This is a genomic window from Pseudomonas schmalbachii (assembly GCF_017589465.1).
In the GTDB taxonomy this organism is placed as follows: domain Bacteria; phylum Pseudomonadota; class Gammaproteobacteria; order Pseudomonadales; family Pseudomonadaceae; genus Pseudomonas; species Pseudomonas schmalbachii.
In genome coordinates, this window is record NZ_JAELYA010000009.1 from 1 (window position 1) to 56,211 (window position 56,211).

At 64.2% G+C, this 56,211-nt stretch carries 53 protein-coding genes, 1 rRNA gene and 1 other RNA gene (1 of these 55 only partly in view); 41 read left to right on the forward strand and 14 right to left on the reverse strand.

Features of this window, described 5'->3' with window-relative positions; translation table 11 throughout:
- Positions 1-2: 2 nt before the first annotated feature.
- From rrf to JFY56_RS20455, 4 genes are all read left to right on the forward strand, one after another.
- Positions 3-118: ribosomal RNA gene (gene rrf, locus JFY56_RS20440) — 5S ribosomal RNA — on the forward strand.
- Between the two features lie 170 nt (positions 119-288).
- On the forward strand, positions 289-945 hold the full coding sequence (locus JFY56_RS20445; RefSeq protein ID WP_208315948.1) for a paraquat-inducible protein A: 657 nt from the start codon (positions 289-291) through the stop codon (positions 943-945).
- Positions 932-1,552 carry a paraquat-inducible protein A gene (locus tag JFY56_RS20450; protein WP_208315950.1) on the forward strand — a complete coding sequence of 207 codons (621 nt, stop codon included), beginning with the start codon at positions 932-934 and terminating at the stop codon, positions 1,550-1,552. The genes JFY56_RS20445 and JFY56_RS20450 overlap by 14 nt, the downstream gene beginning before the upstream one ends.
- Positions 1,545-3,839, forward strand: a complete 2,295-nt coding sequence (locus JFY56_RS20455; protein ID WP_208315952.1) for a PqiB family protein — start codon at positions 1,545-1,547, stop codon at positions 3,837-3,839. The genes JFY56_RS20450 and JFY56_RS20455 overlap by 8 nt, the downstream gene beginning before the upstream one ends.
- Before the next feature lie 95 nt (positions 3,840-3,934).
- Here the strand turns inward: JFY56_RS20455 and mksF are convergent, their stop codons facing one another.
- From mksF to mksB, 3 genes are all read right to left on the reverse strand, one after another.
- Complete coding sequence (mksF, locus tag JFY56_RS20460) at positions 3,935-6,772, reverse strand: Mks condensin complex protein MksF (protein ID WP_208315954.1); 2,838 nt, start codon at positions 6,770-6,772, stop codon at positions 3,935-3,937.
- A complete protein-coding gene (mksE, locus tag JFY56_RS20465) occupies positions 6,769-7,461 on the reverse strand; it encodes an Mks condensin complex protein MksE (protein WP_208315955.1) in 693 nt (230 codons plus the stop codon). Before mksE ends, mksF begins: the two co-directional genes overlap by 4 nt.
- A gap of 125 nt (positions 7,462-7,586) precedes the next feature.
- A complete protein-coding gene (gene mksB, locus JFY56_RS20470; protein ID WP_208315957.1) occupies positions 7,587-8,831 on the reverse strand; it encodes an Mks condensin complex protein MksB in 1,245 nt (414 codons plus the stop codon).
- A gap of 208 nt (positions 8,832-9,039) precedes the next feature.
- On the opposite strand from mksB, the gene JFY56_RS20475 reads away from it, so the two are divergent.
- The 4 genes from JFY56_RS20475 to can all read left to right on the forward strand — a co-directional run bounded on the left by JFY56_RS20475 (position 9,040) and on the right by can (position 11,755).
- Positions 9,040-9,645 (forward strand): hypothetical protein, encoded by a 606-nt coding sequence (locus JFY56_RS20475; protein ID WP_208315959.1) that lies wholly within the window; start codon positions 9,040-9,042, stop codon positions 9,643-9,645.
- 131 nt (positions 9,646-9,776) lie between these two features.
- The gene (locus JFY56_RS20480; protein WP_208315961.1) at positions 9,777-10,586 is read left to right on the forward strand and encodes an energy transducer TonB; all 810 of its coding nucleotides are present in this window, start codon (positions 9,777-9,779) and stop codon (positions 10,584-10,586) included.
- The gene (rimI, locus tag JFY56_RS20485) at positions 10,583-11,035 is read left to right on the forward strand and encodes a ribosomal protein S18-alanine N-acetyltransferase (protein ID WP_208315969.1); all 453 of its coding nucleotides are present in this window, start codon (positions 10,583-10,585) and stop codon (positions 11,033-11,035) included. The genes JFY56_RS20480 and rimI overlap by 4 nt, the downstream gene beginning before the upstream one ends.
- A 75-nt stretch (positions 11,036-11,110) precedes the next feature.
- Entirely contained in the window at positions 11,111-11,755 is a 645-nt protein-coding gene (gene can / locus JFY56_RS20490; RefSeq protein ID WP_208315970.1) for a carbonate dehydratase, read from the forward strand.
- A 72-nt stretch (positions 11,756-11,827) separates the two neighbouring features.
- Here can and JFY56_RS20495 read toward each other — a convergent pair whose 3' ends face one another.
- Entirely contained in the window at positions 11,828-12,268 is a 441-nt protein-coding gene (locus JFY56_RS20495) for a YhcB family protein (protein ID WP_208315972.1), read from the reverse strand.
- Between the two features lie 140 nt (positions 12,269-12,408).
- Between JFY56_RS20495 and JFY56_RS20500 the strand changes: the two genes are divergently transcribed.
- The 3 genes from JFY56_RS20500 (at position 12,409) to zapE (ending at position 15,632) form a co-directional block, all read left to right on the forward strand.
- A complete protein-coding gene (locus JFY56_RS20500) occupies positions 12,409-13,038 on the forward strand; it encodes an alpha/beta hydrolase (RefSeq protein WP_208315974.1) in 630 nt (209 codons plus the stop codon).
- Positions 13,039-13,095: 57 nt separating this feature from the next.
- Positions 13,096-14,442, forward strand: a complete 1,347-nt coding sequence (locus tag JFY56_RS20505) for a tryptophan--tRNA ligase (protein WP_208315977.1) — start codon at positions 13,096-13,098, stop codon at positions 14,440-14,442.
- A 95-nt stretch (positions 14,443-14,537) separates the two neighbouring features.
- Positions 14,538-15,632 (forward strand): cell division protein ZapE, encoded by a 1,095-nt coding sequence (gene zapE / locus JFY56_RS20510; protein WP_208315979.1) that lies wholly within the window; start codon positions 14,538-14,540, stop codon positions 15,630-15,632.
- A gap of 69 nt (positions 15,633-15,701) precedes the next feature.
- Here the strand turns inward: zapE and JFY56_RS20515 are convergent, their stop codons facing one another.
- Both JFY56_RS20515 and JFY56_RS20520 read right to left on the reverse strand, forming a co-directional pair.
- Complete coding sequence (locus tag JFY56_RS20515) at positions 15,702-16,601, reverse strand: GlxA family transcriptional regulator (protein WP_208316181.1); 900 nt, start codon at positions 16,599-16,601, stop codon at positions 15,702-15,704.
- A 257-nt stretch (positions 16,602-16,858) separates the two neighbouring features.
- Entirely contained in the window at positions 16,859-17,896 is a 1,038-nt protein-coding gene (locus JFY56_RS20520) for an NADP(H)-dependent aldo-keto reductase (protein ID WP_208315981.1), read from the reverse strand.
- A gap of 241 nt (positions 17,897-18,137) precedes the next feature.
- On the opposite strand from JFY56_RS20520, the gene rplM reads away from it, so the two are divergent.
- From rplM to JFY56_RS20555, 7 genes are all read left to right on the forward strand, one after another.
- Positions 18,138-18,566 (forward strand): 50S ribosomal protein L13, encoded by a 429-nt coding sequence (gene rplM, locus JFY56_RS20525; protein ID WP_208315983.1) that lies wholly within the window; start codon positions 18,138-18,140, stop codon positions 18,564-18,566.
- A gap of 14 nt (positions 18,567-18,580) precedes the next feature.
- The gene (gene rpsI / locus JFY56_RS20530) at positions 18,581-18,973 is read left to right on the forward strand and encodes a 30S ribosomal protein S9 (protein WP_208315985.1); all 393 of its coding nucleotides are present in this window, start codon (positions 18,581-18,583) and stop codon (positions 18,971-18,973) included.
- Between the two features lie 250 nt (positions 18,974-19,223).
- Entirely contained in the window at positions 19,224-19,814 is a 591-nt protein-coding gene (petA, locus tag JFY56_RS20535) for a ubiquinol-cytochrome c reductase iron-sulfur subunit (protein WP_208315986.1), read from the forward strand.
- On the forward strand, positions 19,814-21,025 hold the full coding sequence (locus JFY56_RS20540; protein ID WP_208315988.1) for a cytochrome b: 1,212 nt from the start codon (positions 19,814-19,816) through the stop codon (positions 21,023-21,025). Before petA ends, JFY56_RS20540 begins: the two co-directional genes overlap by 1 nt.
- Positions 21,025-21,807, forward strand: a complete 783-nt coding sequence (locus JFY56_RS20545; RefSeq protein ID WP_208315990.1) for a cytochrome c1 — start codon at positions 21,025-21,027, stop codon at positions 21,805-21,807. The genes JFY56_RS20540 and JFY56_RS20545 overlap by 1 nt, the downstream gene beginning before the upstream one ends.
- Positions 21,808-21,890: 83 nt before the next feature.
- Entirely contained in the window at positions 21,891-22,517 is a 627-nt protein-coding gene (locus tag JFY56_RS20550; protein ID WP_208315992.1) for a glutathione S-transferase N-terminal domain-containing protein, read from the forward strand.
- Positions 22,518-22,519: 2 nt separating this feature from the next.
- On the forward strand, positions 22,520-22,921 hold the full coding sequence (locus JFY56_RS20555; RefSeq protein WP_208316182.1) for a ClpXP protease specificity-enhancing factor: 402 nt from the start codon (positions 22,520-22,522) through the stop codon (positions 22,919-22,921).
- A gap of 47 nt (positions 22,922-22,968) precedes the next feature.
- On the opposite strand, the gene JFY56_RS20560 is transcribed toward JFY56_RS20555, so the two are convergent.
- Genes JFY56_RS20560 through JFY56_RS20575 form a run of 4 tightly spaced genes read right to left on the reverse strand, consistent with a single transcriptional unit; the run spans position 22,969 to position 26,354 of the window.
- Positions 22,969-23,547 carry a BON domain-containing protein gene (locus JFY56_RS20560; protein ID WP_208315994.1) on the reverse strand — a complete coding sequence of 193 codons (579 nt, stop codon included), beginning with the start codon at positions 23,545-23,547 and terminating at the stop codon, positions 22,969-22,971.
- Positions 23,544-24,137, reverse strand: a complete 594-nt coding sequence (locus JFY56_RS20565) for a phosphoheptose isomerase (RefSeq protein WP_043254599.1) — start codon at positions 24,135-24,137, stop codon at positions 23,544-23,546. The genes JFY56_RS20560 and JFY56_RS20565 overlap by 4 nt, the downstream gene beginning before the upstream one ends.
- A 28-nt stretch (positions 24,138-24,165) precedes the next feature.
- The gene (locus tag JFY56_RS20570) at positions 24,166-24,513 is read right to left on the reverse strand and encodes a YraN family protein (RefSeq protein ID WP_208316183.1); all 348 of its coding nucleotides are present in this window, start codon (positions 24,511-24,513) and stop codon (positions 24,166-24,168) included.
- A 26-nt stretch (positions 24,514-24,539) separates the two neighbouring features.
- Entirely contained in the window at positions 24,540-26,354 is a 1,815-nt protein-coding gene (locus tag JFY56_RS20575; protein WP_208315996.1) for a penicillin-binding protein activator, read from the reverse strand.
- 127 nt (positions 26,355-26,481) lie between these two features.
- Here JFY56_RS20575 and rsmI point away from each other — a divergent pair, with 127 nt between their 5' ends.
- The 18 genes from rsmI to lpxC all read left to right on the forward strand — a co-directional run bounded on the left by rsmI (position 26,482) and on the right by lpxC (position 45,788).
- A complete protein-coding gene (gene rsmI / locus JFY56_RS20580) occupies positions 26,482-27,330 on the forward strand; it encodes a 16S rRNA (cytidine(1402)-2'-O)-methyltransferase (protein WP_208315998.1) in 849 nt (282 codons plus the stop codon).
- 39 nt (positions 27,331-27,369) lie between these two features.
- Positions 27,370-27,726: RNase P RNA component class A (gene rnpB, locus JFY56_RS20585), an RNA gene on the forward strand.
- Positions 27,727-28,031: 305 nt separating this feature from the next.
- Positions 28,032-28,487 carry a division/cell wall cluster transcriptional repressor MraZ gene (gene mraZ, locus JFY56_RS20590; protein ID WP_208316000.1) on the forward strand — a complete coding sequence of 152 codons (456 nt, stop codon included), beginning with the start codon at positions 28,032-28,034 and terminating at the stop codon, positions 28,485-28,487.
- Between the two features lie 8 nt (positions 28,488-28,495).
- Entirely contained in the window at positions 28,496-29,437 is a 942-nt protein-coding gene (gene rsmH, locus JFY56_RS20595; protein WP_208316002.1) for a 16S rRNA (cytosine(1402)-N(4))-methyltransferase RsmH, read from the forward strand.
- Positions 29,434-29,727: a cell division protein FtsL gene (ftsL, locus tag JFY56_RS20600; RefSeq protein WP_208316004.1), complete on the forward strand. Its 294-nt coding sequence runs from the start codon at positions 29,434-29,436 to the stop codon at positions 29,725-29,727. Before rsmH ends, ftsL begins: the two co-directional genes overlap by 4 nt.
- A complete protein-coding gene (locus tag JFY56_RS20605; RefSeq protein WP_208316007.1) occupies positions 29,724-31,469 on the forward strand; it encodes a peptidoglycan D,D-transpeptidase FtsI family protein in 1,746 nt (581 codons plus the stop codon). The genes ftsL and JFY56_RS20605 overlap by 4 nt, the downstream gene beginning before the upstream one ends.
- Entirely contained in the window at positions 31,469-32,932 is a 1,464-nt protein-coding gene (murE, locus tag JFY56_RS20610; protein WP_208316009.1) for a UDP-N-acetylmuramoyl-L-alanyl-D-glutamate--2,6-diaminopimelate ligase, read from the forward strand. Before JFY56_RS20605 ends, murE begins: the two co-directional genes overlap by 1 nt.
- Positions 32,925-34,289, forward strand: coding sequence for a UDP-N-acetylmuramoyl-tripeptide--D-alanyl-D-alanine ligase (locus JFY56_RS20615; protein WP_208316010.1), 1,365 nt, complete (start codon positions 32,925-32,927; stop codon positions 34,287-34,289). Before murE ends, JFY56_RS20615 begins: the two co-directional genes overlap by 8 nt.
- The gene (mraY, locus tag JFY56_RS20620; RefSeq protein WP_208316012.1) at positions 34,290-35,372 is read left to right on the forward strand and encodes a phospho-N-acetylmuramoyl-pentapeptide-transferase; all 1,083 of its coding nucleotides are present in this window, start codon (positions 34,290-34,292) and stop codon (positions 35,370-35,372) included.
- Between the two features lie 13 nt (positions 35,373-35,385).
- Entirely contained in the window at positions 35,386-36,732 is a 1,347-nt protein-coding gene (murD, locus tag JFY56_RS20625) for a UDP-N-acetylmuramoyl-L-alanine--D-glutamate ligase (protein WP_208316014.1), read from the forward strand.
- Positions 36,732-37,931, forward strand: coding sequence for a putative lipid II flippase FtsW (gene ftsW / locus JFY56_RS20630; RefSeq protein WP_208316016.1), 1,200 nt, complete (start codon positions 36,732-36,734; stop codon positions 37,929-37,931). Before murD ends, ftsW begins: the two co-directional genes overlap by 1 nt.
- Positions 37,921-38,994 (forward strand): undecaprenyldiphospho-muramoylpentapeptide beta-N-acetylglucosaminyltransferase, encoded by a 1,074-nt coding sequence (gene murG, locus JFY56_RS20635; RefSeq protein ID WP_208316018.1) that lies wholly within the window; start codon positions 37,921-37,923, stop codon positions 38,992-38,994. Before ftsW ends, murG begins: the two co-directional genes overlap by 11 nt.
- The gene (murC, locus tag JFY56_RS20640; protein WP_208316020.1) at positions 38,987-40,441 is read left to right on the forward strand and encodes a UDP-N-acetylmuramate--L-alanine ligase; all 1,455 of its coding nucleotides are present in this window, start codon (positions 38,987-38,989) and stop codon (positions 40,439-40,441) included. Before murG ends, murC begins: the two co-directional genes overlap by 8 nt.
- The gene (locus JFY56_RS20645; RefSeq protein WP_208316021.1) at positions 40,441-41,388 is read left to right on the forward strand and encodes a D-alanine--D-alanine ligase; all 948 of its coding nucleotides are present in this window, start codon (positions 40,441-40,443) and stop codon (positions 41,386-41,388) included. Before murC ends, JFY56_RS20645 begins: the two co-directional genes overlap by 1 nt.
- 4 nt (positions 41,389-41,392) lie before the next feature.
- The gene (locus JFY56_RS20650; protein ID WP_208316023.1) at positions 41,393-42,259 is read left to right on the forward strand and encodes a cell division protein FtsQ/DivIB; all 867 of its coding nucleotides are present in this window, start codon (positions 41,393-41,395) and stop codon (positions 42,257-42,259) included.
- Positions 42,260-42,280: 21 nt separating this feature from the next.
- Entirely contained in the window at positions 42,281-43,525 is a 1,245-nt protein-coding gene (ftsA, locus tag JFY56_RS20655; protein ID WP_208316024.1) for a cell division protein FtsA, read from the forward strand.
- 54 nt (positions 43,526-43,579) lie between these two features.
- The gene (ftsZ, locus tag JFY56_RS20660; RefSeq protein WP_208316025.1) at positions 43,580-44,764 is read left to right on the forward strand and encodes a cell division protein FtsZ; all 1,185 of its coding nucleotides are present in this window, start codon (positions 43,580-43,582) and stop codon (positions 44,762-44,764) included.
- 112 nt (positions 44,765-44,876) lie between these two features.
- Positions 44,877-45,788, forward strand: coding sequence for a UDP-3-O-acyl-N-acetylglucosamine deacetylase (gene lpxC / locus JFY56_RS20665; protein ID WP_208316026.1), 912 nt, complete (start codon positions 44,877-44,879; stop codon positions 45,786-45,788).
- Positions 45,789-46,085: 297 nt separating this feature from the next.
- On the opposite strand, the gene JFY56_RS20670 is transcribed toward lpxC, so the two are convergent.
- The gene (locus tag JFY56_RS20670; protein WP_208316027.1) at positions 46,086-46,550 is read right to left on the reverse strand and encodes a DciA family protein; all 465 of its coding nucleotides are present in this window, start codon (positions 46,548-46,550) and stop codon (positions 46,086-46,088) included.
- A 288-nt stretch (positions 46,551-46,838) separates the two neighbouring features.
- On the opposite strand from JFY56_RS20670, the gene secA reads away from it, so the two are divergent.
- The 5 genes from secA (at position 46,839) to JFY56_RS20695 (ending at position 53,143) form a co-directional block, all read left to right on the forward strand.
- Positions 46,839-49,589 (forward strand): preprotein translocase subunit SecA, encoded by a 2,751-nt coding sequence (secA, locus tag JFY56_RS20675; protein WP_208316028.1) that lies wholly within the window; start codon positions 46,839-46,841, stop codon positions 49,587-49,589.
- An 88-nt stretch (positions 49,590-49,677) separates the two neighbouring features.
- Positions 49,678-50,895 carry a bifunctional glutamate N-acetyltransferase/amino-acid acetyltransferase ArgJ gene (gene argJ, locus JFY56_RS20680; protein ID WP_208316029.1) on the forward strand — a complete coding sequence of 406 codons (1,218 nt, stop codon included), beginning with the start codon at positions 49,678-49,680 and terminating at the stop codon, positions 50,893-50,895.
- A 104-nt stretch (positions 50,896-50,999) separates the two neighbouring features.
- On the forward strand, positions 51,000-51,629 hold the full coding sequence (locus JFY56_RS20685; RefSeq protein WP_208316030.1) for a glutathione S-transferase family protein: 630 nt from the start codon (positions 51,000-51,002) through the stop codon (positions 51,627-51,629).
- Between the two features lie 15 nt (positions 51,630-51,644).
- On the forward strand, positions 51,645-52,586 hold the full coding sequence (locus JFY56_RS20690; protein WP_208316031.1) for a Nudix family hydrolase: 942 nt from the start codon (positions 51,645-51,647) through the stop codon (positions 52,584-52,586).
- Positions 52,587-52,687: 101 nt separating this feature from the next.
- On the forward strand, positions 52,688-53,143 hold the full coding sequence (locus JFY56_RS20695; protein WP_208316032.1) for an REP-associated tyrosine transposase: 456 nt from the start codon (positions 52,688-52,690) through the stop codon (positions 53,141-53,143).
- 91 nt (positions 53,144-53,234) lie between these two features.
- Here JFY56_RS20695 and JFY56_RS20700 read toward each other — a convergent pair whose 3' ends face one another.
- The 3 genes in view from JFY56_RS20700 to JFY56_RS20710 are tightly spaced (at most 57 nt apart) and all read right to left on the reverse strand, a layout consistent with a single transcriptional unit that may run on beyond the window.
- Positions 53,235-53,804: a cob(I)yrinic acid a,c-diamide adenosyltransferase gene (locus JFY56_RS20700; protein WP_208316033.1), complete on the reverse strand. Its 570-nt coding sequence runs from the start codon at positions 53,802-53,804 to the stop codon at positions 53,235-53,237.
- 3 nt (positions 53,805-53,807) lie between these two features.
- Entirely contained in the window at positions 53,808-55,865 is a 2,058-nt protein-coding gene (locus tag JFY56_RS20705) for a sensor histidine kinase (protein WP_208316184.1), read from the reverse strand.
- A 57-nt stretch (positions 55,866-55,922) separates the two neighbouring features.
- Positions 55,923-56,211, reverse strand: partial view of a putative 2-dehydropantoate 2-reductase gene (locus JFY56_RS20710; protein WP_208316034.1) — the final stretch only. The gene runs 623 nt beyond the window's last position; only the last 289 of its 912 coding nucleotides appear in the window; its start codon lies beyond the right edge, outside the window; its stop codon occupies positions 55,923-55,925.

Here is a 56,211-nt window from a genome sequence, read left to right on the forward strand (position 1 = left end):
TGCTTGACGACCATAGAGCGTTGGAACCACCTGATCCCATCCCGAACTCAGTAGTGAAACGACGCATCGCCGATGGTAGTGTGGGGTCTCCCCATGTGAGAGTAGGTCATCGTCAAGCACCTATCCCAAAACCCCTGGTCAGCAATGACCGGGGGTTTTGCTTTTGCGCGCGGGAAAGTAGGCGAGCAGTCTCAGAAAATCCAGGCATTACCGGCGTCAAAGGAACTGAACGCCGTCGATGAACGGTGCTCTCATCTACAATTGCGATAAACGCGAGTGAGCCAATCCATGTCTGAACTCGAGAGTGGTGCCCTGAAGGACCTGCCGCTGGAGGAACTTGTCGCCTGCCATGAGTGCGATCTGCTCATGCGGCGGCAGCATCTGGAGCCGGGACACAAGGCTGCATGCCCACGTTGCGGCTACGAACTGGAGGCGCATCGCCTGCACATGGTCAAGCGCTGCCTGGCCCTGGTCATTACCGCTCTCCTGCTTTATATCCCGGCGAATTTCCTGCCGATCATGCATATCACTATCCTTGGTCAGACCAGCACCGATACGGTCTGGGGCGGCGTCCAGGGGTTGTATAGCTCGGATATGAAGGGCGTAGGGCTCCTGGTGTTCCTTTGCAGCATGGTGATCCCCCTGGCGAAGCTGCTATGCCAGCTGTTCGTGCTGTTGACCGTGCAGTTGGGTGTCGGGCGTCAACTGGGGATGTTGCTGCATCGCGGCTATCACCACTTGCGTGAGTGGGGAATGCTCGAGGTCTATTTCATGGGCATCCTGGTTTCCATCGTCAAGCTGATGGATCTTGCCGAGCTGCATGTCGGGGTAGGGATGGCCTGCTTCATTGCATTGCTCTTCGCCCAGGTATGGCTGGAAGTGACCATGTCGGACCACCAGATCTGGCACGCGTTGTCCGAGGAGGCCGACGATGCGGGCCATTGACGCGGGAATCCTGATCTGCGGCGAGTGCCACCAGCTCAACCGGCTGACCGGTGATGAACCGGTGCATTGCAGCCGCTGCGGGGCAGTGGTGCATGATCGACGACCGAACAGTATCGCCCGTACCTGGGCTCTGCTGATCACGGCGGCGATCCTCTATATCCCCGCCAATCTCCTGCCGATCATGACAGTCAACTTCCTGGGTAGCGGAATTCCCTCGACCATCATGGAAGGCGTGACCGAACTGATCCATGCCGACATGATCCCCATTGCCGCAGTGGTGTTCATCGCCAGCATCGTGGTACCTACTTTCAAGCTGGTGGGAATTACCCTGCTGCTGTACTCCGTCCAGCGGCATCAGCCGATGTCCGCCAAACAGCGCATTGTGATGTACCGCTTCATCGAATGGATCGGGCGCTGGTCGATGCTGGATATCTTCGTCATCGCCACGCTCGTGGCGCTGGTGAGATTCGGCAACCTAGCCACCATCGAGGCGGGCCCCGGTGCCGCCGCATTCGCCACTGTGGTTGTGCTCACCATGCTGGCTGCAGTGACTTTCGATCCCAGGCTGATCTGGGACAACACGGACATGGATGAAAACGATGACTGACTTGCCCACCCCGAAGACTCGCAAGACATCGAACTGGTCGGCTATCTGGATTCTGCCGCTGATAGCCCTGGCGATCGGCGGATGGCTGGCCTGGAAGGCATACAGCGAGGCGGGAGTGGACATCAAGGTGCACTTCGAAAGCGGCGAAGGCATCCAAGTGAACAAGACCGAGGTGATCTACAAGGGGATTGCCGTCGGCAAGGTGACCGACCTGCATGTCACCACCGATGTGAAGGGTGTGGTGGCGACCATCGAGATGCGCAAGGAAGCCGCGCCGTACCTGAGCGACCAGACCCGCTTCTGGCTGGTGAAGCCGCAGGTTTCCCTGGCCGGTGTGACCGGGCTGGAAACCCTGGTATCCGGCAACTACATCGCCATCGAACCCGCGAAAGGGCCGCTGCAGACCGAATACACGGCGCTCCCGGAGCCGCCGCCGATGTCCGATGCGCTGCCCGGCCTGCACCTGACTCTCACGGCCGAGCGCCTGGGGTCTCTGGAGCGGGGCAGTCCGGTGTACTACCGACAGATCAAGGTCGGCCAGGTGAAGAGCTATCAACTGGCGGAGGATCAGAAGACCATCGAAGTGAAGGTCCACATCGAGGAGGCCTATGCCAACCTGGTGCGCAAGCACACGCGTTTCTGGAATGCCAGCGGCATCAGCCTCACGGGCGGGTTGTCGGGATTGAAGCTGCGCACCGAGTCGATGGCCAGCATCATTTCCGGCGGCATCGCCTTCGCCACGCCGGATCGCTACACGGACAGCCCGCCTACCGATCCGACCAAGCCATTCCGCCTGTACGAGGATTTCGATGCGGCGCAGGCAGGCATCACCGTTAACCTCAAGGTGACGGATATCAGCGGCCTGAATCCCGGAACGACTCCGGTAATCTTCAACGGTGTGCAGGTCGGTACGGTCAAGAGCCTCGACATGGACAAGGACTTCAGCAGCGCCACAGCCGTTCTGTCCATGGACCCCCGGACGGAAGACTTCCTCAATGCCAACACCGAGTTTTGGGTGGTCAAACCGAGCATTTCCCTGGCGGGCATTACCGGGCTTGAAGCGCTGGTGAAGGGTAACTACATCGGCGTGCGCTTCTCCTCGGAGGGCGCTCCATCGCGCGATTTCGTCATTCGACCGAAGGCGCCACCGCTCAATCTGAATGCGCCGGGCCTGCATCTGGTCCTGACCAGCGACAAGCTGGGTTCGCTGGAGATCGGCACGCCAATTCTCTACCGCCAGGTGAAAGTCGGCAGTGTGCAGAGTTATCAGTTGTCCCGTGACCGGCAACGGGTGGTAATCGGCGTGCATATCGAGCCGGAGTATGCCCATCTGGTGAATACCTCGACACGCTTCTGGAATGTCAGCGGCATCACCCTGACCGGCAACCTGAGTGGCATTCAGGTAAAAAGTGAGTCGCTGCAGACCTTGATTGCCGGCGGTATCTCCTTCGATACGCCCGATCCCAAGGCGGCTCCCGTCACCAAGGTGCGCCGCTTCGTCCTTTACGACAAGGAAGAGTCGGCCTGGGCCAAGGGCACGATCCTGGAGATCTGCGCCCCGACGGCTGACGGCTTGAGCGTGGGGGCACCGATTCGCTTCAAGGGGCTGGAGGTCGGCAAGGTCGAAGACATCAGCCTGGCAAAGGATCTCTCGGGTGTGGTGATGAAAGCGCGAATCACCAAGGCACAGGACCTGATCGCCAGCCAGGGCAGCCGGTTCTGGGCGGTCAAGCCGGAAGTCGGGCTATCAGGCGTGGCGAATCTGGGCACTTTGGTCAGCGGCCAGTATATCGAGGTACTTCCGGCCTCGAAGCCAGGGACGCGGAGGACGCATTTCGATCTGCTGGATTCGCCGCCCAACCTGCTTCCCAGCGAGAAAGGCCTGCATCTGGTGCTCAGCGCGGCCCGGCGTGGCTCGCTGAAACCGGGTGTGCCGGTGACCTACCGTGAAATCCAGGTCGGCAAGGTGACGTCGTTTGAGCTGGGGCAGCAGGGCGATCGTGTGCTGGTCCACATCGTGATCGAGCCGCGTTATGCACCGCTGGTGCGTACCGGCAGCCGCTTCTGGAACACCAGTGGCGTGGGCGTCGACGCCAGCCTGTTCAAGGGCGTGAAGCTGCGTACCGAGTCGATCGAGACCATCCTCGCGGGCGGTGTCGCCTTCGCTACGCCGAACAATGCGCAGATGGGCGAGTTGGCCAGGTCGGGGCAGACCTTTGCGCTGTTCGACGAGGCCAACGATGAATGGCTGGATTGGGCGCCGAAGATCCAGTTGGGGGCCAAGTAGTAGGGCGGGTGCAACCCGCCATCCGGGAACATGCATGGCGGGTTTCACCCGCCTTACGCTGAAACGACGAGGGCCGCGATTGCGGCCCTCGTTGTTTACGCCAGTTCGGCGCTTTCCTCTGCTGCAGCCTTGACCGCTGCCTGCTCCGGCTCGCGACGGCGGATGTACTTCCAGTCTGCCTCGTCGATATAGATACCGTTCGGGCCATTGCCGCCTTCCAGGTCGATCGCCACCTGCGCCGAAACCTGCGGCTTCACGCTGGCCAGGATCGGCACGAAGCCCAGCTGCAGGCTGGTCTCCAGTAGCGCGGCCTGGTTGCGTTCGTCGATGTCCGCCGCCTCGTCGAGGTAGTAGGGCAGGCGCACGCGGCCGGCCTGCTCGCGGTCCATCAGGTGCAGCAACAGGTACATGTTGGTCAGCGCCTTGATGGTCATGGTGGTGCCGTTGGAGGCGGCGCCGTCGATGTCGGTGTGGACGATCGGCTGGCCGCCTACCTTGGTGATCTCGAAGGCCAGTTCGAACAGTTCCTTCAGGCCCAACTGGTTGTTGTTGGCCGCCACCAGGCGCGACAGGTAGTCCTTGGCTTCCTCGTTCTTCGCATCCTGCTCGGCGCCCTGGGTCAGGTCGAACACCGAGAGATTCTCGCCTTCCTCGTACTGGCCGGCGCTGTGGATGATCTGGTCGATGTGCTTGAGCGCCTCGCGGTTCGGTGCCAGCACGATGCGGAAGCTCTGCAGGTTGGAAACCTGGCGACGGTTGATCTCGCGGTTGAAAAGCGCCAGTTGGTGCTCGAGATTGTCGTAGTCGCTGCGGATGTTGCGCAGGGTCCGGGCGATATCGGTCACCGCCGCGCGACGCGCCTTGGCCAGGGTCAGCGCCTCGTCCTGGCGATGCGCGTAAGCGTTGATCAGTAACTGCAGGCGGCGCTCCGGGTCGTCCTCGCTGTCGAACTTGGCTACGCCCTTCAGGCGCACCTGTGCATAAAGCGCCTCGATCTGGCCGTCGATGCGCTGCAGTTGCTGCCAGGTGTCCTGGTAGTCGTTGAGCAGCGGCAGCAGGTTGTCCATGGAGTCATCGACCGGGTCCATGAACGGTGTGCCGAACGGCAGATCGGCTGGCAGCAGCTGGCGGCGGCGCAGGGCGTCGTCGAGCGTGCGCTGCTTGGCTTCCAGGTCGGCCAGTTGGCGGCCGACCAGTTGCAGCTTGGCGGAGAGCTGCTGGACGCGCTCGGTGAAGGCATCGGCGGAGCGCTTCAGTTCATCCTGGGCGGCTTCCGACTGGGCGAGTTGCTCCAGCTTGGCCGACTCTTCGGCGGCGAGGGTCTGGCTGCGGCGGAAGTCTTCCAGCGCCTTCTGCGCATCCAGCACGTCCTGATACAGCTTGTCCGCTTGCGCCTTGCTCGCGCCGCGGTCGGCGGCCACGCTCTGCTGGGCCTTGAGCTGCTTGAGCTCCTTCTCCAGGCGCTCCTTCTGGTCGCGCAGGGCGGCGCGGTCGGCCAGGGCCTGCAACGCCGGCGGTTCGATATGGCTGAGGTCGATGGACAGGCCGGGTGCTTCGAAGTGCTCGCCCTTGAAACCGTCGAGGATCTTCTCGACGCTGGCGACCCACTGGCCGTCCTCGTCCAGCTGCACGCCTTTCTCGCCCAGCGGCAGGCTGAACAGGGCGCCGTTGAACAGGCGCATCAGGCGCTCCACATCCTGCTGCGAGAATTCCTCGCGCAGACGGGCGTAGCTGTTGTTGTCGGCGTGTTCGAGCTGCTGGCGAACGCCCTTCAGGCGCTTCTCCAGGTCGCGCACGCGCTCGTCGAGGTCCTCGCTGGAGAACTGCCGGGAGTGCGCCAGGGCGCCGGCCAGTTCGTCGTGGGCATCCTTGGCGGCGAGCAATTGCTGCTCCAGCACCTTGGCGTCCTCGATCAGGGCGAAACGGTTCTTCAGCACTGCCAGCTCGCCGAGCCAGCGCTGGATTTCGCTGATCTCGCGCTCCAGGCGCATCAGCTCCTGGGTGCTGCCGCGCTGTTCGTTCTGCAGGCCGTCCTGCTCGCGGCGATAGTGTTCGGCCTGGATCACCAGCTCTTCCTTGCGCGCGCCCGAGTAGTCTTCCCAGGTGCCGAGCAGGCTGTCGAGCAGCGGTGACAGGCGATGCATCTTGCCCCGCAGGAATTCGCGCTGGGATACGCCATTGGCCAGCGCCTCGACCAGCGGACCGGCGGCGACCAGCGCCTGGTAATCGCCTTCCATGCGGCGTACGTCGCGGAAGGCCTCTTCGCAGGCGGCGATGTAGTCGACGCTGCCGGAGCGCAGGCTGTGCTCGAAGGCGTCGAGGAACAGCTGCTTCAGCTTGGCCGCGGTGATCTCGCGCATGTGCAGCAGGTTGATGAACAGCGCGCGGAAGGTCTTCAGGCTCTGCTCGCTGGTGGAGCGCAGCGGGATCAGGGTCAGGTCCAGCGGGATCGAGGTGTGGCCGCCGACCAGCAGGCGGCGCAGCTCGTCCGGCTTCAGCTCGTATGACTTGATACCGGCACGTTCGAGGTTGGCGTAGAGCTCGCGCAGACGCAGGCAGGTGCCATTCTTCTGGTAATGCTCCAGGTCCAGTTCGCCCTGGTAGGCGAAGAACTGGTGGCCGAAACCGCCGCCCGGGCCGCGGCCGCCGACGCCGATCACATGGCGGCCGTGGGGCAGTTCCAGCTCGATGAGGATGTAGCTGGTGTCGGTGGCGAAGTAGAACTTGCGCGAGGCTTCCAGGCTGTACTTGCCGAAGCTCATGTCCGACATGCGCGCGAGGATGGGGAACTGCAGCGCGTTGATCGACGCCGACTTGCCGAGGTTGTTGGCGCCGTAGACCGACAGCGGCTGCTCCAGCGGGAAGATGCCGAGGCTGTAGCCGGCGGTGTTGAGCAGGGCGAAGCGGCGGATTCCGTAGCGTTCCTGGGTCATTCCTGTGTCTCCAGCTCGGCCTGTTCTTCGGCAATGGCGCGGGCGAGGGCGTCGTCCTCGCTTTCCTCGGTATCGTCAGCGATGTCGACCGGCATCAGCGGGGCGTCGTCCTCTTCCTGCAATGCCGGAGCGACCAGGTCGCCGACGTGCAGGCTGGCGGCGAGGTCGCGGTCCTGCTGCACCGACAGGCAGACATCGAGGAAGCGGTGGATCGGCGGCAGGAAGCGGTACACGCCGTTGTCCTCGGCGGCGAAGCCAAGCTGGGTCATGCGGCGCATGACTTTCTCTTCCAGCTCTTCCTGGGTCTGCACTTCGGCCTGGAGGAACAGGTCGCGGTACTTCTCCAGCAGCGGCGGCAGTTCGTCGCGGCCGAGGCTGCCGCCGTCGAGCACGGCGAGCGGGTCGCGGCCCTGGTCGGCGAGGTGTTCGACCAGAATGAAGGTGAACAGCGCCAGGCGCTGGGCGGTCTTGTTCACCTGCGCGCCGATCTGCTCGGGGACGAAGTAGTAGAAGCCGCGGGTATCGCAGACCAGCTCGAAGCCCAGCGCGCGGAACAGCGTGCGGTACTGGTCCTGCTGGTTGGACAGCTGGGAGTACAGCTCGGGGTCGCGGCGGCTGATGTGAAAGCCCTTGAACAGCTCGCGGAAGATCGGCGCGAGATGGGAGAGTTCTTTGAGGTCGATGTTCATGCGGTCACTCGCAGAGAATCGTAGGACGGATGGCCGCCCCGTGGAAAACCGTGAAGCGTTTGCCACCGGAATTTTTCAGGCGCTGGATGGTGGACGAGCAGAGCGTTGTCCACCCTACGTTCGGTTCAGGCATGTTCGGGACTGACCAGCGTGTAGGAGCACAGGTTCAGCCGGTGCTCGCGGGTGAGGTATTCGCGGCGCTCCAGGCGCTCGCGCTGGAAGCGGCCGTCGCGCGACAGTCGCGAGAACCAGTAGAGCAGCTCGTCGGTGGCGCCTTCCGGCTCCTGTTCGAGCAGCCAGAGCATCAGGTCCGGCAGCGGCAGGGCGGCCTGGCAGCGGTCGAGCATTTCCCGCGCCGTGCGTGGCGCGCGTTGCGGGCCGTCGCTCTTGCGCGAGCCACTGGCCTTGGGGAAGTGCGCCGGTTTCGGCTGGAAGCGTGCCAGGGCGAAGACGTAGCTCTCCACCTGCGAGGCGGTGCCGAGGAAGTTGCTCTGCGGCCGGGTGAACAGCGGCAGCGCCGCCTGCGGTACGGCGTCCAGGCCCTTGCGGCGGATCAGCGACAGGGCCAGGGCGGCGCCGCGGGTGATCGCGTTGTGCCGGCGCGCTTCCTCGCGCAGCGGCAGCAGCAGCTCGCGGGCGCGGCGCAGGGTGAGCTGGGCGGTGGTCTGCATTTCCAGGATGCGCGCGTGGGTGCGCAGCAGCAGGTCGTCGTCCACCAGTTGGCCGAGGCGCGCCTGTTCGCCGAGCAGGCGCAGCAGGACCTGCTCGACGCGTCGCACGCCCTGCTCGAAGGCGCCGTCGGCGCTGACCAGTTGGATCATCGGCTCGACGTATTCGTCCCAGGTCGCCAGGACCTCGGCATAGCGCTGGCGCAGGGGAATCTGCCGGTCGCTGGTCTTGGCCCGCTCGGCCACGGCGATCAGTGCCTGCTCGTCGTTGGCCAGCTTCTTCAGCACGTCGCGCACGCGCATGTCGAGCAGACGCAGTTGCCGCGCCAGGTCGTTGCCGTCGCGCACTTCGAAGGCGTCGCGGATGTAGCCGGCCAGACGCTCCAGATGGCGCAGGTAGGCCTCGATCTCCAGGCACAGGCCGAGGCGGTGCTCGTGGCGCAGGTAGGCGAGGAAGTCGTGGATCTGTGCGTTGAGTTCGAAGCGGTTGGGACTCTTGGCCACCGGGACCAGGATATCCAGGCGAATCCACTGGTCGAGGAGGGCGGTGACGTCCGCCGGAGTGCTGTCCGGCAACTGCGCGCTCAGTTGGTTGCGCAGTTCCACCAGGCCCAGGGTGCCGCTGTCGAAGCGCTCGCACAGCGGTTCGAGCAGGGGCCAGTGTTCGGCAAGGGCACGCAATACGCGTCTGGGGTCGATCATCGGGAAGCTGCCATCCATGCCAAGGACAAAGAAAAGGGGCGATTGTACTGCAAAGGTTTTGCCTTGGCCGACCAGGTGACGAAACGCGGCAGTTTGCGACAGCGCGACCTGGGCGGTGTGATGCAGATCACGGGAAAATGGGGCTAACTGCCTGAAATTCCTGGCATGTTTTCTGCGAGAAGGTCTTGTCGCACTGTGAACGACCGCCATGACCTACGATGCCGCCCTCGCCACAGCCCGCTGGGCTGAGCTGGAATGCCTGAACGATCTCGACTGGGATCTGGATGCCATCACCGATCGCAGCGAAGCGATCGCTTTCCTGCGGCGCTTCGAAAGCCGGTTGTGCATCTACTCGCCCTACGTCTCGACGCTGTATAGCGACTACAGCTTCGTGATCCCGGAAAGCCATGGCGCCGGCATCACCATCCTGCCCAACGAACAGGCCTGGTTCGGCACCTTCCATGACATCCCCGTCGATAGCGTGGAGCCGACCGGCATTCATATCCTGCCCGGCGAGATCATGGGCCGGCGCGGCCTCTATCTGCGGATTCCCGGGCGCAACCGGCTGGTGGCCTCCAGCGAAATGCCGTTCCAGGACGGGCTCAAGGTGCTGATCAACCGCTACCGCATGCGTGGCGAGCACTTCCTGCCGGTGCTGGTGAAGGGCGACCTGCGGGAATACGAAGCGCGTCTGCCGTCGCTGCATCTCCACCGCCTCAATCCGGCGCGGCTGGCGACTCGCTCGCGGGTCAACCTGGACGCCATCACCGGCACCATCGCCGAACGCCTGATCGGACTTTTTCGCCAGCCATAAGCGCCCCGATAGACTGCCTCTTCCGACCGGCCGTGGCCGATGGCCTTTCCGTATGGCGCGTTTCACGCGACAATTCGGCCTTGTCGTGATGCCGCCGAGCCAGGCGCATCCCTGTCCACAGGTACTTTCCGTTGATCGAAGAAGCCCGCCGCCGCGCCTATCTCGGCGCCATGCAGGTCGTCAGCTGGCTGCCGCGCGTGGCGCTGCCATTCGCCGCGCCTTCGCGTCCGGAGTTGCTCGAAGAGCCGGCGGTTGCAGTCGATGAGCCGGCTGCGGAGGTTGCCGCGCCTGTTGCCCCCCCGCGCAGCGAGGTCCAGGCTGTGCCGCGACCTGCTGCGGAGCGCCCGCCGATCCCGGTGGTGGTGCCCAGGCCCGCGGCGCAGCAGAAGAGTGCCCCGGCCGATACCGCCGAAGAGGCCAAGCCGCCGGTTGTCCGTGTACGGGCCGAACCGCCGCCGCGCTTCGCCCTGCAATTGCTGCGTGCCGGCGATTGTGCGCTGCTGGTCGAATTGCCCACCGGTGAACCGCTGGCCAGCCGCGATCCGGCCTACCTGCTGCTGAAGGATCTGCTGCGTGCCACCGGTCTTCCCGACAGCCCGCGACTGATCGGCGAGCCGGTGCGCTGGCCGCTGTTCGCCGGCGGCAATATGGACCAGGGACCGCAGGCTGCCCGCGAGTTCGTCCAGGGATTCGTCGCTGCGCGGCTGGAGGAGAGCGGACCTTGCTCCTGCCTGTGGCTGGTGGGGCTGCCGGCGGTGCGCTTCGCCGGCGAGGCCGACGCGGATGCGTTCCACCGCGAACTGCAGGTCGAGGGCCTGGGCGCTGCCTGGGCCGTTCCCGGCCTGGAAAGCCTGATCGAAGAGCCCTCTCTCAAGGCCGAACTCTGGCGCGCCATGCGCCGCGTGCGGCAACGCTGGATGAATCGCAGTAACGAAGCATGACTGATGCAATTTCCTTCCGCCCGATGACCGAGGCGGATCTCGAAGCCGTACTGAAGATCGAATATGCCGCTTTCAGCCACCCGTGGACGCGCGGCATCTTCCTCGATGGCCTGAAAAGCTACGATTGCTGGCTGATGTTCGAAGGCACCCAGCAGGTCGGCCACGGGGTGATCCAGATCATCCTCGACGAAGCGCACCTGCTGAACATCACCGTGAAGCCGGAAAGCCAGGGCCGCGGCCTTGGTTTGCGTCTGCTCGAACACCTGATGCAGCGTGCCGGCGAGCTGAAGGCGGCGGAGTGCTTCCTGGAAGTGCGCGAATCCAACCAGTCCGCCTATCGGCTCTATGAGCGCTATGGTTTCAACGAGATCGGCCGGCGGCGCGGTTATTACCCGGCGGTTGGCGGTCGTGAAGACGCACTGGTCATGGCCTGCACACTGGTCGACTGACGTCGCGCGTCATCCTGCCCGCTTTCAATATCCGGCGACCTTGCGTAAGTTCGCCTGCGAACTGGAGGAGCAAGCATGAGCGATCTGAAACAGCTGTTCGACAACAACGCGCGCTGGGCCGAGGCGATCAAACAGGAAGACCCGGACTTCTTCGCCAAACTGGCGAGCCAGCAGACCCCCGAGTACCTGTGGATCGGCTGTTCCGATGCCCGCGTACCGGCCAACGAGATCGTCGGCATGCTGCCTGGCGACCTGTTCGTCCACCGTAACGTCGCCAACGTCGTGTTGCACACCGACCTCAACTGTCTGTCGGTGATCCAGTACGCGGTGGACGTGCTCAAGGTGAAGCACATCCTGGTCACTGGCCACTATGGCTGCGGCGGTGTGCGCGCTTCCCTGCAGGACCGCCAGTTCGGCCTGATCGACGGCTGGCTGCGCACCATCCGGGACCTGGCCTACGAGTACCGCGACCACTTGAGCCAGTTCGCCAGCGAAGACGAGCGCGTCGACCGCCTCTGCGAGCTCAACGTGATCCAGCAGGTGGCCAACGTCAGCCATACCAGCATCGTGCAGAACGCCTGGCACCGCGGCCAGGAGCTGTCGGTGCATGGATGCGTCTATGGCATCAAGGACGGCATCTGGAAGAACCTCAACGTGACCGTCAGCGGCCTTGACCAGCTACCGCCGCAGTATCGCCTGCGACCGCCGGAACAGGTCTGAGCGGCACATTCCCGACGCCCAATGAAAAACGCCCCGGACATGCCGGGGCGTTTGCTTTGGAAGGCGCGGGGCTCAGTACTTGCCCTTCAGACCGTAGGTCTCGTCCAGCGTGCCGGGGGCATTGGCCGGTTTCGGCGCGTAGTCCTTCGGCATCTCGTTGTTGGCCGGCGGGGTGAGGCGCTCGCGGCGCTCATAGGTCTCGTCGGCGTGCAGGGCAGCGAGCAGGCGCTGCTTGGTCAATTCGTCGAGTGCCAGGCGCTGGGCGCCATCGGAAAGGTGTTCCTGGACGTCCTGGTAGCTCTGGGTGAGTTTTTTCACCAGGTTGGCGGTGGTGTTGAAATGCGTCGCCACTTCCTGCTGATAGCTGCTGAAGCGATCCTGCAGGTCATCCATCTGGCGTTGCATCTTGTTTGGAGCGGTATTGGGCATCAGGCGGGCAACCAGGAACCCGATGGCGCCCCCGATGATCAGGGTGAGTGCCGGCAGCAACCAGCTGGTGAGGGACTGTTCCACGCGAATCCTTCCTCTATAGACGGCTTTGCTTTACGTTAGCGGCTTGCACCTGTGCTTGTATACCGCGACATGAAATATCGCCGTCCGCGCAGGTATTGTGCTAGACGAGACGACCCGCGCCGGGGTCACGGAGCCGCTGTTTGACTACCCGCGAAATCCCCCTGTTCATCGATGGTCCCGACGGTCCGTTGGAAGCCCTCCACCTTGCCACTGCGGATGCCGCTGGCGTCGCGCTGATCTGCCATCCGCACCCGCTGTTCGCCGGCACCATGCAGAACAAGGTGGTGGCGACCCTGCAGCGTGCCGCGCGTGATGCCGGCTACGTGACGCTGCGCTTCAACTTCCGCGGTGTCGGCCAGAGTGCCGGCAGCTATGCCGACGGGCAGGGCGAGATCGACGATGCCCTGGCCGCGGCGCGCTGGCTGCAGGCGCAGCACCCCGGCCTTGCGCTGACGCTGATGGGCTTCTCGTTCGGCTCCTGCGTGGTCGGCAACGCTTCCGCGCGTCTGGAAGAGGAGGGCGTGGCGCTGGACCGGCTGTTCATGCTCGCGCCGCCGGTGGAGCGCTTCGATGTCGAGCTGGCGCATGATTGCCCGCTGACCGTGATCCAGCCGGAAGCCGACGAAGTGGTCACCCCCGAGCGGGTCTACGCCTGGAGCGCGGAGCTGGACAAGCCGCACGAGCTGCTGCGGATTCCCGAGTGCAGCCATTTCTTCCACGGCAAGCTGATCGAGCTGAAAGAGCTCCTGCAGTCGCGGCTCGCGCCCTGAGGCCTGCCGCGTTAACATCCGGGCCGCTAATTTTCCTGCGTTGAACACTGGTATCCCATGACGACTCGTATCCTGACCGGCATCACCACCACCGGCACGCCGCACCTCGGCAACTATGCCGGCGCGATTCGCCCGGCGATCATCGCCAGCCGCGATCCCCAGGCCGACTCCTTCTACTTCCTCGCCGACTATCACGCGCTGATCAAGTGCGATGACCCGGCGCGCATCCAGCGTTCGCGCCTGGAAATCGCCGCCACCTGGCTGGCTTGCGGTCTGGATACCGACAAGGCGACCTTCTATCGCCAGTCCGACATTCCGGAAATCCCCGAGCTGACCTGGCTGCTCACTTGCGTCAGCGCCAAGGGCCTGCTCAACCGCGCCCACGCCTACAAGGCCTCGGTGGACAAGAACGTCGAGGCCGGCGAAGACCCGGACGCCGGTGTGACCATGGGCCTGTACAGCTACCCGGTGCTGATGGCGGCGGACATCCTGATGTTCAACGCGCACAAGGTGCCGGTCGGCCGCGACCAGATCCAGCACGTGGAAATGGCCCGCGACATCGGCCAGCGCTTCAACCACCTGTTCGGTGCCGGCCGTGAGTTCTTCACCCTGCCCGAGGCGGTGATCGAGGAAGACGTGGCGACCCTGCCAGGCCTCGACGGGCGCAAGATGTCGAAGAGCTACGACAACACCATCCCGCTGTTCGGCAGCGCCAAGCAGCTGAAGGATGCCATCGCCCGCATCATCACCGACTCCCGCGCCCCGGGCGAGCCGAAGGACCCGGACAACTCGCACCTGTTCACCCTCTACCAGGCCTTCTCCACGCCGCAACAGCAGGCCGCCTTCCGCGCCGAACTGCTCGACGGCCTGGCCTGGGGCGAGGCCAAGCAGCGGCTGTTCGAGCTGCTCGACAACGAACTGGGCGAGGCGCGCGAGCGTTACCACGCGCTGATCGAGCGCCCGGCCGATCTGGAAGACATCCTGCTGGCCGGCGCCGCCAAGGCCCGCCGCATCGCCACGCCGTTCCTCGGCGAGCTGCGCGAGGCTGTGGGCCTGCGCTCGTTCCGCAGCGCGGTGCAGGGCGCCGATACTGGCAAGAAGAAAGCCGCCAAGGCCGCACGCTTCGTCAGCTTCCGCGAGGATGACGGCAGCTTCCGCTTCCGCCTGCTCGACGCGTCGGGTGAGCAACTGCTGCTGTCGAAAGGTTTCGCCGATGGCAAGGCCGCCGGCCAGGTCAGCAAGCGCCTGCAGGCCGGCGAGGAACTGGATCTGCGCGTCGACGGCAACGCCTTCGGCCTGTGGCTGGACGGCGAGGTAGTGGCGCAGAGCCCGTCCTTCGCCGATGCCGCGACCCGCGACACCGCCATCGAGCGTCTGCGCGCGGCCCTGGCGCCTCAGGAATAAGCTCAATTCACGGCCGGCGCGCTGCCGGCCAATTGCCAATCGACGGGGGCGCCGCTAAAGTGTTCGCCCCCGTTTTCGTTGCATTGCTATCGATCATGACGCCCCTTGAGCGCTATCAGGCTGACCTGAAACGTCCCGAATTCTTCTACGATGCGGCGCAAGAGAATGCCGTGAAACATCTGCAGCGCCTCTACGACGACCTCGTCGCAGCAGGCCAGAGCAAGCCTGGCCTGTTCGGCAAGCTGCTCGGCAAGAAATCCCAGGGCCCGGTCAAGGGTCTGTATTTCTGGGGCGGCGTCGGTCGCGGCAAGACCTATCTGGTCGACACCTTCTTCGATGCACTGCCGTTCAAGCAGAAGATGCGCACGCACTTCCACCGCTTCATGAAGCGCGTGCACGAGGAAATGAAAACCCTCAAGGGCGAGAAGAACCCGCTGACCATCATCGGCAAGCGCTTCGCCGACGAGGCGCGGGTGATCTGCTTCGATGAGTTCTTCGTTTCCGATATCACCGACGCGATGATCCTCGCCACCCTGCTCGAAGAGCTGTTCAAGAACGGCGTGAGCCTGGTCGCCACCTCCAACATCGTTCCGGACGGCCTGTACAAGGACGGCCTGCAGCGTGCGCGATTCCTGCCTGCCATCGCGCTGTTGAAGGAACATACCCATGTCGTCAACGTCGACAGCGGCGTGGATTACCGTCTGCGTGCGCTGGAGCAGGCGGAGCTGTATCACTGGCCGCTCGATGCCGAGGCCGAGCAGAGCCTGCGCAAGAGCTTCGGCAGCCTCCTGCCGGACTGCGTCCAGGCGGTGGAGGGCGAGGCGCTGATGATCGAGAATCGCGAGATTCGCTCCGTGCGCGTCTGCGAGGACGTCGCCTGGTTCGAGTTCCGCGAGCTGTGCGATGGTCCGCGCAGCCAGAACGACTACATCGAGCTGGCGAAGATCTTCCATGCCGTGCTGCTCGCCAACGTCGAGCAGATGGGCGTGACCAAGGACGACATGGCGCGCCGCTTCATCAACCTGGTGGACGAGTTCTACGATCGCAACGTCAAGCTGATCATCTCCGCCGAGGTCGAACTGAAGGATCTCTACACCGGCGGCCGCCTGGAGTTCGAATTCCAGCGCACCCTGAGCCGTCTGCTGGAAATGCAGTCCCACGAATACCTGGCGCGTCCGCACCGGGCATAATGGCGACACGGAAAAAGGGGCTGCAGTGCAGCCCCTTTTTCATTGCGCCTTGCTGGTCCGTGGTGGGCCTCAGCCCTCCGACTTCTGCACCTGGCGCCGGTAGTGGTGCGGCGACAGGCTCGTGTGCTGGCGGAACAGGCGGGCGAAGAAGCTCGCATCGTCGTAGCCAACCTCATAACTGATGGTCTTGATGCTCTTGCGCGTGGTCGCGAGCAGATTGCGCGCGGTTTCGATGCGCAGACGCTGCAGGTAGTGCAGGGGTTTGTCGCCGGTGGCGGCCTGGAAGCGGCGCATGAAGTTGCGGATGCTCATGCCGTGTTCCCGGGCGACGTCCTCGAAGCGGAACTTGTCCGCGTAATGTTCCTCCAGCCATTGCTGGACCTGCAGGATGGTCGGGTCGTGATGCAGCTTCTGCCCGCCGAAACCCAGGCGGCCCGGGGTATAGCTGCGCTGCACCTCGTACAGGATGTCGCGGGCCACGCCCTGCGCCACGCTGATCCCGCAGAAGCCTTCGATCACATGGATGAACACGTCGCGGGCCGAGGTGTTGCCGCAGGTGCTGAAGATGTTGTCGACGTCGACGATGTGCTTTTCCTGGTTGAGTGCGATCTTCGGATAGCGCTGGGCGAATTCGCGGAAGAAGCGCCAGTAGGTAGTCGCCTCCTTGCCGTCGAGCAGGCCGGCCTGGGCCAGCCAGAACACTCCGGAAGCTTCGCCGCACAGTGTGCTGCCGCTGGCGTGGCGCTCGCGCAGCCAGGGCAGGACTTGCGGGTAAAGGCTGAGAAGGGTGTCGAAATCGCCCCAGAATGACGGCAAAATCACGATTTCCGCTTCATCCAGCGGCCCGTCGACGGCGATCTGGCCGCCGCTGAAACTGGTGACGGGTTGGCCGTCGGGGCTGACGATGCGTGTCTCGAAGCTCGGCACAAGGCCAAGGCCTTGCTGCCTCCCATGGCGCAGGCTGGCCATGTGGAAGAAGTCCTTGGCCTGCATCAGGGTGGAGGCGAATACCCCATTGGTCGCGAGGATGCTGACGCGTTGCAGCTTCCTGGGCGCTTGGCTGTGCATCATTTTCTTGTACTTCTGCGGATTGCGGGGTCTGACGCTTAAGCGGTCATGCGGTGGCTGAATCGTCTTACCATTTGGTGATGCTGTCCAGTAAGCGTACGTAACCGGCGCGCAGGCGGGCCCTCGCACCGTGCGTGGGCGAGGGGGCGCCGGGGAGGTTACGGGGCGGGGTTTGGCTGTGACTTGTGAATCGTCTCGATGCCGGCGAGGACTTCGTCGCTGAGTTGCAGGTCGAAGCTGGCAATGTTCGTTTCCAGCTGTTCGAGCGTGGTGGCGCCGATGATGTTGCTGGTCACGAAGGGTTGGCGGGTGACGAAGGCGAGCGCCATCTGTGCCGGGACGAGGCCGTGCTCGCGAGCCAGGGCCACATAGCGCGAGCAGGCCAGCTCGCTCTGCGGGTTGGTGTAGCGGGTGAAGCGGCTGAACAGCGTGATCCGTGCATTTGCCGGGCGTGCGCCGTTCTCGTACTTGCCCGACAGCATGCCGAAGGCCATTGGCGAATAAGCCAGCAGCCCGCACTGTTCGCGCAGGGCGATTTCCGCCAGGCCGACCTCGAAGCTGCGGTTGAGCAGGTTGTAGGGGTTCTGGATCGAAACGGCGCGAGGCCAGCCGCGGGCCTCGGCGAGCTGGAGAAACTTCATGGTGCCCCATGGCGTCTCGTTGGACAGGCCGATGTGGCGGATCTTGCCGGCGCGTACCTGTTCGTCCAGCGCCTCCAGGGTTTCCTCCAGCGGCGTGAAATCCTGTTCCTTGTGTTGGTAGCCGAGCTGGCCGAAGAAGTTGGTGCTGCGCTCCGGCCAGTGCAACTGGTAAAGGTCGATCCAGTCGGTCTGCAGGCGCTTCAGGCTGGCGTCCAGGGCGGCGACGATATGCTTGCGGTTGTGCCTGAGCTGGCCGTCGCGGATATGGCTGATGCCGTTGCCAGGCCCGGCGATCTTGCTGGCGAGGATCCAGTCGGCGCGGTCGCCGCGCTGGCGGAACCAGTTGCCGATGATCTGTTCGGTGCGCGAATAGGTTTCCGCGCGCGGCGGCACGGGGTACATCTCCGCGGTATCGATGAAGTTGATTCCGGCGGCCTTGGCGCGCTCGATCTGGGCGAAGGCATCCGCCTCGCTGTTCTGTTCGCCCCAGGTCATGGTTCCCAGGCACAGCGCGCTGACGCGGATATCGGTGCGGCCGAGCGGTCGGTATTGCATGCGTACCTCCGTGAAATGATCGCGAGTCGAGGTTGTAAATTCTGACGAAATCTGCATAATTCCGCAGCCTTTCATCGGTGGGGGATGCCAAGCCTGCCGATCGATGTATCTAGTCGTTACGGACGCACACTGACCCGAGCCCCAATCGTGTCTGTTTTCGGCTGTCCTTGACTTGTCAGGGCAACCACTGTCCAGTAAGATTCGCCGTCTATTTTTCAGGCGGCCCCTGAGGCTATAAAGAATGAAAACTTTTACCGCGAAACCGGAAACCGTTAAGCGCGACTGGTTCGTCATCGACGCTGCTGGTCAGACCCTGGGTCGTCTGGCTACTGAAATCGCTCGCCGTCTGCGTGGCAAGCACAAGCCCGAGTACACCCCGCACGTTGACACCGGCGACTACATCGTCGTCATCAACGCCGAGCAGGTGCGTGTAACTGGCGCCAAGGCTACCGACAAGATGTATTATCACCACTCGGGCTTCCCGGGCGGCATCAAGTCGATCAACTTCGAGAAGCTGATCGCCAAGGCTCCTGAGCGCGTGATCGAGACTGCCGTCAAAGGCATGCTGCCGAAGAACCCGCTGGGTCGCGACATGTATCGCAAGCTGAAAGTGTACAAGGGTGCTGTTCACCCGCACACCGCTCAGCAGCCTCAAGAACTGAAGATTTAACGGGATAGCTAATTATGTCGGCGACTCAAAATTACGGCACTGGCCGTCGTAAGACTGCTACCGCTCGCGTCTTCCTGCGTCCGGGTACTGGCAAGATTTCCATCAACAACCGCAGCCTCGACCAGTTTTTCGGTCGTGAAACCGCTCGCATGGTTGTTCGTCAGCCTCTGGAACTGACCGAAACCGTCGAGAAGTTCGACGTGTACGTCACCGTCGTCGGTGGCGGTGTCAGCGGTCAGGCTGGTGCGATCCGTCACGGTATCACCCGTGCTCTGATCTCCTACGACGAGACCTTCCGCAGCTCGCTGCGCAAGGCCGGTTACGTCACTCGCGATGCTCGCGAAGTTGAGCGTAAGAAAGTCGGTCTGCGCAAGGCGCGTAAGCGTCCGCAGTACTCCAAGCGTTAATTCGACGCTTCGAAAGAAACGCCCAGTTCCTTTTGGACTGGGCGTTTTTTTATGCGCAAAGTTTATTCGTGCGGCAAGGTGTCGCAGTTGTGAAAGTCCCGTCTGGCAAGGGCTTCAGCGCTTTTGTATCGGGTTATTGCCTTGTCAGCACTGGGGGTTTTCTTTACCATTTGGCGAATTTTTTGCGCGGCTTGAAATTTTACTTAAAGGCTTGGATACAACAGGCCTAAAGCTGATGGGAGACGACTGAATGAGTAATGACGGCGTGAATGCAGGCCGGCGTCGCTTCCTCGTCGCGGCCACTTCTGTGGTCGGCGCGGCGGGAGCTGTCGGTGCTGCGGTTCCGTTCGTGGGGTCATGGTTCCCCAGTGCCAAGGCGAAGGCAGCTGGCGCGCCGGTGAAGGTGAACGTAGGCAAGATCGAGCCGGGCCAGCAGATCGTGGCCGAATGGCGCGGCAAGCCGGTATTCCTGGTGCACCGCACCAAGGAAATGCTGGATGCCCTGCCGGGCCTCGAAGGTCAACTGGCGGATCCGGAGTCCAAGGCATCGGACCAGCCGACCTATGTCGATCCCAAGCTGCGCTCCATCAAGCCGGAACTGGCCGTTATCGTCGGTATCTGCACCCACCTGGGCTGCTCGCCGACTTTCCGTCCGGAAGTCGCTCCCGCTGACCTCGGTCCGGACTGGAAAGGTGGCTACTTCTGCCCGTGCCACGGTTCCCACTACGACCTCGCCGGCCGCGTTTACAAGGGGCAGCCCGCTCCCATGAACCTGCCGATTCCGCCCTATGCGCTCGATGGAGATGTGTTGACCATCGGTGTGGACCAGGAGAAAGCCTGATGAACAAGTTCATGGCTTGGGTCGATGCCCGCTTCCCCGCCACCAAGATGTGGGAAGACCATCTGAGCAAGTACTACGCCCCGAAGAACTTCAACTTCTGGTACTTCTTCGGTTCCCTGGCGCTGCTCGTCCTGGTCAACCAGATCCTCACCGGTATCTGGCTGACCATGAGCTTCACTCCGTCCGCCGAAGAAGCCTTTGCCTCCGTCGAATACATCATGCGCGATGTGGACTACGGCTGGATCATCCGCTACATGCACTCCACCGGTGCGTCGGCGTTCTTCGTCGTGGTCTACCTGCACATGTTCCGCGGCCTGATGTATGGCTCCTACCAGAAGCCGCGCGAGCTGGTGTGGATCTTCGGCATGCTGATCTACCTCTGCCTGATGGCTGAAGCCTTCATGGGCTATCTGCTGCCTTGGGGCCAGATGTCCTACTGGGGTGCCCAGGTGATCATCTCGCTGTTCGGCGCCATTCCGGTGGTCGGCGAGGATCTGGCCCAGTGGATCCGTGGTGACTTCCTGATTTCCGGTATCACCCTGAACCGCTTCTTCGCCTTGCACGTGATCGCCCTGCCGATCGTTCTGCTCGGCCTGGTCGTACTGCACATCCTGGCGCTTCACGAAGTCGGCTCGAACAACCCGGACGGCATCGACATCAAGAAGAAGAAAGACGAGAACGGTATTCCGCTGGATGGCATTGCCTTCCACCCGTACTACAGCGTGAAAGACCTCGTCGGCGTGGTGGTGTTCCTGTTCATCTTCTGCACCGTGATCTTCTTCTTCCCGGAGATGGGCGGATACTTCCTCGAGAAGCCGAACTTTGAAGTCGCCAACCAGTTCAAGACCCCTGAGCACATTGCACCGGTGTGGTACTTCACCCCGTTCTACGCAATCCTGCGTGCGGTTCCGGACAAGCTGATGGGTGTGATCGCGATGGGGGCGGCCATTGCTGTCCTGTTCGTCCTGCCGTGGCTTGACCGTAGCCCGGTTCGCTCGATGCGTTACAAGGGTTGGCTGAGCAAGATCTGGCTGGTGATTTTCGCGATTTCCTTCGTGATCCTCGGCTACTACGGCGCGCAGGCTCCGTCGCCGCTGGGCACCGCGCTCTCGCGTCTGTGCACCATCCTGTACTTCGCATACTTCATCCTGATGCCGTTCTACACCCGGATGGAGAAGACCAAACCGGTTCCGGAAAGGGTGACTGGCTGATGAAAAAGCAATTTGCTGCACTGATCCTCGCTCTGCTGCCTGCCTTCGGCTTCGCCGCTGGTGGCCATGGAGTCGAACTGGATCACGTCGATATCGATCTGACCGACAAGGCCGCCATGCAGGATGGTGCGCGCACCTTCGCCAACTACTGCATGGGCTGCCACAGTGCCAAGTTCCAGCGCTACGAGCGTGTAGCAAGGGATCTGGGCATTCCGGAAGAGCTGATGATGAGCAAGCTGGTGTTCACCGGTGCGAAGATCGGCGATCACATGGACATCGGCATGAAGCCGGCTGATGCCAAGGTATGGTTCGGTGCTGCTCCGCCGGATCTGACCCTGGTGGCCCGTGTTCGTGGTTCTGACTGGCTCTACACCTACCTGCGCTCCTTCTACGAGGACTCCAAGCGCCCGTGGGGTGTGAACAACAAGGTGTTCCCGAACGTCGGCATGCCGAACGTGCTGGTCAGCCTCCAGGGCCGTCAGGTCATCGGTTGCAAGCAGGTACAGATCGTCGAAGACGGCAAGAAGCAATTCGACCCTCTGACCGGTACTCCGCTGACTCACGAAGCCTGTGACCAACTGACCGTCCTGCCGAAGACTGGCGCTCTGAACGAGGCCCAGTTCGACGAGAAGGTCAAGAACCTGGTTACCTTCCTGACTTATTCGGCTGATCCGAACAAGCTCGAGGCTCGCCGCATCGGTACCTACGTCCTGCTCTATCTGGCTTTCTTCTTCGTATTCGCCTATCTGCTGAAGCGTGAATACTGGAAGGACGTGCATTAAGCACTGCCAGCGTTGAAGCGCGCGCCCTACGGGGCGCGCGCGTCTTTCTACCTCCCAAAAGTCGCACTGCGAGGAGGCGCGGCATGGCCGCAGTCAACAAGCTAACCTGCTACTCCGATCCCTCCGATCACTACAGCCATCGCGTGCGTCTGGTCCTGGCCGAGAAAAACGTCGTTGCCGAAATCATCGATGTCGAAGCCGGCCGTTGCCCGCCAAAGCTGGCGGAGGTCAACCCATACGGCAGCGTGCCGACCCTGGTCGACCGTGATCTGGCGTTGTACGAATCCACGGTGGTCATGGAGTACCTGGATGAGCGCTATCCACATCCGCCGCTGCTGCCGGTCTATCCGGTTGCGCGGGCCAACAGCCGCTTGCTGATGCACCGTATCCAGCGCGACTGGTGCGCGCTGGTCGATCGCATCCTGGACGCTCGTCTGAAGGATGCGGAGCGAGCCTTGGCGCGAAAGGAACTGCGTGAGAGTCTGACAGGGGTTTCGCCCCTGTTTGCCGAAAAGCCGTACTTCCTCAGTGAGGAGTTGAGCCTGGTGGATTGCTGCCTGCTGCCGATCCTCTGGCGCTTGCCGGTGCTGGGAATCGAGTTGCCGCGGCAGGCCAAGCCGTTGCTCGACTACATGGAAAGGCAGTTCGCTCGTGAAGAGTTCCGGGCCAGCCTGTCTTCCGCTGAGCGTGATATGCGCCAAGGAGCCTGATGATGAACTCCAGTCGTCCCTATCTCGTACGGGCTCTCTATGAGTGGATCGTGGACAATGGCTGCACGCCGCATATTCTGGTGAACGCCGACTATCCGGGGGTGCGCGTGCCGCCGGGGTATGCGAGCGATGGGCAGATCGTGCTGAATGTCTCGCCGACAGCGGTGCGTCACCTGCAGATGGATAACGAGGCGGTCAGTTTCGAGGGGCGTTTCGGCGGGGTTGCACAGTCCCTGTACATCCCATCCCAGGCTGTCATGGCCGTGTATGCGCGGGAAAACGGCCAGGGTATGGTCTTCGATCTGGAACCGCCGGTGCCGACGGATGATGACCTGTCGGATGACGGCCCTTCCGACGAACCGCCACGCCCAAGTGGGCGGCCCAGCCTGAAAGTGGTCAAGTAATGAAAAAGGCGATCCGAGGATCGCCTTTTTCATGTCTGTCATTCCGCTCAGTCGATGTACTCGAACAGTCGAACGATCTTCTGTACGCCATCCACACGTTGTACGACCTGGGTGGCCAGGTCGCCTTCCTTCCTGGTCACCAGGCCGAGCATGTAGACGATGCCGTTCTCGGTCACCACCTTGATGCGCGAGGAGGGCACGTTGGCGTCGGCGAGCATCTGGCTCTTGATCTTGGTGGTCAGCCAGGTGTCGTTGCTGCGCGCGGCGATGGAGGAGGGCTGCAGGATCTGCAGCTCGTTGTGCACGGTCTTGACCTTCTGCACGGTGCGAGCAGCCTGTTCCGCCTTGTTCTTCAGGTCTGCGCGCGGCGTCTGGCCGGCCAGCAGGACCACGCCGTTGTAGCTGACGACCACGACATTGGAATTCCGGTCCAGGTCGGCATCGGCCTTGGCCACATTCACTGCAACCTTGGTCTCGATGAGCGAGTCGTCGATCTTGCTGCCGATGGTGCGGGTGCCGCGGTCGTCGTCGATGGGTTTGTCACGCGTGGCGCTGAGGAAGCTGCTGCAGCCGCCGAGGGTGAGGCTCAGGGCTAGAGTGGCAAGGATCAGCGGGGAACGGGTCATTCTTCACTCCCGAACAGTTGGCGGTCGATAAGGTCGCAGAGGCAATGGATGACCAGCAGGTGAACCTCCTGGATGCGCGCGGTGACCTTCGCAGGTACGCGGATTTCCACGTCTTCCGGCAGGAGCAGGGAGGCCATGCCGCCGCCGTCGCGGCCGGTCAGGGCGACGACCAGCATTTCGCGATCATGGGCGGCCTGGATTGCCTGGATGACGTTGGCCGAGTTGCCGCTGGTGGAAATCGCCAGCAGGACGTCCCCGGGCTGGCCGAGGGCGCGAATCTGCTTGGAGAAGACTTCGTTGTAGCTGTAGTCGTTGGCGATCGAGGTGATGGTCGAGCTGTCGGTGGTCAGGGCGACGGCCGGCAGGCTCGGGCGTTCGCGCTCGAAGCGGTTGAGCAGTTCGGATGAAAAGTGCTGGGCGTCGCCAGCGGAGCCGCCGTTACCGCAGCTGAGGATCTTGCCCTCGTTGAGCAGGGCATTGACCATCACCATGCTGGCCTGCTCGATATGCGGGATCAGCACCTCGGTAGCCTGCTGCTTGGTCTCGATGCTGGCATGGAAGAGCTGTCGAATACGGGATTGCATGTCCATCAGGTGTGACCTTTCGTCGGGCGTCTGATCAGGTGTCAAAGGCGTTGGGAATCCAGTTCAGTTGCGCTGGTGGGTTGCCGCCGCTGTCCACGGCCACTACGTCGAATCGGCATGGATGCCTGGCCCAGCGGGGTTCCTGTTGCAGAAAGTGTTCGGCGGTGGCGACCAGGCGCTGGCGCTTGCGCGCATCCACGCTTTCCGCTGCGCCGCCCCAGGCCTGATGCCGGCGGGAGCGAACTTCGACGAATACTACTGTATCGCCGTCCAGCATGACCAGATCGAGCTCGCCCCGCCGGCACAGCCAGTTCTGTGCCAGCAGGCGCAGGCCGTGCCGTTCCAGATGGGTGCGCGCCATTGCTTCGGCGGCGCGCCCCATGGTCCGTGTGTCCGGGCGGGAATTGCTCAAATTCCGCTGTTCCCCAGGGGCTGGGCTTCGCCGTTGCGGAATTCCGCCCATGGCAGGCGGCGCTCGATGCGCTGGCTGGGGTTGAGGCTGAGGGTGCCGCTGAGGCCATCGAGGCTCATGCTCGGCACGGCCTTGAGCTCAGGCAGGCGCGGCGCCAGGCGGTAGGCATCGGCGCCCATCGCATACAGGCGGCCGAGGCTGCCGGCGGCCTGGGGCCACTGGGCGGTGACCTGGCGGCGCAGCGGGTCGTTGGGTTGCAGCAGCCAGGGGGTCTCGCAGAAGCGGATACCGTTCAGGTCCTGGTCCAGGGCCGGATTGCTGGCGCCGGCATAGAGATTGGATGTTGCATAGACCGGCAGGTCGCCCGCGTACTGGAAGGCCAGGGTCGGCTTGATCTGGCGCGCCTGTTGCGGGGTGGCGGCGAGGAACATGAAGTCGATGTCCTGGCGGCGCGACGGCTGCGTGTCGACGCTGCTGCCCAGCACGCCTTCCAGGCGCTTGGCGCGGGTTTCGCTCTGGCGCAGTTGCAGCAGATCGGCAATCTGTTGAGCCATTTGTACTGGCTGGTCGACATGCTCCGCGGCGATCAGTGTGCCGCCGGCGGCCTGCCAGTTGCGGCTGAATGCGGCCAGAACCCGGTCGCCCCATTCGCCACGGGGGACGAGAGCCACGGCTCGGCGCATGCCGTCGTTCCATGCGCGGTTGGCTACTTCACGCGCCTCGTCTTCAGCCGACAGGCCGAACTGGAACAGCTGCGCGGGGCCTTCCTGGTTGCCGTCGCTGTAGTTCAGGGCAAGGGTGGTGATCGGCAATTGCTGCTGGCCGCTCAACTGCTTCACCAGCGGTTTCTCCAGCGGGCCGACGACCAGTTGCACGCCATCGGATTGCGCCTGGCGATAGAACTCATCCAGCGAGTTCAGGCGGCTGCTGTCGTACAGCTTGATTGCCGGCAGCGAATGGCCGGACTGCTGTGCCTGGTAGTGCGCGGCGAGGAAGCCATCCTGCAGTGCGCGTGCCACTCCTGCGAGCCTGCCTTGCTGGGGAAGCAGCAGGGCGATCTTGTTCAGGGGCTGGGCGGCCAGGGACTTGAGCTTTTCCAGGGATTCCGGAAGTTGTTTGGCGGCAGGGTGGTCGGGGTGGCTTTTGCGCCAGGCCTCGATGTTGGTCTGCTGCTCGGCCAGGGTGGATGAGGTTTTGGTGATGCGGGCAAGCTCCAGCCAGCCGCTCAGGTCGCCTTCATTCTCGCTGGTCTGCAACTGGCTGACCGGGAGGCTGGATACCAGCGACCAGATCGCCTCGTGGTTTTTCTGGCCTGCGTCCTTGTTCAGCAGCGGGTCGATGAAGACGCGTTCGCGGGCGGCGGCCAGGGTTTGTCCATCCGCAGCCAGGGCCTGGGACTTGACCAGGCCGCTGCGGGCCTGCTGTTCGACGGGCAGTTCGCCAAGGCGTTCGAAACTCGGATGCCCCAGTGCCTGCAGTGCAGCCTTGGGCTTGTTGCGAGCCAGCGCCAGTTGCGCATTGAGCGTGCTGGCGAAGATCTGCTGCGCAGGCTTCAGAGTGTCGATCGGAACCTGCTCGAGGATCTGCATTGCACGGCCAAGATCCTGCTGCTGGTAGGCGAGGTCCGCTGCGGAAAGCCTGAGCAGGACGGCTTCTTCCGGCTTCGCGGTGGCGGCCTGCTGCAGCAGTTGCTCGACGGTTGCATCCGGGGTGCGTGGAAGCTCGCCCAGGCTGCTGGACGGCGAACTGGCGCAGGCGGTGAGTAGGCCAGCCAGGAACAGGGCGGAAAGTGGGCGCAAGCAAGCGATCATTTCGGGCTTCTCATGACGCATTCAAAAGAGTCGCCAATTGTACCCAAGCGTGCTCTTTGCTGCGATGGCGAGCCTGTGAATATGGCTACAATACGCCCCTTGATCTTTTCTCTTGCGAGGTATCGGCGTGTCTTTCGGCACTCTATTCGTGGTCGCTACGCCTATTGGCAACCTGGATGACATCAGCGCGCGCGCCCTGAAGGTGCTGCGCGAGGTGGCTCTGGTGGCGGCCGAAGATACCCGCCATTCCGTGCGTCTGCTGCAGCACTTCGGGATAGATACGCCCCTGGCGCCTTGCCACGAGCACAACGAGCGTGAGCAGGGCGGGCGCTTTCTCGACCGGCTGCAGGCCGGTGAAGATGTCGCATTGATCTCCGATGCGGGGACGCCGCTGATTTCCGACCCCGGCTATCACCTGGTGCGCCAGGCACGTGCTGCCGGCATTCCGGTGGTTCCGGTGCCCGGCGCCTGTGCGGTGATCGCCGCATTGTCGGCGGCTGGCCTGCCGTCCGATCGTTTCGTGTTCGAAGGATTCCTGCCGGCCAGGACGGCAGGACGGCGTGCCCGTCTCGAGGCCTTGCGGGAAGAACCGCGGACCCTGATCTTTTATGAGGCGCCGCACCGGCTGCTGGAATGTCTGCAGGATATGGCTGACGTATTCGGCGAGCAGCGGGATGCGCTGTTGGCCCGTGAGCTGACGAAAACCTTCGAGACCCTCAAGGGCTTGCCGGTTGGCGAGCTGCGTGACTGGGTGGCGGCGGACAGCAATCAGCAGCGCGGCGAGTGCGTGATCCTGGTGGCGGGCTGGCAGGCGCCGGAGGGCGACGATGCGATCGGTGCCGAGGCGTTGCGGGTGCTCGATCTGCTGCTGGCCGAGTTGCCGTTGAAGCGGGCTGCGGCACTGGCGGCGGAGATCACCGGGGTGCGCAAGAACCTGCTGTATCAGGCAGCGCTGGAGCGCCAGGGCAAGGCCTGACTTGTTCTTCGGGCTCTCAGCCGCTAACCTTTGCGGCGGAGAGTCGATTGGACAGTCGCTGTTCCGTGGTGTTCCATCACGGGGTGGAGGAAAGTCCGGGCTCCATAGGGCAGAGTGCCAGGTAACGCCTGGGGGGCGCGAGCCTACGGAAAGTGCCACAGAAAATAACCGCCTAAGCGCAACAGCGCCGGTAAGGGTGAAAAGGTGCGGTAAGAGCGCACCGCACGGCTGGCAACAGTGCGTGGCTAGGTAAACCCCACTCGGAGCAAGACCAAATAGGAATCCATTGGCGCGGCCCGCGCTGGATTCGGGTAGGTCGCTTGAGGCGTGCAGTGATGTACGTCCCAGAGGAATGGCTGTCCTCGACAGAACCCGGCTTATAGATCGACTCTCCCTGTTTTCTCCACTTCTTCCCACTATGACCATTTGTCGCTCGATGGAAGGGGTGGAAAACTTAACAAAGTACTTTAAGTGCAAAGCCCAGTGTTTTGAAAACACTGGGCTTTTGTCTTTTCTGGTGGTGCAAACAGCACCTTCCTGTCTCGAAAAAGTGCGCTAAATCTCCGTCCTGTAAGGATTTTTCCCCCTGGCCTCGCCTTGACGGTGGGGTCCGCGCATTTCTATAGTGTGCGCGAGTGGTAGAAAGTGGGTAAAAGTGGGATCAATAGGCAAGGAAAGCCAACCACAGGGGAAGCGCTGACGTGTTTCGCGGAGCCAACGCCATCAGTCTCGACGCCAAGGGACGTCTTGCGGTACCCAGCCGGTATCGTGACGAGCTCATGGCGTGCTGTGACGGCCGGCTCATCGTGACCATCGATGCGGCAGATCCTTGCCTGACCATTTATCCCCTGCCCGAATGGGAAAACGTCGAAGCCAAGCTGCGCCAACTGCCCTCGCTGCAAGAGGCTACCCGGCGCCTGCAGCGTTTGCTGATCGGTAATGCCGTAGATCTGGAGCTGGACGCCAACGGGCGTTTCCTGGTGCCGCCGCGCCTGCGCGAGTACGCCCGCCTCGACAAGCGGGTGATGCTGGTCGGCCAGCTCACCAAGTTCCAGTTGTGGGATGAAGATGCATGGAATGCGGTTGCCGAGGAAGACCTCGCAGCCATCAAACAGCCCGGCGGCGTGCCGGATGAACTACGCGACCTGATTTTGTGAGCCTGCCCGTGACCGCTACCTATCAACACATCACCGTCTTGCTCGAGGAAGCCGTCGAAGCACTGGCTCCCAAGGCTGGCGGCTGCTATGTGGATGGTACCTTCGGCAGAGGAGGGCATAGTCGCGCCTTGCTTGGGCGGTTGGACCCGGGCGGGCGACTGCTCGGGTTCGACAAGGATCCCCAGGCGATCGCCACCGGGGAGGCGCTGGCGGCCGAAGACGGCCGCTTCGTCATTGTGCAACGGTCGTTTGCCGAGATGGGCGACGAACTGGTAGCGCGCGGCCTGCAGGGGCAGATTGCCGGCGTGCTGCTGGACTTGGGCGTGTCGTCTCCGCAGCTGGACGACCCCGAGCGTGGCTTCAGTTTCCTCAACGACGGTCCTCTGGACATGCGCATGGACCCGTCGCGCGGTGTCAGTGCAGCCGAGTGGATAGCCACTGCCGCCGAAGACGAAATCGCCCGCGTATTCAAGGAATATGGCGAGGAACGCTTCGCCAGGCGTATGGCGCGCGCCATCGTGCAGCGTCGTGCGGAGAAACCTTTCGAGCGTACCGCCGACCTGGCAGCCGTGATCACCGAGGCCAATCCGGCCTGGGAAAAGGGAAAGAACCCGGCAACTCGCGCCTTCCAGGGGCTGCGCATTCATGTCAACAACGAACTGGGCGATCTCGAGCGCGGCCTGGACGCCGCCCTGGAAGGCCTGGAAGTCGGCGGCCGGCTGGTGGTGATCAGCTTCCACTCGCTGGAAGACCGCATCGTCAAACAGTTCATGCGCAAGCATGCGAAAGGCGAGGCCGACAACCTGCCGCGTGACCTGCCGATCCGCGCCAAGGTATTCGAACCGCGCCTGAAGCTGCTCGGCAAGCCGCAGTACGCCTCGGATGCGGAACTCAAGGCCAACCCGCGCTCGCGCAGCGCGGTCATGCGTGTGGCGGAGAAGCTGAGATGAGCCGCCTCTACGCCAAGCCCCTGCCGACTGGCAGCTTCATCATGCTGATGCTGTTCATCGCCCTCCTGCTGTCGGCGATTTCGGTGGCCTACTGCTCTTACTGGAACCGCCAGTTGCTCAATGCGCTGTATTCCGAGCTGAGCGTGCGCGACAAGGCGCAGGCGGAGTACGGGCGGCTGATCCTCGAGCAGAGCACCTGGACGGCGCATAGCCGCATCGAGACGCTGGCGACCGACCAGTTGAAGATGCGCGTACCGGATCCGGCAGAAGTCATCATGGTGGCGCCATGAAGAACCTCGACGGCGCCCTCTACCCCTGGCGGTTCCGCCTCGTCATCGGCCTGTTGCTGACGATGGTGGCGGCTATCGTCTGGCGGATCGTCGATCTGCATGTGATCGACCACGACTTCCTCAAGGGCCAGGGCGACGCGCGCAGCGTGCGGCACATCGCCATTCCGGCGCACCGCGGGCTGATTACCGACCGCAATGGCGAGCCGCTGGCGGTGAGTACTCCGGTGGCCACGCTCTGGGCGAACCCCAAGGAGCTGATGCTCGAACGCGGCAAGTGGGATGTGCTGGCCGATGCGCTCGGACAGCCGAGAGCGGCCCTTGCTGCGCGCCTGCAGCAGAATGGCGAGAAAGAGTTCATGTACCTGGTCCGCGGCCTGACGCCCGAGCATGGCGAGGCGGTGATGGCGCAGGTCAAGGCCAACCGGATTCCCGGCGTCTACTCCACCGAGGAGTTCCGTCGTTTCTACCCGGCGGGCGAGGTCGCGGCGCAGATTGTCGGTTTCACCGACGTCGACGACCGTGGCCGCGAAGGGGTCGAGCTTGCATTCGATGGCTGGCTGGCAGGTGTGCCGGGCAAGCGCCAGGTGTTGAAGGATCGCCGTGGCCATCTGATCCAGGACGTGCAGGTGACCCGCAACGCCAAGCCTGGCAAGACCCTCGCGCTGTCCATCGACCTGCGTCTGCAGTACCTGGCCAACCGCGAACTGCGCAACGCCCTCGTGGAGAACGGCGCCAAGGCCGGCAGCCTGGTCATCATGGACGTGAAGACCGGCGAAATCCTGGCGATGGCCAACCAGCCGACCTACAACCCGAACAACCGGCGCAACCTGCAGCCGGCGATGATGCGCAACCGCGCGCTGATCGACGTCTTCGAGCCGGGCTCCACGGTGAAGCCGATCTCCATGAGCGCGGCGCTGGCGAGCGGGCGCTGGAAGGCGAGCGATACCGTCGAGGTCTATCCCGGCAGCCTGCAGATCGGTCGCTACACCATTCGCGACGTCTCGAAGACCGAAGGTCCGGTGCTCGACCTGACTGGCATCCTGATCCGCTCCAGTAACGTCGGCATGAGCAAGATCGCCTTCGATATCGGCGGCGAGGCCATCTACAGCGTGATGCAGCAGGTCGGCTTGGGGCAGGACACCGGTCTCGGCTTCCCTGGCGAGCGGGTCGGCAACCTGCCCAACTATCGCGAGTGGCGCAAGGCCGAAACCGCGACCCTTTCCTATGGCTACGGCGTGTCGGTGACTGCCGTACAACTGGTGCACGCCTACTCGGTGCTGGCCAACAACGGCCGCAGCGTGCCGCTGACCATGGTTCGCGCGGATCGCCCCGCGGCGGCCACCCAGGTCATTTCCGAGGAGGTCGCCAAGACCATCCAGGGCATGCTGCAGCAGGTGGTCGAGGCGCCGAACGGCGTGTTCCGCGCCCAGGTGCCCGGTTACCACGTCGCCGGCAAGAGTGGTACGGCGCGCAAGGCCCAGGTCGGTTCCAAGGGCTACAAGGAAAACTCCTACCGTTCGCTGTTCGCCGGTTTCGGACCGATGAGCAACCCGCGTTTCGCCATCGTCGTGGTGATCGACGAACCGAGCAAGGCCGGCTACTTCGGTGGCCTGGTTTCCGCTCCGGTATTCAGCAAGGTGATGTCCGGCACGCTGCGTCTGATGAACATTACGCCGGATAACCTGCCAGTAACTCCGCAGCAGCAAGCCGATGCTGCGCCCCAGAAAGGAGGGCGTGGCTGATGCCGATGAGCCTGAACCAATTGCTGCTGCAGGCCGAGAGTGGCCTGTTGATCCGTGAATTGACACTGGACAGCCGCGCGGTCAAGCCGGGCGACCTGTTCCTCGCCATTCCGGGCGGCCGCCAGGATGGTCGTGCGCACATCGCCGACGCCATCGCGCGTGGCGCCGCCGCCGTGGCCTACGAGGCCGAAGGCGCTGGCGAACTGCCGGCTGGCGACGTGCCGCTCATTGCGATCAAGGGACTAGGCGCCCAGCTGTCCGCCATTGCCGGGCGCTTCTATGGCGAGCCCAGCCGGGGCCTGGACCTGGTCGGTGTGACCGGCACCAACGGCAAGACCAGCGTCAGCCAGTTGCTGGCCCAGGCGCTGGACCTGCTTGGCGAGCGCTGCGGCATCGTCGGAACCCTGGGCACCGGTTTCTACGGTGCGCTGGAAAGCGGCCGGCACACCACCCCCGATCCGCTGGCACTGCAGGCGACGCTGGCCAACCTGAAGCAGGCCGGCGCTCGCGCCGTCGCCATGGAGGTTTCCTCCCATGGCCTGGAGCAAGGGCGCGTGGCTGCACTGGCCTTCGATGTGGCGGTGTTCACCAATCTGTCCCGCGACCATCTGGACTATCACGGCTCCATGGAAGCCTACGCCGAGGCCAAGGCCAGGCTGTTCGCCTGGCCGGGGCTGCAATGCCGGGTGATCAACCTCGACGACGCGTTCGGCCGCCAGCTTGCAGCTGAGAAGCATGCGTCGCGGATGATGGGCTACAGCCTGGAAGACCCGGATGCCTTCATCTATTGCCGTGAAGCACGCTTCAGCGATGCCGGCGTCGAGGCGCACCTGGTCACGCCGCAGGGCGAAGGCGTGCTGCGCAGCCCTCTGCTGGGGCGTTTCAACCTGAGCAATCTGCTTGCAGTGGTCGGTGCGCTGCTGGCCCTCGACTATCCGATGGGCGACATCCTCGGTGTGCTGCCGCGCCTGCAAGGCCCGGTCGGCCGCATGCAGCGCATGGGCGGCAACGGCAAGCCGCTGGTGGTGGTCGATTACGCGCATACCCCCGACGCCCTGGAGAAAGTGCTTCAGGCGCTGCGCCCGCATGTGAGTGGCCAACTGCTGTGCCTGTTCGGCTGCGGCGGCGACCGCGACAAGGGCAAGCGCCCGATCATGGCGCAAATCGCCGAGCAGCATGCCGACCGTGTCCTGGTTACCGATGACAACCCGCGCACCGAGTCGAGCGCGCAGATCATCGACGATATCCGCGCCGGCTTTGCCCATCCCGAAACCGTGACCTTCGTTCCTGCCCGTGGCGAGGCCATCGCCCAACTGATCGCTTCCGCCGGGACGAACGATGTCGTGCTGCTGGCTGGCAAGGGACACGAGGATTACCAGGAGATCGCCGGCGTTCGCCACCCGTTCTCCGATCTGGATCAAGCCGCCAAGGCGCTGGATGCCTGGGAGGTGAAGAATGCTTAAGCCGTTGTACCTGAGCGAACTTGCCGCTCCGCTGAATGGCCGCGTAGCGGGCGCCGATGCGGCGTTCGATGCGGTCAGCACCGACAGCCGTGCCATCGTTCCTGGCCAACTGTTCGTCGCCCTGACCGGGCCGCGCTTCGATGGTCATGACTATCTGGCCGACGTGGCCGCCAAGGGAGCGGTGGCAGCCCTGGTCGAGCGTGAAATCGCTGACGCACCGCTGCCGCAACTGGTGGTGAGCGACACCCGTCTGGCGCTCGGACAACTGGGTGCGATCAACCGCAATGGCTTCAGCGGTCGCGTCGCTGCAGTGACCGGCTCCAGCGGCAAGACCACCGTGAAGGAAATGCTGGCCAGCATCCTGCGCACCCAGGGCGAAGTCCTGGCCACCCGCGGCAACCTGAACAACGACCTGGGCGCGCCGCTGACCCTGCTGCAGCTGGCGCCCGAGCACCGCAGCGCGGTCATCGAACTGGGCGCCTCGCGCATCGGCGAGATCGCCTATACCGTAGGCCTGACCCGCCCGCAGGTCGCCATCATCACCAACGCCGGCACCGCTCATGTGGGCGAGTTCGGCGGGCAGGACAAGATCGTCCAGGCCAAGGGCGAGATCCTCGAAGGCCTGGATGCCGACGGCATTGCCGTGCTCAACCGCGACGACCGGGCGTTCGATACCTGGAAGGCGCGGGTGGCCGGGCACAAGGTCCTGAGTTTCGGCCTGAAGCACGCGGACACCGATTTCCGCGCCTGCGACCTGAGCCGCGACCCGCGCGGCTGTGTCGGTTTCACGCTGCTCGGCCTCGCCGGAGAGGCGCGCGTGCAGCTCAACCTGCTGGGCGAGCACAACGTCAGCAACGCCCTGGCCGCCGCCGCTGCCGCCCACGCCCTTGGCGTGCCGCTGGTCGGGATCGTCGAGGGCCTGCAGAGCCTGCAACCGGTCAAGGGCCGCGCCGTAGCGCAACTGGCCGCCAATGGCATGCGGGTGATCGACGACAGCTACAACGCCAACCCCGCTTCAATCTGCGCAGCCGTTGATATACTCGCCGGCTTTTCCGGGCGGACCGTTCTGGTGCTCGGAGACATGGGCGAACTGGGCGCCTGGGCCGAGGCCGCGCACCGCGAGGTGGGCGCCTACGCCGCGGGCAAGGTCGGCGCGCTCTATGCCGTTGGCCCGCTGATGGCCCATGCCGTCCAGGCATTCGGTGCCGAAGGCCGCCACTTCGCCGACCAGGCCAGCCTGATCCAGGCGCTGTCCGGCGAACAATCGACAACCACCATTCTGATCAAGGGTTCCCGCAGCGCGGCGATGGACAAGGTCGTCGCGGCGCTGTGCGGGACCTCCGAGGAGAGTCACTAAATGCTGCTGCTGCTCGCCGAGTACCTGCAACAGTTCTACAAGGGCTTCGGCGTCTTCCAGTACCTGACCCTGCGCGGCATCCTCAGCGTGCTGACCGCGCTCGCCCTGTCGCTGTGGCTGGGCCCGTGGATGATCCGCACCCTGCAGATCCGCCAGATCGGCCAGGCCGTTCGTCATGACGGTCCGCAGTCGCACCTGTCGAAGAAGGGCACGCCGACCATGGGCGGCGCGCTGATCCTCACAGCCATCGCCATCAGCACCCTGCTCTGGGCGGACTGGTCCAACCGCTATGTGTGGGTCGTGCTGGTCGTGACCCTGCTGTTCGGCGCCATCGGCTGGGTCGACGACTATCGCAAGGTGATCGAGAAGAACTCCCGCGGCCTGCCGAGCCGCTGGAAGTATTTCTGGCAGTCGGTGTTCGGTCTTGGCGCAGCGATCTTCCTTTATATGACTGCTTCGACTCCGGTCGAGACCACGCTGATCGTGCCGATGCTGAAGAACGTGGAAATCCCCCTGGGGATTTTCTTCGTCGTGCTGACCTACTTCGTCATCGTCGGTTCGAGCAACGCCGTGAACCTGACCGACGGCCTCGACGGCCTGGCGATCATGCCGACGGTGATGGTCGGTGGGGCGCTGGGCATCTTCTGCTACCTGTCGGGCAACGTGAAATTCGCCGAATACCTGCTGATCCCCAGCGTTCCGGGGGCGGGGGAGCTGATCGTGTTCTGCGCGGCGATAGTCGGCGCGGGCCTCGGCTTCCTCTGGTTCAACACCTATCCGGCGCAGGTCTTCATGGGCGACGTCGGCGCGCTGGCGCTCGGCGCCGCGCTGGGCACCCTGGCGGTGATCGTTCGCCAGGAGATCGTGCTGTTCATCATGGGCGGGGTGTTCGTCATGGAAACCCTGTCGGTCGTGATCCAGGTGGCGTCGTTCAAGCTGACCGGCAAGCGGGTGTTCCGCATGGCGCCGATCCATCACCACTTCGAACTCAAGGGCTGGCCGGAGCCGCGCGTGATCGTGCGCTTCTGGATCATCACGGTGATTCTCGTGCTGATCGGCCTGGCCACGTTGAAACTGCGTTGAGGGCAGCAAGAGCATGAGCCTGATCGCCTCTGACCACTTCCGCATCGTTGTCGGCCTCGGCAAGAGCGGCATGTCGCTGGTGCGCTTCCTGGCGCGCCTGGGCGTGCCGTTCGCCGTCGCCGATACGCGGGAGAACCCGCCAGAGCTGGCTACCCTGCGCACCCAATACCCGCAGGTAGAAGTGCGCTGCGGCGAGCTGGATGTGGAGTTCCTCTGCCGTGCCCGCGAGCTGTACGTCAGCCCCGGCCTGTCGCTGCGTACGCCGGCGCTGGCTGCTGCAGCCGCGCGGGGCGTGAAGATGTCCGGCGATGTCGACCTGTTCGCCCGCCATGCCAAGGCGCCGATCGTCGCCATCACCGGTTCCAACGCCAAGAGCACCGTCACCACCCTGGTCGGTGAGATGGCCGTGGCGGCCGGCAAGCGCGTGGCGGTGGGTGGCAACCTCGGCACTCCGGCGCTCGACCTGCTGGCCGACGACATCGAGCTGTATGTGCTGGAACTGTCCAGCTTCCAGCTGGAGACCTGCGAGCGGCTGAACGCCGAAGTCGCTACCTGCCTGAACGTCAGCGAAGACCACATGGATCGCTACGACGGCATGGCCGACTACCACCTGGCCAAGCACCGCATCTTCCGTGGCGCGCGGCAGGTGGTGGTGAATCGTGCCGACCCGCTGAGCCGGCCGCTGATCGCCGACACCGTGCCGTGCTGGACCTTCGGCACCAACAAACCCGATTTCAAGGCGTTCGGCCTGATCGAAGAGGGCGGCGAGAAGTGGCTGGCCTTCCAGTTCGACAGGCTGATGCCGGTCGCCGAACTGAAGATTCGCGGTGCGCACAACCAGTCCAACGCTCTGGCTGCGCTGGCGCTCGGCCATGCCGTGGGCCTGCCGTTCGAGCCGATGCTGGCGACCCTGCGCACCTTCGCCGGGCTGCCGCACCGCTGCCAGTGGGTCGGCGAGCGCAATGGCGTGAATTTCTACGATGACTCCAAGGCCACCAACGTCGGTGCGGCGCTGGCTGCCATCGACGGCCTGGGCGCGGATATCGCCGGGAAGCTGGTGCTGCTCGCCGGCGGCGATGGCAAGGGCGCCGACTTCGGCGACCTGCGTGCGCCGGTGGCGAAGTACTGCCGCGCCGTGGTGCTGCTCGGCCGCGATGCCGAACTGGTCGGTGCGGCCCTTGGCGACGCCGTCCAGCAGGTTCGGGTGAAAACCCTGGAAGAAGCGGTGCAGAGCGCCGCCGAACTGGCCCAGCCGGGCGACGCGGTTCTGCTGTCGCCGGCCTGCGCCAGCCTGGACATGTTCAAGAACTTCGAAGAGCGCGGCCGCCTGTTCGCCAGGGCCGTGGGGGAGTTGAACTGATGCTCTCCTTCCTGCGCCCTTATCCGTCCCCGCTGATCAGCCGCAATGGCATCGACCTCGACTTCCCGCTGCTCGCGGGTTGCCTGGCGCTGCTTGGCCTCGGCCTGGTGATGGTGACCTCGGCGTCCTCCGAGGTGGCGGCGGCGCAGTCGGGCAATCCGCTGTACTTCTCCGTGCGTCACCTGATCTATCTGGCGATCGGCCTCGTCACCTGTGGCATGACCATGCTAATTCCGATGGAAACCTGGCAGCGCCTGGGCTGGAAGCTGCTGATCGTGGCCTTCGCGCTGCTGGTGCTGGTGATCACCCCGGGCATCGGCCGCGAGGTGAACGGTTCGATGCGCTGGATCGGTTTCGGCCTGTTCAACGTGCAGCCGTCGGAGATCGCCAAGGTCTTCGTGGTGATCTTCATGGCCGGCTACCTGGTGCGCCGCCAGCACGAAGTCCGCGAAAGCTGGCTGGGCTTCTTCAAGCCGTTCGTCGTGCTGTTGCCTATGGCCGGCTTGCTGCTGCGCGAGCCGGACTTCGGCGCCACCGTGGTGATGATGGGCGCCGCCGCCGCCATGCTGTTCCTCGGCGGTGTCGGCCTGTTCCGCTTCGGCCTGATGGTGGCGCTGGCGGTAGGTGCGGTGGTCCTGCTGATCCAGGCGCAGCCGTACCGGATGGCGCGCCTGACCAACTTCACCGATCCCTGGGCCGACCAGTTCGGCGCCGGTTACCAGCTGAGCCAGGCGCTGATCGCCTTCGGCCGTGGCGGCTGGTTCGGCATGGGGCTGGGCAACAGCATCCAGAAGCAGTTCTACCTGCCGGAAGCGCATACCGACTTCGTCTTCGCCGTGCTGGCGGAAGAACTGGGCATCGTTGGCGCACTGGCGACCGTCGGCCTGTTCGTCTTCGTCAGCCTGCGCGCCCTGTACATCGGCATCTGGGCCGAGCAGTCCAAGCAGTTCTTCTCCGCCTATGTGGCCTACGGCCTGGCATTCCTGTGGATCGGCCAGTTCCTGATCAACGTCGGGGTGAATGTCGGCTTGCTGCCGACCAAGGGCCTGACCCTGCCGTTCCTCAGCTACGGCGGCAGCTCGCTGGTGATCTGCTGCGCCTGCCTGGGCGTGCTCCTGCGTATCGAGTGGGAACGGCGCACCGCGCCGGGCAACGAGGAATATGAGTTCAGCGAGGAGGACTTTGCCGATGAAAGGTAACGTCCTGATCATGGCCGGCGGCACTGGCGGACACGTGTTCCCGGCGCTGGCCTGTGCCCGCGAATTCCAGGAGCGCGGCTACAGCGTGCACTGGCTGGGCACCCCGCGCGGAATCGAGAACGATCTGGTGCCGAAGGCCGGGCTGCCGCTGCACCTGATCAACGTCAGCGGGTTGCGTGGCAAGGGCCTGAAGTCGCTGCTGCGCGCCCCGTTCGATCTGATCAAGTCGCTGCTCCAGGCAGTCGGTGTGATGCGTCAACTGAAGCCGGTTTGCGTGCTCGGTCTGGGCGGATTCGTCACCGGCCCGGGTGGCCTGGCAGCGCGCCTGAGCGGTGTGCCGCTGGTGATCCATGAGCAGAACGCCGTGGCCGGCACCGCCAACCGCAGCCTGGCGCCCATGGCCCGGCGCGTCTGCGAAGGTTTCCCGGATACCTTCCCGGCCAATGCCAAGCGCTTGACCACCGGCAATCCGGTGCGCGCGGAACTGTTCCTCGGCGAGCAGGCCCGTACGCCGCTGGCGGGACGCAAGGTCAATCTGCTGGTTCTGGGCGGCAGCCTTGGCGCCGAGCCGCTGAACAAGCTGCTGCCGGCGGCGCTGGCGCTGATCCCGGCGGAGCAGCGTCCGGCCATTCGCCATCAGGCCGGTCGTCAGCATGCGGAAATTACTGCGGAGCGTTATCGCGAAGCCGCTGTCGAAGCCGACGTCGCTCCGTTCATCAGCGACATGGCCTCTGCCTATGCCTGGGCCGACCTGGTGATCTGCCGCGCCGGTGCGCTGACCGTCGCCGAGCTGACCGCCGCTGGCCTGCCGTCCTTCCTGGTGCCCTTGCCCCACGCGATCGATGACCACCAGACCCGCAATGCCGAATTTCTGGTACGCGAGGGCGCCGCGCGCCTGCTGCCGCAAAAATCCACCGGCGCCGCCGAACTGGCCGCGCAGTTGTCCGAGGTCCTGATGCAACCCGAAACCCTGACTCGCATGGCCGCCCGCGCCCGCGCACTGGCCAAGCCCGAGGCTACCCGCACGGTAGTCGATGCCTGCCTGGAGGTGGCCCGTGGTTAAAGAACCGACTGGCATGACCCGGACCATGCGGCGCATCCGTCGTATCCATTTTGTCGGCATCGGCGGCGCCGGCATGTGCGGTATCGCCGAAGTGCTGCTGAACCTCGGTTACGAAGTCTCCGGCTCCGACCTCAAGGCCTCGGCAGTGACCGAGCGCCTGGAAAAATTCGGCGCCCAGATCTTCATCGGCCACAAGGCCGAGAACGCCGACGGTGCCGACGTGCTGGTGGTTTCCAGCGCGGTGAACAAGGCCAACCCGGAAGTCGCCGCCGCCCTGGAGCGCCGCGTGCCGGTCGTGCCGCGCGCGGAAATGCTCGCCGAGCTGATGCGCTACCGCCACGGCATCGCCGTCGCCGGCACCCATGGCAAGACCACCACCACCAGCCTGATCGCCTCGGTGTTCGCCGCCGCCGGCCTCGACCCGACCTTCGTCATCGGCGGCCGCCTGAATGCAGCCGGCACCAATGCCCAGCTCGGCACCAGCCGCTATCTGGTGGCCGAGGCGGACGAGAGCGACGCCAGCTTCCTGCACCTGCAGCCGATGGTCTCGGTGGTCACCAACATCGACGCCGACCACATGAGCACCTACGGCGGCGACTTCAACAAGCTGAAGAAGACCTTCGTCGAGTTCCTGCACAACCTGCCGTTCTACGGGCTGGCGGTGATGTGCGTGGATGACCCGGTAGTGCGCGAAATCCTGCCGCAGGTGGCGCGTCCGGTGGTGACCTACGGCCTCGGCGAAGACGCCGACGTGCGCGCGATCAACGTCCGCCAGGAAGGCATGCGCACCTTCTTCACCGTGCTGCGCCCCGAGCGCGAGCCGCTGGACGTCTCGGTCAACATGCCGGGCCTGCACAACGTCCTGAACTCCCTGGCGACCATCGTCATCGCCACCGACGAAGGCATTTCCGACGAAGCCATCGTCCAGGGGCTGTCCGGCTTCCAGGGCGTCGGCCGGCGCTTCCAGGTGTATGGCGAACTGCAGGTCGACGGCGGCAGCGTGATGCTGGTCGACGACTACGGCCATCACCCGCGTGAAGTCGCGGCGGTGATCAAGGCCGTGCGCGGTGGCTGGCCGGAGCGCCGGCTGGTGATGGTCTACCAGCCGCACCGCTATACCCGCACCCGCGATCTCTACGAGGACTTCGTGCAGGTGCTCGGCGAGGCCAACGTGCTGCTGCTGATGGAGGTCTATCCGGCCGGCGAGGAACCGATCCCGGGTGCCGACAGCCGCCAGCTGTGCCACAGCATCCGCCAGCGCGGCCAGCTCGATCCGATCTACCTCGAGCGCGATGGCGATCTCGCCACGTTGCTCAAGCCGCTGCTGCGCGCCGGCGACATTCTGCTCTGCCAGGGCGCCGGCGATATCGGCGGTCTCGCGCCGCAACTGATCCAGAACCCGATGTTCGGTGCCGCCGGCAAGACTGGCACCGAGAGGAAAGCGTAATGAGCGATGCACTCAAGTCCACCATCGATCCACGCGATTTCGGCCGCGTCGCCGTGCTCTACGGCGGCAAGAGCGCCGAGCGCGAGGTGTCGCTGAAGTCCGGCGGCATGGTCCTGCAGGCCCTGCAGGCGGCCGGTGTGGATGCCTTCGGCATCGATGTGGGTGACGACCTGCTGCAGCGTCTGCTCGACGAGAAGATCGACCGCGCCTTCATCATTCTCCACGGCCGCGGTGGCGAAGACGGCACCATGCAGGGCCTGCTCGAAGTCGCCGGCATTCCCTATACCGGCAGCGGCGTGCTGGCTTCCGCGCTGGCCATGGACAAGCTGCGCACCAAGCGCGTGTGGCTGAGCCTCGGCCTGCCGACCCCGAACTACGCCGCGCTGACCAGCGAGGCGGATTGCCGTGATGCCGCAGAAAACCTGGGCTTCCCGCTGATCGTCAAGCCGGCGCACGAAGGCTCCAGCATCGGCATGGCCAAGGTGGAAAACCTGGAAGCGCTTCTCGCCGCGTGGAAGGACGCCGCCCGCTACGACTCGCAGGTGCTGGTCGAGCAGTGGATCAGCGGCCCCGAATTCACCGTCGCCACGCTGCGCGGCCATGTGCTGCCGGCGATCCGCCTGGGCACGCCGCACACCTTCTACGACTACAACGCCAAGTACCTGGCCAGCGATACCCAGTACCAGATCCCCTGCGGCCTGACGCCTGAAAAAGAGCGCGAGCTGCAGGACCTGACCGCCCGTGCCTGCGATGCCCTGGGCATCCAGGGCTGGGGACGGACCGACGTGATGCAGGACGCCGAAGGGCGTTTCTGGCTGCTCGAAGTCAACACCGCACCGGGCATGACCGATCACAGCCTGGTGCCTATGGCCGCGCGTGCGGCCGGCCTGGATTTCCAGCAACTGGTGCTGGCGATCCTCGCCGACAGCCTCGAGGCAAGGAGATAAGACCATGAACGGCGCGACGCTCCGTTATCCGCAACCCGGCTATGACCGTGCCGCACCTGCCCGCAAGCAGGTGCCGCGTGGTGCCAGCCGTCTGGTCGCCAAGGAACCGCTGAGCGCGCGCATGCCGAAACCGAGTTTCGGCTTCATCAAACTGTTGTTGTGGCCGCTGCTGCTGGCGGCGCTGGGTTTCGGTGCCTATCAGGGCGCGCAGTACGTGCTGCCCTACGCCGACCGGCCGATCTCCAAGGTCAGCGTGGAAGGCGACCTTAGCTACGTCAGCCAGCAGGCCGTGCAGCAGCGTATCAGTCCGTTCGTCTCGGCGAGCTTCTTCACCGTCGACCTGGCCGGCATGCGCCAGGAGCTGGAGCAGATGCCGTGGATCGCCCACGCCGAGGTGCGCCGTGTATGGCCGGATCAGGTGGTGGTGCGCCTGGAGGAGCAACTGCCGATTGCCCGCTGGGGCGACGAGGCACTGCTGAACAACCAGGGCCAGGCCTTCGCCCCGCGCGAGGTGGCCAACTACGAGCACCTGCCGCGGCTTTCCGGCCCGCAGCGTGCGCAGCAGCAGGTGATGCAGCAGTACCAGATTCTCAGCCAGATGCTGCGCCCGCTGGGCTTCAGCATTTCCAGCCTGGAGATGAGCTCGCGCGGGGCGTGGACCCTGAGCACCGCCCAGGGTGTACAGATCGTGCTGGGACGCGACCATGCGGTCGAACAGATTCGCCGTTTCGTGACCATCCACGAAAAGGCCCTGAAAGACCAGATTTCGAAAATTGCGCGGATCGACATGCGTTACCCCAATGGCCTGGCCGTGGCGTGGCGCGATCCGCTGCCGCAGACGACGGTGGCTGCGGCCGCCACCGTGCAGTGAGTTGAGGAGAGTCCAAAGAACATGGCAAGCGTGCAGAGCGGCAAAATGGTTGTTGGCCTGGACATCGGCACGTCCAAGGTAGTGGCGCTGGTGGGCGAGGTTGCGGCCGACGGCAAGCTGGAAATCGTCGGCATCGGCACCCATCCGTCCCGCGGCCTGAAGAAGGGCGTGGTGGTGAACATCGAATCCACCGTGCAGTCGATCCAGCGTGCGATCGACGAGGCCCAGCAGATGGCCGGCTGCCGCATTCACTCGGCCTTCGTCGGTATCGCCGGCAATCACATCCGCAGCCTGAACTCCCACGGCATCGTGGCGATTCGCGACCGCGAAGTGAGCTCGGCGGACATCGATCGTGTCCTTGATGCCGCCCAGGCCGTGGCCATCCCGGCTGACCAGCGCGTACTGCACACGCTGGCGCAGGACTACGTGATCGATAACCAGGAAGGCGTGCGCGAGCCGCTGGGCATGTCCGGCGTGCGCCTGGAGGCCAAGGTCCACGTGGTCACCTGCGCGGTCAACGCTGCGCAGAACATCGAGAAGTGCGTGCGCCGCTGCGGCCTCGAAGTGGACGACATCATTCTCGAACAACTGGCCTCGGCCTATTCGGTGATCACCGAGGACGAGAAGGAACTGGGCGTGTGCCTGGTGGATATCGGCGGCGGCACCACCGATATCGCCATCTTCACCGAAGGCGCGATCCGCCACACCGCGGTGATCCCGATTGCCGGCGACCAGGTCACCAACGACATCGCCATGGCCCTGCGTACTCCGACCCAGTACGCCGAGGAGATCAAGATTCGCTACGCCTGCGCACTGGCCAAGCTGGCCGGCGCCGGCGAAACCATCAAGGTGCCCAGCGTCGGCGATCGTCCGCCGCGGGAACTCTCGCGCCAGGCGCTGGCCGAAGTGGTCGAGCCGCGCTACGACGAGCTGTTCACCCTGGTCCAGGCCGAACTGCGTCGCAGCGGCTACGAGGACCTGATCCCGGCGGGGATCGTCCTCACCGGCGGCACCGCCAAGATGGAAGGCGCCGTCGAACTGGCCGAGGAGATCTTCCACATGCCGGTGCGCCTCGGCGTACCGCAGGGCGTGAAGGGGCTCACCGACGTCGTGCGCAACCCCATTTATTCGACGGGCGTGGGCCTGCTCATGTACGGGCTGCAGAAGCAGTCCGACGGCACTTCCATGTCCGGCAGCAGCTTCAGTGACGAACCCAAGGCTCCAGTACTCGAGCGCTTCAAGCGCTGGGTCCAGGGGAATTTCTGATGTACCACCGCGGTAACTCAGTAGGCAAAAACTAGAAAAGGAAGGAGAGGGGAAATGTTTGAACTAGTCGATAACGTCCCGCAAACAGCGGTAATCAAAGTGATTGGTGTGGGTGGTGGCGGCGGCAACGCGGTCAATCACATGGCCAAGAACAATGTCGATGGCGTGGAGTTCATCTGCGCCAACACCGACGCCCAGGCGCTGAAGAACATCACTGCGCGTACCGTCCTGCAGCTCGGCCCGGGCGTGACCAAGGGCCTGGGTGCCGGCGCCAACCCGGAAGTCGGCCGCCAGGCCGCGCTGGAAGATCGCGACCGCATCGCCGAGGTGCTGGAAGGCGCCGACATGGTGTTCATCACCACCGGCATGGGCGGCGGCACCGGTACCGGCGCCGCGCCGATCATCGCCGAAGTGGCGAAGGAAATGGGCATCCTCACCGTCGCCGTGGTGACCCGTCCGTTCCCGTTCGAAGGCCGCAAGCGCATGCAGATCGCCGATGAAGGCATCCGTTCGCTGGCCGAGAGCGTCGACTCGCTGATCACCATCCCCAACGAGAAGCTGCTGACCATCCTCGGCAAGGATGCCAGCCTGCTCGCCGCCTTCGCCAAGGCCGACGACGTACTGGCTGGTGCCGTGCGTGGCATCTCCGACATCATCAAGCGCCCGGGCATGATCAACGTCGACTTCGCCGACGTGAAGACCGTGATGAGCGAAATGGGCATGGCGATGATGGGCACCGGTTGCGCCAGCGGCCAGAACCGCGCCCGCGAGGCCACCGAGGCGGCGATCCGCAACCCGCTGCTGGAAGACGTAAACCTGCAGGGCGCCCGCGGCATCCTGGTGAACATCACCGCTGGTCCGGACCTGTCCCTGGGCGAGTACTCCGACGTCGGCAACATCATCGAGCAGTTCGCCTCCGAGCACGCCACCGTCAAGGTCGGCACCGTGATCGATCCGGACATGCGCGATGAACTGCACGTCACCGTGGTCGCCACCGGTCTCGGCGCGCGTCTGGAAAAGCCGGTGAAGGTTGTGGATAACACCGCACAGAGCCAGTCGGCCAGCGCTCAGGTCACCGCCCAGCGCGAGCATCAGTCGGTGAACTATCGCGACCTGGACCGTCCGACCGTGATGCGTACCCAGAGCCAGGCCGGCGCCGCTACCGCCGCCAAACTCAATCCGCACGACGACCTGGATTACCTGGATATCCCGGCATTCCTGCGTCGCCAGGCCGATTGAAGAAACTTATCAGGAGTATTGTTGTGATTGGTGTTCAGCAAAGGGCGGTTCTGCTATTATCCCCGCCCATTGTTGAAAACAGTTCGCAACTAGCGCGAAAGCGGCCAAAGCCATGATCAGACAACGCACCTTGAAGAACATCATCCGGGCTACCGGTGTCGGCTTGCACTCGGGGGAGAAGGTTTACCTCACCCTGAAACCGGCTCCGGTGGATACCGGCATCGTGTTCTGCAGAACCGACCTGGACCCCGTGGTGGAAATCCCAGCGCGAGCGTCGAACGTCGGTGAAACCACCATGTCGACCACCCTGATCAAGGGCGACGTCAAAGTGGATACCGTGGAGCACCTGCTCTCGGCGATGGCAGGCCTGGGCATCGACAACGCCTATGTCGAGCTGTCGGCTCCGGAAGTGCCGATCATGGACGGTAGCGCCGGTCCTTTCGTGTTCCTGATCCAGTCCGCCGGCCTGCAAGAGCAGGAAGCGGCCAAGAAGTTCATCCGCATCAAGCGCGAAGTGACGGTAGAAGAGGGCGACAAGCGCGCCACCTTCGTTCCGTTCGACGGCTTCAAGGTGGGCTTCGAGATCGATTTCGATCACCCGGTCTTCCGTGGTCGCACCCAGAAGGCCACCGTGGATTTCTCCAGCACTTCCTTCGTCAAGGAAGTCAGCCGTGCACGGACCTTCGGGTTCATGCGTGACATCGAGTTCCTGCGTTCGCAGAACCTGGCGCTCGGTGGCAGCGTGGAGAACGCCATCGTGGTCGACGAGTATCGCGTACTCAACGAAGACGGCCTTCGTTACGAGGACGAATTCGTCAAGCACAAGATTCTGGACGCCATTGGCGACCTGTACCTGTTGGGTAACAGCCTTATCGGCGAATTCCGTGGCTACAAGTCGGGTCATGCGCTGAACAATCGCCTGCTGCGTACTCTCATCGCAGACAAGGACGCTTGGGAAGTGGTGACGTTCGACGACGCCAAGACTGCGCCGATCTCCTATATGCGGCCTGCCGCGGCCGTATAAGGAACCTCCTCCTTCTATTTTGAGGCCACCTTCGGGTGGCCTTTTTTATTGGCTCTTCGCTGGCGTTCCCCGCCATACGGCTGGCGCGCTTCGGCTGAGGAAGTGTCTGTAGGAGCGCCCCATGGGCGCGAATCGCGGGCATGGCCCGCTCCTGCGGATTGCGATGCCCACCGTAGGTTGGCGCTGAGCAACGCGAAGCCCAACATCGCCATCGTTGGGCTTCACTGCGTTCAGCACCAACCTACGCGAGTTCTGGTCCAGCCTCTGCCTTCCCCAATGATCCGCGATGAGTCTTTCTTACTCTTTGGATTCGGACGTCTTGCCGCTGCGGCTGGCGAGTCGTTCCAGCGCGGCCTTCAGGAGTGGATTGGCGATACCTTCGGCCGCTTCGTGCAGCGTCGCGGCGGCTGCCGGCGAGAGGGTGACGGTGCGCACTGGCGCGGCGCTTTCGCGATGTGGCTGCACCTTGAACAGGATGCGCTCTAGACCAGCGAATTCGTCGAACGCCTGCAACTGGCGCAGCAGGCGGCGTTGCTGATAGCGCAGGCGAGTCGCCCAGTGGCCGTCGGTGACGATCAGCAGCAGGCTGCCCTCGCGCCAGGAGGCGACATGGCAATGCGGGCGGGCTGCCGGCTGCAACTGGCTGTCCAGCAACTGTTGCAGCTGTGCCAGGCGTTGGGCCTGATTGAACAGGCCTTGCAGGGGGCGGGCCTCGCGCAGCAGTTTGGTCATTGCCTGGGCTGGCAAAGGGCGGAAAGCCATGGTGAAACCCCCGGATGATGAAGGTCGATGGTAGCAGATCGACGGCGCGCCAGTCCCTGCGGAGGAGGCTTGAAGTCAGAGATATCAGCCATATATAGATTGAATCCGCGAATCAAAAGCGCTTTGCTAGCACATTGCTACTTGATTGCGTTGGCAACGCTGTCCGTGATGATCTGGGCACTTCTATAGCTCCCGTTTCCGGTTAGAATGCCCCCCTTGTAGCCGTTCCGCGGCGCGGCCAGCCAGTCGGGCAGCCTCCATTTCCCAAGTTCGGATGACCCAGTCGATATGTTTGCGCCTTTATTGAAGAAACTCTTTGGAAGCAAGAACGAGCGTGAAGTGAAGCGCATGGCCAAGCAGGTCCAGGCCATCAATGCGCTCGAGCCACAGATGGTGGCGCTTTCCGATGAGCAGTTGAAGGCCAAGACCGAGGAGTTCAAGGCGCGCCTGGCCAAGGGCGAGACGCTCGACCAGATCCTCCCGGAAGCATTCGCCGTGGCTCGCGAGGCGGGCAAGCGGGTCATGGGCATGCGCCACTTCGATGTGCAGCTGATCGGTGGTATGACGCTGCACGAAGGCAAGATCGCCGAGATGCGCACCGGTGAGGGCAAGACCCTGGTGGCGACCCTGGCCGTCTATCTGAACGCACTGTCCGGCAAAGGCGTGCATGTGGTCACGGTGAACGACTACCTGGCCCGTCGTGACGCGAACTGGATGCGCCCGCTGTACGAATTCCTTGGTCTGACTGTCGGCATCGTCTCGCCATTCCAGCCGCCGGAAGAGAAGCGCGCGGCATACGCGGCGGACATCACCTACGGCACCAACAACGAATACGGCTTCGACTACCTGCGCGACAACATGGCGTTCAGCCTGGACGAGAAGTTCCAGCGCGAGCTGAACTTCGCCGTGGTCGACGAAGTGGACTCCATCCTCATCGACGAAGCGCGTACTCCGCTGATCATCTCCGGCCAGGCCGAAGACAGCTCCGAGCTGTACATCAAGATCAACCAGCTGATCCCGCGCCTGAAGCGTCACATCGAGGAAGTCGAGGGCGAAGTGACCCAGCAGGGCCACTACAGCATCGACGAGAAGACCCGCCAGGTCGAACTGAACGAGCAGGGCCACCAGTTCGTCGAGGAAATGCTGACCCAGACCGGCCTGCTGGCCGAGGGCGAAAGCCTCTACTCCGCGCACAACCTGAGCCTGCTGACCCACGTCTACGCGGCACTGCGCGCGCATACACTGTTCCATCGCAACGTCGAATACATCGTGCAGGGCGACCAGGTCCTGCTGATCGACGAGCACACCGGCCGCACCATGCCGGGCCGCCGCCTGTCCGAGGGCCTGCACCAGGCGATCGAGGCCAAGGAGCGCCTGCCGATCCAGGCGGAAAGCCAGACCCTGGCTTCCACCACCTTCCAGAACTACTTCCGCCTTTACGCCAAGCTGTCCGGCATGACCGGTACCGCTGACACCGAGGCCTTCGAGTTCCGCCAGACCTATGGCCTCGACGTGGTGGTGATCCCGACCCATCGTGAGGTCGCGCGGAAGGACTTCAACGACCTGGTCTACCTGACCCAGGACGAGAAGTACGCAGCGATCATCAGCGACATCCAGCAGTGCCAGGCCCTTGGCCGGCCGATTCTGGTCGGTACCGCATCCATCGAGACGTCGGAGTACGTATCGCAGCTGCTGGAAAAGGCCGGTATCGAGCACAAGGTCCTGAACGCCAAGTACCACGAGAAGGAAGCCGAGATCATTGCCCAGGCCGGTCGTCCGGGCGCGGTGACCCTCGCCACCAACATGGCCGGTCGTGGTACCGACATTCTCCTCGGCGGCAACTGGGAGGCCGAAGTCGCCGCCCTGGAAAACCCCACCGACGAGCAGGTAGCGCAGATCAAGGCCGAGTGGCAGAAGCGTCACCAGCAGGTGATCGAGGCTGGCGGTCTGCACGTGATCGCTTCCGAGCGCCACGAATCCCGTCGTATCGACAACCAGCTGCGCGGCCGTGCCGGTCGCCAGGGCGACCCGGGCTCCAGCCGCTTCTACCTGTCGCTGGAAGACCACCTGATGCGCATCTTCGCCTCCGATCGGGTGAAGAATTTCATGAAGGCCCTGGGCATGCAGCAAGGCGAGGCCATCGAGCATCGCATGGTGAGCAACGCCATCGAGAAGGCGCAGCGCAAGGTCGAAGGCCGCAACTTCGACATCCGCAAGCAATTGCTCGAGTTCGACGACGTCGCCAACGAGCAGCGCAAGGTGATCTACCACATGCGCAACAGCCTGCTGGCGGCCGAAGACATCGGCGATACCATCGTCGAATTCCGCGAGGAAGTGCTGCACAACACCATCAGCGAACACATTCCGCCGCAATCGCTGCCGGAGCAGTGGGACATCGTCGGTCTGGAAGGTGCGCTGTACAGCGACTTCGGCCTGAAGCTGCCGATCCAGCAGTGGCTCGACGAAGACGAGAAACTCTACGAAGAGACCCTGCGCGAGAAGATCCTCAACGAGCTGATCGCCGCCTACAACGAGAAGGAAGAACTGGCCGGCGCCGAGGCGCTGCGCACCTTCGAGAAGCAGATGCTGCTGCGTGTGCTCGACGATCTGTGGAAAGAGCACCTGTCGACCATGGATCACCTGCGTCACGGTATTCACCTGCGTGGCTACGCGCAGAAGAACCCGAAGCAGGAATACAAGCGCGAGTCCTTCAACCTGTTCCAGGACCTGCTCAACTCCATCAAGCGCGACACCATCCGCGTGCTGTCCTTCGTCCAGGTTCGCCGCGAAGATCCGGCCGAGGAAGAAGCGCGCCTGCGCCGCGAGGCGGAGGAAATGGCCAAGCGCATGCAGTTCCAGCATGCCGCCGCGCCTTCCATGGAGCAGGCCGTGGTGGTCGAGGGCGACGAAGAACAGGAAGGCCCGGCACCGGTCGTGCCGCTGGAGCCGGTGCGCAACGAGCCGAAGATTGGCCGTAACGAGCCGTGCCCGTGCGGTTCCGGCAAGAAGTACAAGCATTGCCACGGCCAGGTGAACTGATTCATCGACCGTGATACCGACGCCGCGACCGGCCCAGCCGCTCGCGGCGTTTTCTCGCTTTCATCCCAACTCTGAAGGAGCTCGCCACATGGCTGTCGGTCTCGGCCCCATGCCCACCCTGCACCCGGTTCCCGGTTTCGAACTCGGTATCGCTTCCGCCGGCATCAAGCGCCCCGGTCGCAAGGACATCGTGGTGATGCGTTGCGCCGAAGGCTCCACCGTCGCCGGCGTGTTCACCACCAATGCCTTCTGTGCCGCGCCGGTGATCCTCTCCCGCAAGCGTTTCCTCGGTAACGTGCGCTACCTGCTGACCAACACCGGCAACGCCAACGCCGGCACCGGCGAGCCTGGCCTGGCCGCGGCTGCGCGGGCCTGCGCCAAGCTGGCCGAACTGGCCGGTGTCGACGAGAACGCGGTACTGCCGTATTCCACCGGCGTGATCGGCGAGCCGCTGCCGGTCGAGAAGATCGAAGCAGCCCTGCCGGCTGCCCTGGCCAACCTGTCGGTGGACAACTGGGCCGACGCCGCTGCCGGCATCATGACTACCGATACCCTACCGAAGGGCGCCAGCCGCCAGTTCGTGCATGACGGCGTGACCGTCACCGTGACCGGCATCAGCAAGGGCGCCGGGATGATCAAGCCGAACATGGCGACCATGCTCGGTTACATCGCCACCGACGCCAAGGTCGCTAAGGGCGTGCTGCAGGACCTGCTGCGCGATGCGTCGAACAAGTCGTTCAACCGCATCACCATCGACGGCGACACCTCCACCAACGACTGCTGCATGCTGATCGCCACCGGCCAGGCTGCACTGCCGGAAGTGACCCAGGCCAGTGGCGAGCTGTTCGCCGCGCTCAAGCAGGCCGTGCTGGATGTGTCCATGGAGCTGGCCCAGGCCATCGTCCGCGATGGCGAGGGCGCGACCAAGTTCGTCACCGTGCAGGTCAACGGCGGTGCCAACCACCAGGAGTGCCTGGATGTCGGCTACGCGGTTTCCCACTCCCCGCTGATCAAGACCGCGCTGTTCGCCTCCGACCCCAACTGGGGCCGTATCCTGGCGGCGGTTGGCCGTGCCGGGGTTCCGGACCTGGATGTCAGCAAGATCGACGTGTTCCTCGACGAGGTGTGCATCGCCAGCCGTGGCGGCCGCGCGGCCAGCTACACCGAGGACCAGGGCGCGCGGGTCATGGCCCAGGAAGAGATCACCATCCGCATCGAGCTGGGCCGTGGCGCCTGCAGCGAGACGATCTGGACCACCGACCTGTCCCACGAGTACGTGAAGATCAACGCGGAATACCGCACCTGATCTTCGGATTCCCGCTTTTCATGGGCCCATGAAAAGCGGGAATTTGTATTCGGCGCGCGCGGCTCCTATGGTCCTCTGAATGCGATGAACGAGGAGCGGCGCACATGTCCCTGACACTGGTGGTAGGCAGCAAGAACCTTTCTTCCTGGTCCCTGCGCGGCTGGCTGGCAATGCAGCTGACTGGCGCGGAGTTCGAGGAAATCCTCATCCCGCTGGACCAGCCGGATACCGCGAAACGCATCCGCGAACACTCCCCCAGCGGCAAGGTGCCGTTGCTGGAGTGCGAAGATGGGGCGATCTGGGATTCGCTGGCCATCGCCGAATACCTGGCCGAACGCTTCCCCGAAGCGCACATGTGGCCGCGCGGCGAGACGGCGCGGGCCCTGGCTCGTTCGGTGTGCGCCGAGATGCATAGCGGATTCACCGCCCTGCGCACGCACATGCCGATGAACCTGCAGCGCCATCGGGCGCTGGATGAGGTGCCGACGGAGGTCGAGGCGGATATCGCCCGCATCGTCGAGATATGGACGCTCTGCCGCCAGGGCTTCGGCCAGGACGGGCCGTTCCTGTTCGGCCACGCGAGCATCGCCGATGCCTTCTATGCGCCGATCGCCACGCGATTCCGCAGTTACCAGGTGGAACTGCCCGCGCTGGCCAAGGCCTATGTGGATACCATCTATCAGTGGTCGCTTTTCCAGCCCTGGCTGAATGCCGGTCTGGCCGAGCGGACCTGACGAGGAGCAACAGCAGTGAAACGAGTACATGTCGCCGCCGCCGTGATTCGCGGCGGTGATGGCCGGGTGCTGATCGCCCGGCGCCCCGACGACAAGCACCAGGGCGGTCTCTGGGAGTTTCCCGGCGGCAAGGTGGAGGAGGGCGAAGCGGTGCAGGTCGCCCTTGCCCGCGAGTTGCACGAGGAGCTGGGCATCGTCGTGGAAAAGGCCCGGCCCCTGATCCAGGTGCATCACGATTACCCGGACAAGCACGTGTTGCTGGATGTCTGGGAGGTTTCGGCGTTCACCGGCGAACCGCACGGCGCCGAAGGGCAGCCGCTGGCCTGGGTCAGCCCGCGCGAACTGCCCGGCTACGACTTCCCTGCGGCCAACGATCCGATCGTGCACGCCGCGAGGCTGCCGGATCGCTACCTGATCACCCCGGACGGCCTGGAGCCGCAGGTGCTCCTGCAAGGTATCAGGGCGGCCGTGGCCAACGGTTTCCGCCTGATCCAGCTACGCGCGCCGAACATGTTCAGCCCGGAGTACCGCGACCTGGCGGTGGACGCCATGGGCCTCTGTGCCGGCAAGGCGCAACTGATGCTGAAGGGCCCACTGGAATGGCTGGGCGACTTCCCCGCCGCCGGCTGGCACCTGACCGCCGAGCAACTGCGCAAGTACGCTGCCAGCGGCCGTCCGTTCCCGAAGGAGCGACTGCTGGCGGCTTCCTGCCATAGCGCCGAGGAACTGGCGTTGGCGACGCAGATGGGGGTGGACTTCGTCACCCTGTCGCCGGTGCAACCCACCGAGAGCCACCCGGGCGAGCCGGCGCTGGGCTGGGAAGCCGCGACCTCGCTGATCGCCGGCTTCAACCAGCCGGTATTCCTGCTCGGCGGCGTCGCCCCGCAGGACGTCGAGCGCGCCTGGCAGGCCGGAGCGCAAGGCGTGGCCGGCATCCGGGCGTTCTGGCCGGTCTAGCTAATGTTGCGATGGGTTCGCGAGCAGAGCTCGCTCCTACAAGAACGCGGTCCAACCACCTGTAGGAGCGAGCTCTGCTCGCGAACAATGGAGGGCAAGGAATGCCTATCTATCATGGCGGCCATCTGCGCCATGGCCGCTGTTCCGAGCCGGGCAGGCTCTATTCGATCACCGTCGTGACTGCGGGCCGGAAAGCGTTATTCCATGATTTCTTCCTCGGGCGAATCCTGGTGCACGAGTTGCATCAGGTTGAAGAACTCCGTCTGGCCCGCACACTTTGTTGGGTGGTGATGCCCGATCATTTGCATTGGCTTCTTGAGTTGGGCGAGTTGGAGCTGTCTGGGCTGCTCCAGCGGGTAAAGTCCCGCAGCGCCAAGGCCCTCAATCAGCGGCTTGGGAGAAGTGGAGCGGTTTGGCAGGCTGGTTTTCATGACCATTGCTTGCGTGGGGATGAAGACGTGCAGGCTGTCGCGCGCTACATAGTGGCCAATCCCTTGCGGGCTGGACTGGTCGAACGGCTATCCGACTACCCGTTATGGGACGCGATCTGGTTGTAGAGGGGTGGGTTCGCGAGCAGAGCTCGCTCCTACAAGAACGCGGTTCATCTACCTGTAGGAGCGAGCGCTGCTCGCGAATTGCGGAAGACCGTCAGGGTTTTTCCGCCGCTTGCCAGAGCACTTCCTTGACGCCCTGGCGGCGGGCGATGACGCGGGCGGCGACGAACAGCAGGTCGGATAGCCGGTTCAGGTAGCGCAGGCCGCAGCCTTCCAGCGGCTCCTCGGCGTTGAGTTGCTGGCAGCGGCGTTCGGCGTTGCGGGCCAGGCTGCGGCAGACGTGGGTCTGGGCCACCAGGCGGGAGCCTCCGGGGAGGATGAAGTTCTCCAGCGGGCCGACTTCCTCGTTCCAGACGTCGATGGCCTTCTCCAGGCGTTCCACTTCGCCATCATTCAGGGCCCGGTATTCCGGCATCGCCAGTTCGCCGCCGAGGTCGAACAGGCGGTGCTGGATCGGCGTCAGCACCCGGGTCACTTCATCCAGCGCGGCGCTGCGTGCATCGTGCAGTTCGGCGAGCAACAGGCCGAGCTGGCTGTTCAGTTCGTCCACGCTGCCGATGGCTTCGATGCGCGGATGATGCTTGGGCACGCGGCGACCGCCGGCCAGGCCGGTTTCGCCGGCGTCGCCGGTGCGGGTGTAGATCTTCGACAGGCGGTAACCCATGGTTCAGTGCTCCGTGTCCTGGTGCGCCGTGGATGGGGCTGGCGTGGCGCTGCCGGCTTCGCTGCTGAGCGGCAGGCGCAGGGTGAAGCAGGTGCCCTGGCCGAGTTCGGACTGCACCTCCATCTGCCCCTTGTGATTGTTGGTGATGATGAAGTACGAGACGGACAGGCCGAGGCCGGTGCCCTGGCCGACTTCCTTGGTGGTGAAGAACGGCTCGAAGATGCGCTTGCGGACATTTTCCGGCATGCCGCAGCCGTTGTCCTCCACCTGGATCTCCGCCCACGGCGGGTTCAGGCGCGTACGCAGGATGATCCGGCCCAGTTCGCCTTCTTCCTCGTCGTCGCGCAGGTGAATGGCCTGGGCGGCGTTCTTCAGCAGATTGAGGATGACCTGCTCGACTTCGTTGGCGATCACCGGAACCGGGCCGAGTTGCGGGTCGAACTGCTGGACGATCTGCACCGACTTGAAGTCGAATCCTCCGACCAGGTCGAAATCGTTGCCGGCGATCTCCACCGCCTGTTCCAGCAGGGCGGGCAGTTCGCAGGCAGTCATCTGCCGATTGCTGCGGCGGCTGAAGGAGAGCATGTGGGTGACGATCTTCGCCGCCCGTGAGCCGGCGTACTGGATGCCATCCAGCAGTTTCGGGATTTCCCGGCTCTCCAGGTAGTGATTGAGATCTTCCAGGGCGATGCCGACTTCCCCGGCGGTTTCCTGGTTCTTCGGCAGGTCAGGGGAGAGGCGCCGGCGGATGTTCTGCACGTTGTGCAGGATCGCCCCCAGCGGGTTGTTGATCTCGTGGGCCATGCCGGCGGCCAGGCCGCCTACCGAGAGCATTTTCTCCGACTGCACCATCATTTCTTCCATGCCCAGGCGCTCGGTGATGTCGTCGATGCGGATCACCGCGCCACGCCCGGTTCCACCCATCAGCGGGTAGAAGGTCAGGGAGTAGTGGCGTGGCGTGTCGGTCAGCGCCCAGGTCACGCGCTCCACCCGCTCGACCCGGTGCTGTTCGGCGGCGCGGGTGAGCTGCGGCAGGAACGGCTTGAGCGAGGGGAAGGCGAGGAATACCGGCTGGTTCACCGCGTCGTCCAGGCTGGTGCCGGAAAGCTGGCTGGCCTCCTGGTTCCACTGGGTCACGTAGAACTGCTCGTCCACCGCGATCAGCGCCGAGGGCATCGAGTCGATGATGCTGTTCAGGTAGTTCTGGAAGCCGGTGAGCTTCTTCTCGATCTTGCTGCGGACCTGGACTTCCAGTTCCAGCTTGCGGTTCGAGCGGCGGGTTTCCTCGGCCAGCGACTGCGCCTGTTCGACCGCTTCCTGGGCATCGTCGCGGGCGCGCTTGAGCTGCTGTTCGCGGGCCTCGATGCGGGTCAGCATGGTGTTGAAGGCATCGGACAGGCGGCCGATCTCGTCGGCGTTGCCGAGTTCGGCGCGCAGCGCGTAGTTCTCTTCGCGGGTGACCTGGCGCGACAGTTCTTCCAGATCGCGGATCGGCCGGGTGATCAGGCGGCGGATCTGCTGGGCGATGAGCATCCAGAGCAGCACGCTGGTGGCGAGGATCGCCAGGCTGGCGGTGAGCGTGCCGGTGTAGAAGGCGCCGGGCAGTTCGCTGCTGGCCACCAGCAGCAGGTAACCGCTGCTGCCGTTGGTCTGCGGCAGGGCGAACAGGGCATTGAGCCGGTACTCGCTGCGGCGCCAGCGTTCCAGGCGTTCCAGGCTGGCCGGCAGGCTCATCGAGCCTTCCCGGGGCAACTGGGCGATCCGCCGGCCGTTGGCGTCGTACAGCGCGGCGGCGCGCAGGGGCTGGTAGTCGCGCAGCTGTTCGAGGAGGGCGTTGGCCTGCTCGGGCGAGCTGAGCGCGGGCTCGCTCAGCGCCGGGTTGGCGATCAGCCGGCCGATGGTCTGCAGGGCTTCCGGCGCCACGCGGTCCTGGGAAATCCAGTAGGCGGCGCTGATGAAGGCCAGGTTGGCCACCAGCAGCACGGTGGCCAGCAGCACCAGCAAGGCGGCCAGGATCTTCTGGCCGACCGGCAGGTTCTCCAGGCGCTGGCGCAGGTTCATGAACGAGAGCATAGGCGCAGCCATGGGATTCGATGAGGCGGGCAGGGTAGCCCGCGCTCAGGCGTCGGGCAATCCACGTTGCCGCAGGCTTTCGCGCAGGCGTTGATGCAAGGCATGCAGGCGCGGCAGGGGCAGGCCGAGGCGGTCGCCCTCGGCGCAGGCATGGCCGAGCAGGTAGGCGATTTCGGTGCGGCGGCTTTGGGCGACGTCCTGGTACATCGACGAATAATTGGCCGCGGTCGCCGCGATCACGTGCTGGACTTCGCCATGCAGCTGCTCCGCCGCCTGTGGATAACCTCCAGCATGCAGCAACTTGCCCAGTTCGTCGCAGAGGCCGGCGACTTCG

Bases quoted from the DNA above. Each gene is read 5' to 3' on its own strand.
- JFY56_RS20445 (WP_208315948.1), top strand. From the start codon at position 289: ATGTCTGAACTCGAGAGTGGTGCCCTGAAGGACCTGCCGCTGGAGGAA.
- JFY56_RS20450 (WP_208315950.1), top strand. From the start codon at position 932: ATGCGGGCCATTGACGCGGGAATCCTGATCTGCGGCGAGTGCCACCAG.
- JFY56_RS20455 (WP_208315952.1), top strand. From the start codon at position 1,545: ATGACTGACTTGCCCACCCCGAAGACTCGCAAGACATCGAACTGGTCG.
- mksF (WP_208315954.1), bottom strand. From the start codon at position 6,772: ATGACCCAGGAACGCTACGGAATCCGCCGCTTCGCCCTGCTCAACACC.
- mksE (WP_208315955.1), bottom strand. From the start codon at position 7,461: ATGAACATCGACCTCAAAGAACTCTCCCATCTCGCGCCGATCTTCCGC.
- mksB (WP_208315957.1), bottom strand. From the start codon at position 8,831: ATGATCGACCCCAGACGCGTATTGCGTGCCCTTGCCGAACACTGGCCC.
- JFY56_RS20475 (WP_208315959.1), top strand. From the start codon at position 9,040: ATGACCTACGATGCCGCCCTCGCCACAGCCCGCTGGGCTGAGCTGGAA.
- rimI (WP_208315969.1), top strand. From the start codon at position 10,583: ATGACTGATGCAATTTCCTTCCGCCCGATGACCGAGGCGGATCTCGAA.
- can (WP_208315970.1), top strand. From the start codon at position 11,111: ATGAGCGATCTGAAACAGCTGTTCGACAACAACGCGCGCTGGGCCGAG.
- JFY56_RS20505 (WP_208315977.1), top strand. From the start codon at position 13,096: ATGACGACTCGTATCCTGACCGGCATCACCACCACCGGCACGCCGCAC.
- zapE (WP_208315979.1), top strand. From the start codon at position 14,538: ATGACGCCCCTTGAGCGCTATCAGGCTGACCTGAAACGTCCCGAATTC.
- JFY56_RS20515 (WP_208316181.1), bottom strand. From the start codon at position 16,601: ATGGCCAGCCTGCGCCATGGGAGGCAGCAAGGCCTTGGCCTTGTGCCG.
- JFY56_RS20520 (WP_208315981.1), bottom strand. From the start codon at position 17,896: ATGCAATACCGACCGCTCGGCCGCACCGATATCCGCGTCAGCGCGCTG.
- rplM (WP_208315983.1), top strand. From the start codon at position 18,138: ATGAAAACTTTTACCGCGAAACCGGAAACCGTTAAGCGCGACTGGTTC.
- rpsI (WP_208315985.1), top strand. From the start codon at position 18,581: ATGTCGGCGACTCAAAATTACGGCACTGGCCGTCGTAAGACTGCTACC.
- petA (WP_208315986.1), top strand. From the start codon at position 19,224: ATGAGTAATGACGGCGTGAATGCAGGCCGGCGTCGCTTCCTCGTCGCG.
- JFY56_RS20540 (WP_208315988.1), top strand. From the start codon at position 19,814: ATGAACAAGTTCATGGCTTGGGTCGATGCCCGCTTCCCCGCCACCAAG.
- JFY56_RS20545 (WP_208315990.1), top strand. From the start codon at position 21,025: ATGAAAAAGCAATTTGCTGCACTGATCCTCGCTCTGCTGCCTGCCTTC.
- JFY56_RS20550 (WP_208315992.1), top strand. From the start codon at position 21,891: ATGGCCGCAGTCAACAAGCTAACCTGCTACTCCGATCCCTCCGATCAC.
- JFY56_RS20555 (WP_208316182.1), top strand. From the start codon at position 22,520: ATGAACTCCAGTCGTCCCTATCTCGTACGGGCTCTCTATGAGTGGATC.
- JFY56_RS20560 (WP_208315994.1), bottom strand. From the start codon at position 23,547: ATGACCCGTTCCCCGCTGATCCTTGCCACTCTAGCCCTGAGCCTCACC.
- JFY56_RS20565 (WP_043254599.1), bottom strand. From the start codon at position 24,137: ATGGACATGCAATCCCGTATTCGACAGCTCTTCCATGCCAGCATCGAG.
- JFY56_RS20570 (WP_208316183.1), bottom strand. From the start codon at position 24,513: ATGGGGCGCGCCGCCGAAGCAATGGCGCGCACCCATCTGGAACGGCAC.
- JFY56_RS20575 (WP_208315996.1), bottom strand. From the start codon at position 26,354: ATGATCGCTTGCTTGCGCCCACTTTCCGCCCTGTTCCTGGCTGGCCTA.
- ftsL (WP_208316004.1), top strand. From the start codon at position 29,434: ATGAGCCGCCTCTACGCCAAGCCCCTGCCGACTGGCAGCTTCATCATG.
- JFY56_RS20605 (WP_208316007.1), top strand. From the start codon at position 29,724: ATGAAGAACCTCGACGGCGCCCTCTACCCCTGGCGGTTCCGCCTCGTC.
- murE (WP_208316009.1), top strand. From the start codon at position 31,469: ATGCCGATGAGCCTGAACCAATTGCTGCTGCAGGCCGAGAGTGGCCTG.
- JFY56_RS20615 (WP_208316010.1), top strand. From the start codon at position 32,925: ATGCTTAAGCCGTTGTACCTGAGCGAACTTGCCGCTCCGCTGAATGGC.
- mraY (WP_208316012.1), top strand. From the start codon at position 34,290: ATGCTGCTGCTGCTCGCCGAGTACCTGCAACAGTTCTACAAGGGCTTC.
- murD (WP_208316014.1), top strand. From the start codon at position 35,386: ATGAGCCTGATCGCCTCTGACCACTTCCGCATCGTTGTCGGCCTCGGC.
- ftsW (WP_208316016.1), top strand. From the start codon at position 36,732: ATGCTCTCCTTCCTGCGCCCTTATCCGTCCCCGCTGATCAGCCGCAAT.
- murG (WP_208316018.1), top strand. From the start codon at position 37,921: ATGAAAGGTAACGTCCTGATCATGGCCGGCGGCACTGGCGGACACGTG.
- JFY56_RS20645 (WP_208316021.1), top strand. From the start codon at position 40,441: ATGAGCGATGCACTCAAGTCCACCATCGATCCACGCGATTTCGGCCGC.
- JFY56_RS20650 (WP_208316023.1), top strand. From the start codon at position 41,393: ATGAACGGCGCGACGCTCCGTTATCCGCAACCCGGCTATGACCGTGCC.
- ftsA (WP_208316024.1), top strand. From the start codon at position 42,281: ATGGCAAGCGTGCAGAGCGGCAAAATGGTTGTTGGCCTGGACATCGGC.
- ftsZ (WP_208316025.1), top strand. From the start codon at position 43,580: ATGTTTGAACTAGTCGATAACGTCCCGCAAACAGCGGTAATCAAAGTG.
- lpxC (WP_208316026.1), top strand. From the start codon at position 44,877: ATGATCAGACAACGCACCTTGAAGAACATCATCCGGGCTACCGGTGTC.
- JFY56_RS20670 (WP_208316027.1), bottom strand. From the start codon at position 46,550: ATGGCTTTCCGCCCTTTGCCAGCCCAGGCAATGACCAAACTGCTGCGC.
- secA (WP_208316028.1), top strand. From the start codon at position 46,839: ATGTTTGCGCCTTTATTGAAGAAACTCTTTGGAAGCAAGAACGAGCGT.
- argJ (WP_208316029.1), top strand. From the start codon at position 49,678: ATGGCTGTCGGTCTCGGCCCCATGCCCACCCTGCACCCGGTTCCCGGT.
- JFY56_RS20685 (WP_208316030.1), top strand. From the start codon at position 51,000: ATGTCCCTGACACTGGTGGTAGGCAGCAAGAACCTTTCTTCCTGGTCC.
- JFY56_RS20695 (WP_208316032.1), top strand. From the start codon at position 52,688: ATGCCTATCTATCATGGCGGCCATCTGCGCCATGGCCGCTGTTCCGAG.
- JFY56_RS20700 (WP_208316033.1), bottom strand. From the start codon at position 53,804: ATGGGTTACCGCCTGTCGAAGATCTACACCCGCACCGGCGACGCCGGC.
- JFY56_RS20705 (WP_208316184.1), bottom strand. From the start codon at position 55,865: ATGAACCTGCGCCAGCGCCTGGAGAACCTGCCGGTCGGCCAGAAGATC.